This is a genomic window from Affinundibacterium nitidum, assembly GCF_014284155.1.
GTDB classification, from domain to species: domain Bacteria; phylum Pseudomonadota; class Gammaproteobacteria; order Burkholderiales; family Burkholderiaceae_D; genus Undibacterium; species Undibacterium nitidum.
Genome location: NZ_JACOFZ010000001.1, coordinates 1,742,332 through 1,785,884 on the forward strand (window position 1 = coordinate 1,742,332; position 43,553 = coordinate 1,785,884).

General features: G+C 48.6%; 36 protein-coding genes (1 of these 36 running past the window's edge). 23 read left to right on the forward strand and 13 right to left on the reverse strand.

Annotated elements, in window-relative coordinates; genetic code table 11:
• Positions 1-1,849, reverse strand: the 5' portion of a protein-coding gene (locus H8K36_RS07445; RefSeq protein WP_186914300.1) for a TonB-dependent receptor. It extends 848 nt beyond the left edge of the window; only the first 1,849 of its 2,697 coding nucleotides appear in the window; it begins with the start codon at positions 1,847-1,849; the stop codon falls past the left edge of the window.
• Positions 1,850-2,208: 359 nt separating this feature from the next.
• Here H8K36_RS07445 and H8K36_RS07450 point away from each other — a divergent pair, with 359 nt between their 5' ends.
• Positions 2,209-2,433, forward strand: coding sequence for a hypothetical protein (locus H8K36_RS07450; RefSeq protein ID WP_186914299.1), 225 nt, complete (start codon positions 2,209-2,211; stop codon positions 2,431-2,433).
• Positions 2,434-2,856: 423 nt separating this feature from the next.
• Here the strand turns inward: H8K36_RS07450 and H8K36_RS07455 are convergent, their stop codons facing one another.
• The 4 genes from H8K36_RS07455 to glmS form a co-directional block, all read right to left on the reverse strand.
• Positions 2,857-3,324 (reverse strand): hypothetical protein, encoded by a 468-nt coding sequence (locus H8K36_RS07455; RefSeq protein ID WP_186914297.1) that lies wholly within the window; start codon positions 3,322-3,324, stop codon positions 2,857-2,859.
• A 696-nt stretch (positions 3,325-4,020) separates the two neighbouring features.
• A complete protein-coding gene (locus H8K36_RS07460) occupies positions 4,021-4,416 on the reverse strand; it encodes a hypothetical protein (protein ID WP_186914295.1) in 396 nt (131 codons plus the stop codon).
• A 302-nt stretch (positions 4,417-4,718) separates the two neighbouring features.
• Positions 4,719-5,894: an IS91 family transposase gene (locus tag H8K36_RS07465; RefSeq protein ID WP_186914293.1), complete on the reverse strand. Its 1,176-nt coding sequence runs from the start codon at positions 5,892-5,894 to the stop codon at positions 4,719-4,721.
• Between the two features lie 264 nt (positions 5,895-6,158).
• Positions 6,159-7,988 (reverse strand): glutamine--fructose-6-phosphate transaminase (isomerizing), encoded by a 1,830-nt coding sequence (gene glmS, locus H8K36_RS07470; protein WP_186914291.1) that lies wholly within the window; start codon positions 7,986-7,988, stop codon positions 6,159-6,161.
• Positions 7,989-8,155: 167 nt separating this feature from the next.
• On the opposite strand from glmS, the gene H8K36_RS07475 reads away from it, so the two are divergent.
• Positions 8,156-8,620 (forward strand): Lrp/AsnC family transcriptional regulator, encoded by a 465-nt coding sequence (locus H8K36_RS07475; protein ID WP_186914289.1) that lies wholly within the window; start codon positions 8,156-8,158, stop codon positions 8,618-8,620.
• Positions 8,621-9,473: 853 nt separating this feature from the next.
• Here H8K36_RS07475 and glmU read toward each other — a convergent pair.
• Positions 9,474-10,844 (reverse strand): bifunctional UDP-N-acetylglucosamine diphosphorylase/glucosamine-1-phosphate N-acetyltransferase GlmU, encoded by a 1,371-nt coding sequence (gene glmU, locus H8K36_RS07480; RefSeq protein WP_186914287.1) that lies wholly within the window; start codon positions 10,842-10,844, stop codon positions 9,474-9,476.
• Between the two features lie 170 nt (positions 10,845-11,014).
• On the opposite strand from glmU, the gene H8K36_RS07485 reads away from it, so the two are divergent.
• A complete protein-coding gene (locus tag H8K36_RS07485; RefSeq protein WP_186914285.1) occupies positions 11,015-11,659 on the forward strand; it encodes a DUF4272 domain-containing protein in 645 nt (214 codons plus the stop codon).
• 161 nt (positions 11,660-11,820) lie between these two features.
• Positions 11,821-13,176, forward strand: a complete 1,356-nt coding sequence (locus H8K36_RS07490) for a dipeptidase (RefSeq protein ID WP_222611130.1) — start codon at positions 11,821-11,823, stop codon at positions 13,174-13,176.
• A 71-nt stretch (positions 13,177-13,247) separates the two neighbouring features.
• Here the strand turns inward: H8K36_RS07490 and H8K36_RS07495 are convergent, their stop codons facing one another.
• Positions 13,248-14,018 (reverse strand): C1 family peptidase, encoded by a 771-nt coding sequence (locus H8K36_RS07495; RefSeq protein ID WP_186914283.1) that lies wholly within the window; start codon positions 14,016-14,018, stop codon positions 13,248-13,250.
• 355 nt (positions 14,019-14,373) lie between these two features.
• On the opposite strand from H8K36_RS07495, the gene H8K36_RS07500 reads away from it, so the two are divergent.
• The 4 genes from H8K36_RS07500 to H8K36_RS07515 all read left to right on the forward strand — a co-directional run bounded on the left by H8K36_RS07500 (position 14,374) and on the right by H8K36_RS07515 (position 20,115).
• Positions 14,374-15,072 (forward strand): FadR/GntR family transcriptional regulator, encoded by a 699-nt coding sequence (locus tag H8K36_RS07500; RefSeq protein WP_186914281.1) that lies wholly within the window; start codon positions 14,374-14,376, stop codon positions 15,070-15,072.
• Positions 15,073-15,434: 362 nt separating this feature from the next.
• Positions 15,435-16,874: a glycoside hydrolase family 88/105 protein gene (locus H8K36_RS07505; RefSeq protein WP_230404312.1), complete on the forward strand. Its 1,440-nt coding sequence runs from the start codon at positions 15,435-15,437 to the stop codon at positions 16,872-16,874.
• 69 nt (positions 16,875-16,943) lie between these two features.
• Positions 16,944-18,179 carry a DUF4861 family protein gene (locus H8K36_RS07510; protein WP_230404313.1) on the forward strand — a complete coding sequence of 412 codons (1,236 nt, stop codon included), beginning with the start codon at positions 16,944-16,946 and terminating at the stop codon, positions 18,177-18,179.
• 73 nt (positions 18,180-18,252) lie between these two features.
• Positions 18,253-20,115, forward strand: a complete 1,863-nt coding sequence (locus H8K36_RS07515; protein ID WP_186914279.1) for a glycoside hydrolase family 28 protein — start codon at positions 18,253-18,255, stop codon at positions 20,113-20,115.
• 22 nt (positions 20,116-20,137) lie between these two features.
• On the opposite strand, the gene H8K36_RS07520 is transcribed toward H8K36_RS07515, so the two are convergent.
• From H8K36_RS07520 to H8K36_RS07540, 5 genes are all read right to left on the reverse strand, one after another.
• On the reverse strand, positions 20,138-20,890 hold the full coding sequence (locus H8K36_RS07520; protein ID WP_222611131.1) for a sulfite exporter TauE/SafE family protein: 753 nt from the start codon (positions 20,888-20,890) through the stop codon (positions 20,138-20,140).
• Positions 20,887-22,155, reverse strand: a complete 1,269-nt coding sequence (locus tag H8K36_RS07525; RefSeq protein WP_186914277.1) for a pectate lyase family protein — start codon at positions 22,153-22,155, stop codon at positions 20,887-20,889. Before H8K36_RS07525 ends, H8K36_RS07520 begins: the two co-directional genes overlap by 4 nt.
• 334 nt (positions 22,156-22,489) lie before the next feature.
• On the reverse strand, positions 22,490-25,432 hold the full coding sequence (locus H8K36_RS07530) for a TonB-dependent receptor (RefSeq protein WP_186914275.1): 2,943 nt from the start codon (positions 25,430-25,432) through the stop codon (positions 22,490-22,492).
• Positions 25,433-26,212: 780 nt separating this feature from the next.
• Positions 26,213-27,076 (reverse strand): peptidase associated/transthyretin-like domain-containing protein, encoded by an 864-nt coding sequence (locus H8K36_RS07535; RefSeq protein ID WP_186914273.1) that lies wholly within the window; start codon positions 27,074-27,076, stop codon positions 26,213-26,215.
• A 50-nt stretch (positions 27,077-27,126) separates the two neighbouring features.
• Positions 27,127-27,813: a hypothetical protein gene (locus H8K36_RS07540; protein ID WP_186914271.1), complete on the reverse strand. Its 687-nt coding sequence runs from the start codon at positions 27,811-27,813 to the stop codon at positions 27,127-27,129.
• A 283-nt stretch (positions 27,814-28,096) separates the two neighbouring features.
• Here H8K36_RS07540 and H8K36_RS07545 point away from each other — a divergent pair, with 283 nt between their 5' ends.
• From H8K36_RS07545 to H8K36_RS07615, 15 genes are all read left to right on the forward strand, one after another.
• On the forward strand, positions 28,097-28,786 hold the full coding sequence (locus H8K36_RS07545) for a response regulator transcription factor (protein ID WP_186914269.1): 690 nt from the start codon (positions 28,097-28,099) through the stop codon (positions 28,784-28,786).
• A gap of 11 nt (positions 28,787-28,797) precedes the next feature.
• On the forward strand, positions 28,798-30,348 hold the full coding sequence (locus H8K36_RS07550; RefSeq protein WP_186914267.1) for a HAMP domain-containing sensor histidine kinase: 1,551 nt from the start codon (positions 28,798-28,800) through the stop codon (positions 30,346-30,348).
• A gap of 245 nt (positions 30,349-30,593) precedes the next feature.
• Positions 30,594-32,957, forward strand: a complete 2,364-nt coding sequence (locus H8K36_RS07555) for a catecholate siderophore receptor Fiu (protein WP_230404314.1) — start codon at positions 30,594-30,596, stop codon at positions 32,955-32,957.
• 12 nt (positions 32,958-32,969) lie between these two features.
• Positions 32,970-33,650: a Fe2+-dependent dioxygenase gene (locus H8K36_RS07560; RefSeq protein WP_186914265.1), complete on the forward strand. Its 681-nt coding sequence runs from the start codon at positions 32,970-32,972 to the stop codon at positions 33,648-33,650.
• A 150-nt stretch (positions 33,651-33,800) separates the two neighbouring features.
• Positions 33,801-34,439 (forward strand): PepSY-associated TM helix domain-containing protein, encoded by a 639-nt coding sequence (locus H8K36_RS07565; RefSeq protein ID WP_329604205.1) that lies wholly within the window; start codon positions 33,801-33,803, stop codon positions 34,437-34,439.
• A 113-nt stretch (positions 34,440-34,552) separates the two neighbouring features.
• A complete protein-coding gene (locus H8K36_RS07570; protein WP_186914263.1) occupies positions 34,553-35,062 on the forward strand; it encodes a DUF2271 domain-containing protein in 510 nt (169 codons plus the stop codon).
• 21 nt (positions 35,063-35,083) lie between these two features.
• Positions 35,084-35,905 (forward strand): DUF4198 domain-containing protein, encoded by an 822-nt coding sequence (locus H8K36_RS07575; protein WP_186914261.1) that lies wholly within the window; start codon positions 35,084-35,086, stop codon positions 35,903-35,905.
• 44 nt (positions 35,906-35,949) lie between these two features.
• Complete coding sequence (locus H8K36_RS07580) at positions 35,950-37,011, forward strand: FAD:protein FMN transferase (protein ID WP_186914259.1); 1,062 nt, start codon at positions 35,950-35,952, stop codon at positions 37,009-37,011.
• Positions 37,012-37,071: 60 nt separating this feature from the next.
• Positions 37,072-38,568 (forward strand): sulfite reductase subunit alpha, encoded by a 1,497-nt coding sequence (locus H8K36_RS07585; RefSeq protein WP_186914257.1) that lies wholly within the window; start codon positions 37,072-37,074, stop codon positions 38,566-38,568.
• Positions 38,569-38,687: 119 nt separating this feature from the next.
• Positions 38,688-39,119: a hypothetical protein gene (locus tag H8K36_RS07590; RefSeq protein WP_186914255.1), complete on the forward strand. Its 432-nt coding sequence runs from the start codon at positions 38,688-38,690 to the stop codon at positions 39,117-39,119.
• Between the two features lie 191 nt (positions 39,120-39,310).
• A complete protein-coding gene (locus tag H8K36_RS07595) occupies positions 39,311-39,715 on the forward strand; it encodes a hypothetical protein (RefSeq protein WP_186914253.1) in 405 nt (134 codons plus the stop codon).
• A gap of 38 nt (positions 39,716-39,753) precedes the next feature.
• Positions 39,754-40,704 (forward strand): CPBP family intramembrane glutamic endopeptidase, encoded by a 951-nt coding sequence (locus H8K36_RS07600; protein WP_186914251.1) that lies wholly within the window; start codon positions 39,754-39,756, stop codon positions 40,702-40,704.
• A 2-nt stretch (positions 40,705-40,706) separates the two neighbouring features.
• On the forward strand, positions 40,707-41,141 hold the full coding sequence (locus tag H8K36_RS07605) for an ankyrin repeat domain-containing protein (RefSeq protein WP_186914249.1): 435 nt from the start codon (positions 40,707-40,709) through the stop codon (positions 41,139-41,141).
• A 45-nt stretch (positions 41,142-41,186) separates the two neighbouring features.
• On the forward strand, positions 41,187-42,029 hold the full coding sequence (locus tag H8K36_RS07610; RefSeq protein WP_186914247.1) for a peptidylprolyl isomerase: 843 nt from the start codon (positions 41,187-41,189) through the stop codon (positions 42,027-42,029).
• Positions 42,030-42,106: 77 nt separating this feature from the next.
• The gene (locus H8K36_RS07615; protein ID WP_222611132.1) at positions 42,107-43,411 is read left to right on the forward strand and encodes a dicarboxylate/amino acid:cation symporter; all 1,305 of its coding nucleotides are present in this window, start codon (positions 42,107-42,109) and stop codon (positions 43,409-43,411) included.
• 41 nt (positions 43,412-43,452) lie between these two features.
• Here the strand turns inward: H8K36_RS07615 and H8K36_RS07620 are convergent.
• Positions 43,453-43,553: integrase core domain-containing protein (locus H8K36_RS07620; protein ID WP_186914244.1), on the reverse strand; the 101-nt coding region annotated here is incomplete at its 5' end.

A 43,553-nucleotide genomic window follows, 5' to 3' on the forward strand; every position in this document is an offset into this window, starting at 1 on the left:
AGGTATTCGGAGTTGCTGCACCATTTGCGCCAATCAAATTGCCGATAGAATCCATTTCACGACGCAACAAACGATAACCGAGATTGCCGCCAACAGGCATTTCCCCAACTTCAGTTTCAAAGTTTACCTTCGCATATGCCTCAGTAAAGCGTTCTTTGATTTCAAATGTGCCGGCCAAAGAATTCGTATTTGCACTTGGGTCTAAGCATTGACTATTCTGCGAAATGACAGGAAACGCTGTGAATGCAGAGCAACTCGTAAATACAGCACGAGAAGCGATCAAGTAAGAAGAAGGCAATCCCGAATTGATGCTCGTATTGCTATAGGTAGTCAGAAAATTTCCCAATTGATTGGCCGGTATACCGCCAGCAGGACGCACATCCGTGCGCAAAGGATTTTGTGTCGAATCCAAATTACTCAAACGCGCACCAAAATCGACTGAACTAAAAAATGATCCAGGAAACTTCAATGTAAAGTCCGTTCGGAACGACTTGTTTTCACTAGACGCGCGATAAAGGTTATCGAACAAAATCGTATGACGCAATGAATCTGGATCGAGCAAGTTGATTCCATTTACAGCATAAGTTCCATAGGCGCCATTGCCAAGATCAAAATCAATCGTCGGCGTGATCGTCGCAATAGGCTGCAATCGGAAGTACAACTGATGGTAACTCGAAGTCGATCTACCGGTAGAGATTTCTGCAGACCCTTTCAAATTCTCTGTTAAGGTAAACTTACTTCGAAGTGCGGACGACATAATATCTGAGTCAACATCAGCAGCTTCAGTGTTTGATAAAACAGCGCTTTTTGTTTGGCCTGAGAGCAGCACATTATTCGCTGAATAGACTGCGTTGGTTAGTGAGGTAGTCGGATTAAAAGATAACCAAAAACGATCGCGGTTCGAATTCAACTTTGAATAAAAAGTATCACCAATCAATTCAAACGATTTACTCGGGCGCCACTGCACGGTCGCGTTCACTCCGCGCTTACTTCTGTCTTCACGAATTTCCTGAATGCGAACATCTTGATTTCCAAAAACAGTCTTAGATGGATTGAAGTTCGCATCGGTATAGCTACGGTAACCCGAAAAAGTATCTAAGCCTTGCTGCGACAAACTCCTGTTTTCAGCAGAAACACCAACCAAAACACCCACCGTATTATTTGCAAATTTGCCCGCTGCCAGACCAAATAATTCTTCACCTGTTTTCCCTGGCAAGCGATCTCGCGTGAGAGCGGTCTTAAATGCAAACTGGGTTTCAGGTCCATCAAGAGGCATACGCGTGCGAATATCTACAAGCCCACCAAGTGCACCACTAATTTGATTCGCACCTGCAAGCTTAGTTACTTCGAGTTGCGAGATGATCTCGGATGGTACAAGCGCCATCAAACCGTAGGTAGATGTTCCCAGTTGATCAATACCGGTACCGCCACGCCCAGTAGAATCAAGAATTTCACGGCCATTGAAAAGGGTTACGTTTTGACGCAGACCCCGCACTGAGATACTGGTACCCTCACCAATACCCCGATCCACCTGCACCCCCGAAACTCGAGCCAAGGATTCCGCGACGTTCTTATCAGGTAATTTACCCATATCTTCAGCCACAATCGCATCGACGAATTGAGAAGAGTTTCGTTTTTGATTTCGAGCTGACTCCAAACTACTTCGAATACCAGTAACAACAACCAACTGACTTCCTTGGGCACCAGAATCGGCAGTCGACTTTGCACCACTCTCAGGTGGCGTGTCAGTCCCTTGCGTTTGCGCTAATACCGGATGAATCACCGTCATCGGCGATGCCAAGATAGAGGTCAACAACAGGCCTCGAATCACGCTTTGCTTCTTTTTCATATCGTCTCCATTAGTGTTTTTTTGCTTGCTGAAATATTCAGCAAATGACAAACAAGCTCTTGCAACTCAACATACACAACATCCGTCTACACTCATTTATGTATATTCTGAAGCACCAAAAGTAACATGTCAAGAAAAATGAAAACGTACAATAAATCAAATAAAATAAACTTAAATCATTGATTTAGAAAGATAAAATGGAAAAAGTACATACGGAAATCTGCAAAATACAACCAATTTACAACATTATTTAATGCTTCTATAGCACCAACAATTGAATGACGAGGTCGATTCCGCGTACATACTTACAACATTCATCGCACCCACAATGAAAACAAGCAAGAGCTGTCCCCACCTCCATGGAGACCGAAGAAAATGGTGAACTACCATTACTGGAAGAACTAGATGCCAAGCTCGCCGAAACAAGATTGATTGCACCGGCAGCTAGGATGAGAGTCAACACGCAACCGAAATACAATTGTGTTACGCCACATACAGCAGGCGAGAAGTCACCTGGCAATGAAGAAAAGAATCGCTCTAAACCAAAGGGCTTGATTGAGAGTACGAAACAGGATTACGGTTAGCATCGCGATCAAAGGCCGATCAGATATCGATGCGGGCCACTAAGATTCACACTAACCTATGCGGCCAATATCGAAGGACTCACAGGATTGATAAGCAGATGACATTAAGCACAATCTAAAATACAAAAAGAATTTCCCAGGCCGTGCAAATGAAATGACAACCGCGCGGAGGAACGCTGATGCATCTCAGGCTAAAAATTGAGCTAGCTAGTTCTCCTAGGATACGCATAGACGCCACCTTCAAGATCCTCTTACACTCCTCGTTGGAGGAGCGCTGCACTCGAAAGTCACGTTCTCTGCTGAGCCCCTCGATTGGAAATCTCACCATTTCCTCTTTTGCACGAAGCTCAACTTTAAGCTTGAATTGAGTGGCTCAAGCCAGCGCATCCATTGGAACGAAGTGTCGCGAACTCGAATGCCACGTTAGACGCGCGTTCGAACAGCAGGTCGATTAAGTAATAATATTACCAAGCACGCTAGCGCTACAGCATTTACCGCGACATATTGTTGGCCATGAACGGCGCCGTGCGAAACCATAAAATCAATCCCAATACTGAACTCGTAAAGTGCCGAGGCACTGCCCTTGTCCGACATATCAGCCCCCAAGGGCACAAACACACCCAATCCCGGCCGATACAAGAGAGTGCCGACAAAGAAGACTGGTATTTGTAAAAGTTGAACAACAATCGAACCAGACCAGGCGAATTTACTGGCTCGCAACAGCGCAATACCTGCCAATAGGCCCAGGGTTCCAAGTGCGATAAGCGCACCCGTTCTAAGAGTAACAGCACCCGTGCCATCCGATGAGAAAAAGGCCGCAGTTATATCGCCAAGCATGAACACGCCTGAGAGTATTTCGAGCCAGGCGACCATACGAATCGGTTTATTCATGAGGATGTTTAATGTTGGAGGTACGGGGCTGCGGCGCGACAGCAATTGACCGAGGGGTTAGGCCACATTCAGCGCTCGCTGTGTGGCTGCTGAAATTTGTACGCAGTTCGGAGACTCGACTTCGCGCTGCAATGCGAGTTGAGCGTGCTGCGTGAGTGGCGACCCCGAAGACAAGAGAGCCGTTGGGTTGTCCATGGAGGCGAACCAACTGAGCCCTTCGTTGGTTATGCACTGAAGCATGAGGTCCGCACATCGCTTCCAGCTAACTTCGTCCGCAGTGAAGTCGAAATTTTGGAGCCTGAGACCGGGCGACTCCCGATCAGGAATCCCGTCAGTGCATGGACCATTTAGACCGGCTGCAGGAAACTCGTCAGACCTGACGCGCAAACCAAAATGGATTCGGAACGAGGCAGCAAAAGTGTACTTGTGGACGTGAACGAACTCGATGACGTACGGACCAGTGCGGGTGAAGAATGTGGGCTTTGTGCACTGGAACCCAAATGGCTTAAGCATCCCTGCAAGGAGGCGCAACACCTTGTGCGCATCGCGTGACTCCTGCCTCTTCTCAGGGGAGCTAGGGAAAGCCGGGCGTGACATCAGATGTTCGTTCATGCGGCCTAACGCTGATTTGAAAGGCGCGCGCCAATCAGTAAAATTTAAAAAACGCATATTCGCGGGTCATTTTCGAAAGCCATGTTAGGTTTTAGTGGCACCACGACCGAGCTTCCTATTAGCACGCACAAACTCACTTACCGAGATAATCATTAAATACCATCCATAAGCGATGAATGCTCCAAATAGCCAGAATGAGATTTGATCCGATTCGACAGTGAAACTTCCATCTTCCATCTCTTCAACAAAAAGCATTTTAGGATTGGAAAACGATAGAGGAATTAAAAGATAACTTTGACTTTGTATTTCCCAACCTACAAATGATCCACCAATTGCTAGCGGTAGATAGTTCTGCATATGCGCTCTTGCCGCATCTTCCCCTTTCCAAGGGCTAACAACGTTACGCGTGGAATTTACAAGGGCAATTAGTGCCAAAAACATCAATAGCAATTTAAAAAAGCTGATTAATCTTCGCTTCATTTAAAAACCTAACGTTTTAGTTGTGCGGCACCCCGAAGGGGGAACCGCGTAGCGGTGTCCGCTACCAATGCCTTGTTGCACGGCGCGTCTACAGCTGGTTGTAAATTAGTTATGGAGATTTTAAGAGTTATCAGAACGAGAAGCAATCTGATTTATTCTTAAAATTAAAAAAATGTTGACGACAAAGTGGGCGATAGTGGGCGATAGTTGGCGAGCATTGGAACAATATTATCTGATGACAATGAAAACGCGATAAACGTGGAAGTTGAGACGAGTTGAGACAAGCACGAATCAACAATGTGCTACACATGTTGACCTCCTAATGGGCGCGGTCGTGGTGGATCATGATGCGGAGCGATGTTACGGACATGGCTGATATGCGCGCCGCAAACAGTACACACATGCGCGGTGGGTCGCGTGACGTGTTGCGCGTAATACGCTTGCCACGTCAATGGTTCAATCTTGGTGATGGGCGCTTGACGGAACACGGTACGTGCCAAATTCAATCGTGCTGTTTTACGCGGCGCGTACAAACCATAACTGCGCACCGTGTGTTTGCCGGGTTCGGGTACGTGTTGCAACACCAGTTTCAGAAAACGTTCCGGCGTGTGAGCCGCGCAAACCGAGCGATACGCAGTAGCGCTATCACGATGCGGTGTATACGTAAAATTAACCTGCTGATTCGTGAGCCGAATCTGACCATCATGCAATGGACCTCCCCGTACGTAGCGCGCTAAATACTGCACCAAGCCCTGACCGTGATCGTAACGGGTTTCAATACGCACATTCCACTTCTTCCGAAACAGATGGTTCAAGCACGAATGCATGCGCTCAGGACTCACATCATCGGGTAGGCGCAACGTTTGCCGCTCGATGGCACGTCGCAACAACGCGAGCAATTTACCGCGAAATTTAGCCATCAGTACCCGTGCAGGTAACAGACAACTGCCTTTGGGGTGCTGCCAACCAGCATCAGAGATACCACCATCAGTGAGCAAACAATGCAAGTGCGGATGCAAAGAGAGGGAGCGCCCCCAAGTATGCAGTGACAAGACATAGCCCGGTTCAGCACCAGCAAGTCGTCGCTCATCGTTGAGTAATTCTTGCAGACATTGACTAGCGCACTGAAACAGCAATTCCATCATCGCGGCGGTATTGAGTTGCCACAGCGAGTTCAATTCATGGGGGATGGTAAAGATGATGTGATGGTGCGGGCAATGCAGTAAGCGCTCGCGCTGTTGCTGCAACCAACGCGCCATTTGCAGGCCTTTACATTGTGGACAACTACGATGCTTACAGGAGTTATACCAGACCCGTTCAACATGGCCTTGAGGGCAAGCCTGCACATGGCCACCTAATGCAGCAGTACGACAGCGAGAAAGTTTATTCGCAGCCCGATACCAATGCGGCGGTAAGCGTTCAGTATCAGCCAACTGTGAGAAATGGCGCTGAAAAAGACGCTGCAATGTACTGGCCATTGGTCACCTCTCTTAACGCAAAGAACCAGTCAGCCGGCGCTTTACGCGTCCTCCCGCGCAGCGGGACTAGTGCAACTTGTTTTAAAGTGAAAGAAACCGAAGTTAACACATTATTGATTTTTCATAAACAAAGTTCCAAGCCTCTCAAAACCCGCGCCAGGCCTTGCTCCTTTTTGTTATACCTGCCTCACAAAAGGTATAACAGAGGGAACATCAAAGCTTGCTTCGATGACCAGTTTTGATCCTGTTTTGTACCAGCCGAACTTATTCGACTGTAACGCTCTTCGCCAAATTTCGAGGCTTGTCGACGTCGGTGCCGCGCGCTAAAGCCGTGTGATACGCCAGTAATTGCAATGGCACCGTGTGTAAGATCGGTGACAGCATGCCGTAGTGTTCTGGTAGGCGAATCACATGCACGCCTTCGCTTGGGGCGATGCGGGAGTCGGCGTCGGCGAAGACGTAAAGCTCACCGCCGCGAGCACGAACTTCTTGCATGTTCGATTTGAGTTTTTCGATGAGTGTGTCGTTCGGTGCAACGGTCACTACTGGCATGTCTTTGGTGACCAATGCGAGTGGGCCGTGCTTGAGTTCGCCTGCTGGGTAAGCTTCGGCGTGGATGTAGGAAATCTCTTTGAGCTTTAATGCACCTTCGAGTGCGATGGGGTAATGCAGGCCGCGGCCTAAGAACAAGGCATTTTCTTTACGCGCAAATTCATCTGCCCAGGCGATGATTTGAGGTTCGAGTGCGAGCACGGCGGTGATGGCGACTGGCAAATGACGAAGTGCTTTGATGTGATCTTGTTCTTGCGTTTCGCTCAAACGACCTTTGCTTTGCGCGAGTGTCAGTGCCAACAAAAATAAGGCTGCGAGTTGCGTGGTGAAGGCTTTGGTCGATGCCACGCCGACTTCCACACCGGCACGTGTGATATAGGCCAGCTCGCATTCACGCACCATGGCGCTGGTCGAGACATTGCAGATCGTTAGGCTATGCGGCATGCCAAGTTCGCGTGCGTGTTTCAGTGCAGCTAAAGTGTCTGCCGTTTCGCCACTTTGTGAAATAGTGACCACCAAACTCTTAGGATTCGGCACGCTGTCGCGATAGCGGTATTCGCTCGCGATTTCCACATTCACTGGAATTTTGGCGATGGACTCTATCCAATATTTTGCCGTCATGCCAGCGTAGTAGCTGGTACCGCACGCGAGGATTAAGACGTTATCGATCTCTTGAAACACGCGATAGGCTTTGTCACCAAACAGCTCGGGCATGATATTCGTGATGCCTTCTAAGGTATCGCCCAAAGCGCGTGCTTGTTCGAAAATTTCTTTTTGCATGTAGTGGCGATAGGGACCCAACTCTGCCGCACCGGTGTGCGCATGCACGGTACGCACTTCACGTTCAACTTGTTTGCCATTCACATCCGCGATCCACACGCGTTGCAATTGCAAATCAACGACGTCACCTTCTTCGAGATAAATGATTTGATCTGTGGTGCCTGCTAACGCCATCGCATCAGAAGCGAGGAAGTTTTCACCTTTGCCGATGCCAACGATTAAGGGGGAGCCTTGACGCGCGCCGACCACACGATGTGGCTCGTCGCGGCAGAAAACGGCAATCGCATAGGCACCGGTTAAGCGCTTCACCGCTTGTTGCACAGTGTCGAATAAATCACCGTTATATAAATGGTCGACCAAATGCGCGATGACTTCGGTGTCGGTTTGGCTTTCAAACACATAGCCCGCTTGCGTCAACTCGGCACGTAGTTCTTCGTGATTTTCGATAATGCCGTTATGCACGAGGGCGATGCGAGCGTTGTCGCCATTGCGAGAAAAGTGAGGGTGCGCATTGGCAGACGACGGTGCACCATGCGTGGCCCAACGCGTATGAGCAATGCCCGTAAAGCCGCTCAAGCCTGTTTGTTCGACTTGCGCTTGCAACTCGGCCACACGTGAAGTACTACGTGAGCGCTGCAGTTTGCCATCGACATGCAAAGCCACGCCGCAGGAGTCATAGCCACGGTATTCAAGGCGTTTTAGGCCTTCTAACAAAATAGGAGTGATGTTGCGTTGTGCTACTGCGCCGACGATGCCACACATAGAGACCTCTGCTTGAAGAGAAACAATGATTTGAAGGCCTCATGCTATTCCATATTGAATGAAATTTTCTTTCAAAATACACAGAAGAATGGCAGTATTCGTAATCGATGATCTTAAATGAATTTTTATTTCATTTACTCTAATTATTTAACGATTTATTGCGCAAGATGACTACACTAGATGAATTAGACAAACGCATTCTGCAGCAACTGCAGGTCAATAATGCACTCAGTAATCAAGAGCTAGCGAACCTGGTGCACGCTTCAGCCCCCACTTGCCTGCGCCGAGTGGCGCGCCTAGTGAAAGCAGGCGTAATTGCCAAACAAGTGGCAATCTTGGCGCCAGAACAGGTTGGCGCCGGTTTGACTGCTATCGTTGAGATCACGCTTGATCATCAGGCCACCGAACATCAAATCGCCTTCGAGCAACTGGTGGCAAAAGAAGTCGCCGTGCAGCAGTGCTATCGCGTTTCACCTGGGCCTGATTTTGTACTGATGATACAAGTGGCCGATATGGCGGCATACCACGCACTCGCTCATCGCCTGTTTGCGAACCAAGCCAATGTGCGCAATGTGCGTAGCTTCTTCTCTATTCATCGTAGTAAGTTTGAAACGGCACTTTCCTTGAGCTAACACCCAATTGAAATGCACACTCCAGATTTACTTTCGATAAAGCATTTCAAGCAGTCCATTCACCTGCAAGCCCTACTCCAATTGGAAATAAAGATACTTTGATGCAAGACAAATCTCTTTCATCAACACAAGAAAAATAATTTTCAGCCTAAAAAACTAAGCAAAGGCCGTAAGAACAGGCAATTTTCCGAAATTTATACGCCAAACCTGTTGTTTTCAGATGCAAAAGTTCACATTATTTCTTGACGATGACAAGATATACATTTTATGAATGGATGGTATTGGAAATCAAAATTATATTTATATTTATCGATTCGCTATGATTCCACCTGTCGCAAGTGATGCAGTTTGAAAAACACTTCGCGACAAGTAAATAGTGTTTTGAAAATGTTTTTAATTTAATTTTGAAAAGGAAATATCATGGAATTTATCGCTCTCCAATTGATCGCTACTTTAGTTGCTGTTGCCGCTTTGTTGACAAACTATGTGATCGACACACAAGGCTAATCGTCGAATTGTCATTGAGATTTACGCTTTTGAAAGTCTCAAAGCAGAAGCGAGAAACAAGCAGTAAAAATGTAGTTTTGAAGTAATGCAGTAGTAGTTATGCAGTATTGTTGAAGAAGTAGGCTGATCACTACAGCACCATTTAGTGAAGTCCATAGGCGCAATTGCTGTATTCGCGAGAGTCAGAGTTAGCCCCCTTATTTTGGGGCAAAGACCGCAAATAGAGCCAACCGGAACACCGGTTTGCGCCTCCCCGGGGCGAAACGCCCATCCCCAGATTCTCTCCAAACATATCAGGTACTAGCCTAAGAAGGCGCTAGCACCTGCTGTTTTCTCTGAACCAAACTTATTTCTTGATTTTCACTGGACGCTGCCAGCCGTCTATCGTTAGCTGTTTAGCGCGTGAAACCGTGAGCTTACCTTCTGGTGCATCTTTGCTGAGCGTGGTACCCGCTCCCAAAGTCGCCCCCTTACCTACGCGTACCGGCGCAATCAACTGACTATCACTACCGATAAAGGCATCGTCTTCAATGATGGTGCGAAATTTATTGACACCATCGTAATTGCAAGTGATGGTACCTGCACCAATATTGACGCGACTACCAACAGTGGCATCACCAATGTATGCCAGGTGATTAGCCTTGCTATGCGCCGCAATTTGGCTATTTTTAATTTCAACAAAATTGCCGATATGAACGTCTTCACCCAACTCAGCACCTGGACGCAAACGCGCATAAGGGCCGATCTGCCCTTTTGCACCGACCACTGCATCCTCGATATGGCAGAAAGCTTTGATATCGCTACCAGCGCCAATACGCGCATTTTTGATGACGCAATGCGCACCGATTTTGGCGCCATCTTCGATCACAACACTTCCTTCAAAAACGCAGCCGACATCGATGCTGACATCGCGTCCGCATTGCAATGTGCCACGCACATCGATACGCGCCGGGTCGAGCAAAGTCACGCCTTGCTCCAATAAGCTCAGCGCAATATTCTTCTGATGCAGACGCTCTAATTCTGCTAACTGCACCTTACTATTCACGCCTAGCGTTTCCCAAATAGCGTCAGGCTGTGCTGATGTCACTTCAACGCCATCGGCCACTGCAGCGGCGACGATATCTGTCAAATAGTATTCGCCTTGCGCATTGTTATTGGAAAGACCGCTCAACCATTTTTTGAGCGAGGCTGTTGGCGCGACCATAATGCCGGTATTAATTTCGGTGACAGCGCGTTCAGCTTCGTTCGCGTCTTTTTGCTCAACGATACGACGAATCTTTCCATTTTCACGAATGATGCGCCCGAGGCCCGTTGGGTCTGCCATCTGCGCCGTCAAAATCGCTAATTGATTGTTCGCTGCGGCTTGTACCAAGCGCTGCAAACTCGAAGCGCGCGTCAGTGGCACATCGCCATACAAAATCAAGGTAGGTACTGCATCGTCGAGATGCGGAATCGCTTGTGCGACGGCATGCCCAGTACCAAGTTGCGGCTCTTGCTTAGCAAAAGCAATATCATCTGCAGCAACTGCTTCGCGCACTTGCTCTCCGCCGTGGCCATAAATCACACATATTTTGGATGCTGCGCCGTCATTGCTCAATGAGCGTGCGGTGTCGATCACATGTTTGAGCATGGCTTTACCTGCGATCGGATGCAACACTTTAGGTAAATTAGACTGCATGCGCTTACCCATGCCAGCAGCGAGAATGACAACATTCATGATGATTATTCTTGAGCAAAATAGTGAAGCGTGAAGTCTAGCATGTGGGCGAGTTGCCGTCAGCCATAGCTGCGTGTAATAACAAGCCGCAATCGCTGCAAACTTGGTAGGACGATGTGAGCATGTCATAATGCCCGCGACTGATAGAAATTGAAGAAAATAGTAGCCCTATGACCCCTGAATTACGCAAAGAAGCTTCCGAACTCCAACTGCACAAACGCGGTATACGCATTAATGTGCAGCTACACGTGATCGAAGCAGATGACGAAGTCACTTTGCGCAGCGAGAAAGAACTGCACCATCGTCTCATCGCCCTCTGGGCCGTGGGCCATGCGATCGAAACTCATACCAAAGAGCAAGTGGCCGCATACTTACAACGGCATCAATTATTCGAGCGACTGTCAGCGCAAGAAGTGCAATTCTTGAGTGAAGACATCCCTGAAATGCAATGGCGACGTCACGCTTTTGCGTTCTTAGCTTGGTGTGCGGGCCTAGTGCCGAAAATTGATCTAGGAACGAAACCCTGCGATATCAGCCAGATGCTCGCTTGTTTTCCGACGCAAATCGATGAACACGCCGCTGCGCCCACTTTCCCCTCGAACGTGAAAATGCGTCGCAAAGACGCCATCATGGACTGGTCCGATTTACTCTATCGCTTACATTGGGCGGTACGCCATGCTTATCTCAACCACAAACCTAGCCCTGGCAACATCGACGCTGACCTCGTACGTGAATGGCATCAAGCGGTGAACTGGATGTGCCGTTATGATGATGAAGATAATTGGGATCTGGTGAGCACTGAAACCACGGCATAGAGTTATCTTTGCGCGGGAACCTTTTGCCGCGAATTTGAGTCAGAAAACCCGAAACCAAACATACCCCAACAAAATTCAGTGGAAAGCTGCCGATCTTGACTGAAACCTGTTAGCGTAATGCTTGGATACAGGCCTCTCTCTTTTTGCCAAAAGGATCTCCCATGAAACCTACGCATCGCCCCTCTTTATTGCCTCTCGCTTTAGTTGTCGCGCTGACTGCCGCCTTTCAAGCGCCCACTGCACTGGCCACACAAACGCACAAAACAACTGCGAATGCCGTCGCCAAACCAATGAGCGAAGAACAGTACGTCGCCAAAGCCAAAGGAATACATCAACGGGTGATCACCCTCGATACGCACAATGATATCGACGTTAACAATTTTGGATTTTCGCGCAACTATTCTCAAGAATTAGAGAACCAAGTGAACTTACCCAAAATGATCAAGGGTGGTTTAGATGCCTCGTTCTTCATTGTGTACACCAATCAAGCAACCGATGCAGAAGCTTTCACTGCTGTGGGCTACAAACGCGCCTACGACACCGCCATCAATAGTTTCGAAGCGATTCATCGTATGACTACCGTATTGGCACCGAATCTGATTGAATTCGCGCGCACTGCGGATGATGTCGTCAAGATTCACGCCAAAGGAAAAAAGGTCGCATTGATTGGCGTTGAAAATGCTTATCCACTTGGTGATGAAAAAACGGCAGTCAAACGCGTCAAAGAATTCTACGACCGGGGCGCACGTTATATGTCCTTGGCACATCAAGGACATAGTCAGTTATCTGACTCCAATACCGGTGAAGTCATTGGTTGGAAATGGAATGGCTTATCACCTTTAGGCAAACAAGTCATCGTTGAAATGAACCGTGTTGGTATCATGGTCGACATTTCGCATCCATCGAAAGAATCGATGATGCAATCTTTACAGATCACTAAAGCGCCTATCATTGCTTCGCACTCCGCAGTGCGTGCCCTGGCCGATGCTAGCCGCAATCTCGATGATGAACAATTGCTGGCCTTAAAAGCGAATAATGGTGTTGTGCAAATCGTGGCTTTCAATACATATTTGAAAACCGATAGCGCCGATCGTCGGGCGGCGTTCGCTGCCTTGCGCACCGAATTCAAGTTAGGTGAAACGGTTTCTTTGGTAGGTGTTCGCCGCACCACACCAGCTGGAATGAGTGAAGAGTTGCGCGAACAAATCTTTAAGCGCTTAGACGAGATCGACGCCAAATATCCAGCACCAACCCGAGCTACTGTAAAAGACTTGGTGAACCATATTGACTACGCCGTGAAGAAAATCGGCATCGACCATGTTGGCATTTCTTCTGACTTCGACGGTGGTGGCGGTATTGATGGATGGAACGATGCTAGCGAAACCTTCAACGTTACGTTGGAATTAGTGCGCCGCGGTTACACTGAAGAACAAATCGCCAAACTGTGGAGTGGCAATTTATTGCGTGTGATGGCGGATGTAGAAAAAGTAGCGAAGCAATTACAAGCCAAGAAGTAATCAAACAATCAGCGCTAAGCACCACACTTAGCGCTGATTCATCCTAAGCTCACCGACTCAGCGAATGCGTATTAAGCTTCGACCATGCGCAAGGTCCAAAAATCTGAAGCTAGGCGCTGCGAGCACACATATTCGTAGGGAATCGTGAAGTAGCCCTTCTTACCCCAATCGGGGCCCCAAGAATTCATCACGATAAAACGCTGCGTACGGTCATCATAGCCCACCGCCAAAACCGCATGACCGCCTATGGACTTCTCTTTTTTCTTGGGCATAGGAAGATTGCCTGTTTTAGCGACCTGAGCCGAATCGAAGGCTTCATACAAGGTCACGCCAAATACAAATGGATAACCTTCCGCTAAGCAGGCTTTAAGCTCCAACAACTCATGAGGTACACGCTGATACCACACGCTTTGGTGGTCGAGCGCTTGAGTATAAGCCTCGGCTGGCGGGCGTTTCGCATAATGTTTCGCAACATAAGGCCACGCCGATTCGCGACACACACCTTGCTTAGACAAACTCTTCATTGCATCACGAATTTGTGCGCCATGATTTTGTCTCTGCTTACCAACGAGCGCGCGGGCGTTGTAATGCAAAAACAAGCGCGAAGGCATGAATCGTTGCTCGCTACCTTGGCGGATGAGATTATAGCGAAAGGCATTACAGACCGCATTAGCGGTACAACTACCGATCTTTTCACCTTGATTAAAGACGGGTGGGCAATGCGGGCGCAAATCAATTTTCTGTGGCAGTTGTCGCAGCAATGCAGGATCTGCATTGAAACGATGATCACGGTAATCGAGCTCATCGGGTATCCAACCAAAACCTGGGCTGATCTTCGGCATTCAAGTCTCCTCGTCCTCATTCGGTGTTGGCATACTATGCGGAATTAATAAATAGGTAAATGGCGTCAACGCGAAAGTCTTGACTTGATGTTAGAACGCCACACGATACCAGCGATGTCGCTTGCTGGACCTCGCGACGTCGAGCTGTCATCCTTGCGCATGCAGGTATTCGGTAACTTTAGAGGCGAAAACGTTGTACTTCGCATGCCCGGGGGCCGATTCCAGCTGCATGAGCCCCACTTTGCTTGCGACATTGGACAGACCAATTTAGAATAGATCGTCCTTCTTGGGCTTGCCTTGCACTAATTTGCTCGATGAAGCCAAGTCGTTTTAGTCTCCCTTTTCCGCGTATTCAATGAAAAAAGTAGCAGCAGCATTAGAAACGATCACCCCAGAACCGCGCCTTTATCGCATTGTCTCTGGACGCATTCAACAGTTAATCAAGGATGAAAATATCGCCGCCGGTGAACGTTTGCCGTCTGAGCGTGACCTTGCCACCAAATTGAATGTCAGCCGAGCGTCTTTGCGCGAAGCATTAATCGCGCTTGAATTGGGCGGCATCGTCGAAGTACGTGGTGGTTCAGGCGTGTATGTGAGCGAACAAGCGAAAGCCGACTCCGATATGGAAGAGGTCGGGCCTGGTCCGTTCGAAGTTCTCTCGGCTCGTCGCTTAATTGAGTCTGAAGTAGCAGCGATTGCAGCAAAAAATGCGACTGATTCCGCTATTGATGCGATTTTGAAAGCGGTCCTCGAAATGGAAAGACACCACGACAACCGTAATGAAAATGAAATGGCGGATCGCAATTTCCACCTTGCGATTGCCCGTGCTACTGGCAATAGTGCGTTGGTGGGCGTGATCGAGTATTTATGGAATCAACGCGGAAGTTTGTGGCATAAGTTAAAAGAACATTTTCAAACAGAAGAGTTGCGCAAACAAACTCTGCTTGACCACCGCGCCATCCTCGAAGCAATTGCGGCACATGATGCCAATGGTGCCAAACAAGCGATGCGTGCCCATCTAGATCGCGTCAGTCGCACCTTCTCTCGCGGCTAAAATGAGTGGGCAACACTAGGCCCACTCCCCCCGTTTTTCTCAAAAAACAGCAGCTAAGTACCCATCCGACCTGCGCAGACGGCTTTACCGCACTCGCCAAACCTCTCTCGATTGCTGCCACCCACCGCTGACAATAAGTGCAGACGTCGTCACGTCTAAATTCAACTTATGCGCAAAATAAGCATGCATATTTGAAAATATTCTTCCGCAAAAATACCACATTCGGCTAGTCCACATTGCTGTTTTGGTCTTACCACATTAAAATGGCCTGACCACATTTACCAAACATACCGAATCGTTTACACTGCATCACACTTCTGATTGCATGCTGCAAACAAAGAAAGAACAAGGACAGGATAGCTATGAAACTCGCACCATTTTCCCGTGTACTTCACCGCACTTTGATTGGCATGAGCGTTTTGACTTTGGTTTTGGCCGCGAGCGCTGGCGCCCACGCCACGCAGCAGCCCCAGTTTCGCAATCCAGATAATCCTAATCTCGCGGATAAAGGCGAAGGCACTTATCCTATCCCCTATAAAAAACCGGTCGTCAAAGAAGTCGCTGAAGCCTTACATCGCATTCGCACTTACCTTGAGTCGACCACGCCGACACGTGTGATCCATAAAACGACTGGGGCGACAATCACTGATTTTAAGAACCCAATTAAAGAAGCCATTTTCGAACCAAGCAAAGGGGACTATGGCGTCATGACGTATGAAATGGGTTTAGTCCATTCTGGTTTGCTAAAAGCGCGGGCTGCCACACAAGATGCGAGGTTTACGGCCATGACTGAACGTCATTTCCGGTTCTTTGCCGACACCATGCCCTACTTCAAAGCCCAAGAGGAACAATTCCATTTAGAGCGCGCTAATAGCTTCTCTCGCTTTCTTGATCCGCGTTCTCTAGACGACAGCGGTGCGATGTGCGCTGCCTTAATTCGTGCGCGCTTTGCCCAAGTAGGACCAGATCTAAATCACATGATTCAAGTCTGCGGAAATTGGGTCTCCCGTCAGCAATTCCGATTAGCGGATGGCACTTTGGCACGCAAGCGTCCACAAGCCGTTTCTCTATGGGCGGACGATATGTATATGGGAGTACCTGCTCTTGCGGAATTAGGCCACCTTACTGGCAACGTCAGCTACTACGATGATGCGGTACGCAATGTCTTGCAGATGTCGCAGTACATGTTCAATTCACAAAATAATTTATATACCCACGGCTGGAACGAGAATAATCCCGACGCGCCACGCTTCTATTGGGCGCGCGCGAATGGTTGGGCTGTACTAGCAATGTCAGATCTATTGGACGTGTTGCCGAAGTCTCATCCAGGCTACAGCAAAGTATTGGCTCAACTACGCGCTAGTTTGAAGGGAATCGCGGAACAGCAGTCAGGCCAAGGGCTATGGCATCAAATGATCGATAGACACGATTCCTACCTCGAAACCTCGGCTAGCGCGATGTTTGTTTATGTAATCGCGCACGCAGTGAATCAGGGTTGGATCAGCCCTAGTACTTGGGGCTCGATTGCCCAAGCAGGCTGGGCAGGTTTATCGACGCGTATCACCAGCAAAGGTGAAGTCGAAGGCATTTGCGTCGGCACCACATTTGCGAGTGATCATGCCTACTACTATCACCGCCCAACGAGCGTCGAGGCCTTGCATGGTTATGGCCCTACTTTAATGGCAGGGGCCGAAATCATCAAGATGATGAACAATCCCGCTTTCAATATCGAGTTCAAAGTTCGCACGTATCACTATGTGCCTAGCGATGCGGCGAAAACTGACTATCGCGAACATCATTAAGCTCGTACTTTGTGATTCACCAACATCGCTTTACATCGCAAAAGAACCAATTAAAACGGAACAGGCATCATGCGTATTCGACTACCCAAACAAATCTGGCTCACTGGCACCGCAGTTTCTTTTTATATGATGCAAGCGATGGCTCAAGCGCAGGGCTTGCAGATTCAGGTCAGCCATCAACTTGAACAAGCACGCCCATCCGAAACCATCACCATTCCGTGGTCTGAAGTAAATCATTATTTGCCCGGTGCGTTGATACAAAAAATTGCGGTCAAAGACAAAAACGGTAAAGTCTTAGCGCATCAAGTCACGAACATCGCGCCACAAGCGAAAGACCCTAAAGGTATCGGCATCGCTTACGGTGAACTGATTTTCCAATATCACTTTGCTGCTGGCGAAAAAAGTGCTCAGTTCACGGTAGAACAAATCGATACCGTAGCACCTGTTTTCGAAACCAAAGCTTTCGGCCGCCATGTGCCCGAACGGCTTGACGATTTTGCTTGGGAAAACGATAAGATCGCCCATCGCACTTATGGTTTGGCACTCGCTGCACCTGCACCTGCCGGGGTTGTGAAAGAAGTCTTAGTCACGAGCGGCATCGATGTTTGGTTTAAGCGTGTTAGTTATCCCATCGTTGATCGTTGGTATAACAAAGGACATGACCACTACCACAAAGACGAAGGCGAAGGGATGGACATGTACAACGTCGGCAAGTCACGTGGTTGCGGTGGTACCGGCATTTGGGATGGTCAACAACTACACACCAGCATCAATTATGAGAAATGGAAAATATTAGCCAATGGCCCCGTGCGTACCGTGTTCGAACTCAGCTACCCAAGTTGGGATGCGGCTGGCATCGCCATCACCGAGACTAAACGCTTCACGGTAGATGCCGGTCATTATCTCGACAAGATCGAAAGCACCCTCCAATACGCTGGCGGACAGACTTTGAACGCCGCAGTTGGTTTGAACAAAACGCCTAGTGATAAAGGACAAGAACCACGTATCACGCTCATCCAAGATGCAGCACATGGTTTATTAGCGCAATGGGTACAACAAACAAGTAAGGGCGCATTTGGTACCGCGGTCTTGCTGCCGAACGCGAACGCTTATACAGAAGATGCGCTCAATCATTTGATTTTGGCTCCCGTGCAAAGCGGTAAGGCCTTGACCTATTATGCTGGCGCTGCTTGGGATCGTAGCGGGGAGATTCTTTCTAAAGAAGCTTGGCAAGATTATTTAAACAAAATGGCACAACGTTATCGCGATCCGATTCAAATCCGACTCAGCGCGAAAACGCCTTAAGCCCGCTCACCTAATTTGTCGCTACCTATTTAGTCGCAACCTATTTAATTCACGCTCACACGGCAGATTACCCATGACCATCGCATCAACAAACATCAACACACAACGGCGGGCGTTGCTCCGTTACTCTACTGCTGCGAGTCTACTTGGTGTACCCACCCTCGGTAACGCTGCGACAGCATCAAATTCCCCTCGCAATACGCGAGAGGCGTGGCAACATGCAGCAAAAATCGTCAAGCAGTTCAGCAAACCACTGCGTTTTCCCGAACGTGATTTCGATATCACCAAGTTCGGCGCCAAGAACTGTGCGACCCGCCAAGTTGCAGCACATATCGCATCTGATACCGAAGGCGCAATTAGCGGTATCGTCGCTGCTCCTGAAGTCGGCGCTATCGATTGCTACGCAGCGATTCGTCATGCTATCGACGCTTGTAATCAAGCGGGTGGTGGGCGCGTAGTCATCCCAGCTGGCAATTGGTACTGCGCTGGCCCGATACGCTTGCGTTCGAATGTTCATCTTCACTTGCAAGCCAAGGCTCATGTTTTCTTTAGCGCTAATCCAGCGGACTATGCTAAATACGGCGATATCGATTGCGGTGACAATGGCAAGCTCGTCATTTCACGTTGGCAAGGTAATGATTGCCTCAATTACTCACCGATGATTTACGCCTATGCGGAGACCAATATCGCTGTCACTGGTGAAGACTGGACCAGTGTTTTGGATGGGCAAGGCGGCACCCCGTTTGAAGATGGCTCTGGCCTCAATTGGTGGGCATGGAAAGGTAGAAAGGCGCCAGGCAAACCCAACCCCTACAGTGAAGTACAGGTGAACCCGAATAATCCGCAAACACTTGACCTGCTAGCACCAGCTCTTTCGACTGAAGAGAAACAATTCATTCGAGGTCAGGGCGACAAATGGCGCACCGATTCGCGCTATTTACCGGTGTTGTCTGAGCTAGGTATTCCTACTTCGAGCCGCGTATTTGGAGTTGGGCATTACTTACGCCCTTGCATGATCGAATTCATTTCCTGTGCCAATGTCGAACTACGCGGCTACAAAATTCAAGCCGCACCATTCTGGTTACATCATCCGGTGAAATGCAGCCATTTGCATATTGAGAAGGTCAATATGGATAGCATGGGGCCGAATAGCGACGGCTTTGATCCTGAGTCCTGTGATACGGTCTTGGTCGACCATTGCAGTTTCAATACTGGCGATGATTGCATCGCCATCAAATCCGGGAAAAATCGCGACACGCAAATGGGGCCATCAAGAAACATCGTGATTCAACATTGCACCATGAATAGCGGGCACGGTGCAGTCACGCTCGGGAGTGAAATGGCCGCTGGCATTGAACATGTCTATGCACAAGACTTAGACTTCAATAATATTCATTGGAAAAGTGATCCACTGAATACCGCCATCCGCATGAAAACCAATATGAATCGTGGCGGCTACTTGCGCCATTTCTATGTGCGTAATGTTCGTATCCCGAATGGCGTCAAAACTACAGCCTCTTTCTACAGACCATTACCTGGCTCGCAGATCCCCGTGCAATCGGTACCGTCGACCGCGGGCGCCATTATTACTATCGACTGCGACTACGCACCCGCCGACGATAGCGTGCGCACAAGGCCACCTATCATTTCGGATATTCATATCGAGCATGTAAACGTTGGGAACGTCGAGACCGAACAAGGCGCGTTTTCTAGCTATCAAGCGTTTGTCTTGTTAGGCCCTGTCGCTTCGAGCTTCAATGGCAAACTAGGGAGTCCGATTTTCCCAATTCAACGCGTGAGCATTCGTCACTGTGACTTTGGCAAAGTGCGTCAAACTGATGCAGTTTGGTACCTACACAATGTCAAAGAGTTAGAACTGGAAGATGTGCGCATCAATGGTGAGACTTACACGCGCAAGATCTCTGTACTGAGTTAATTCTGAACCGAAGCGCTGCGTATCAAAGAATGGCATCAGACAACAGTTTGATGCCCGACACTCCCAGCAAGCCAGTCGCCAGATGAAAGAAGTATTTTTCTGGGATGACGCGCAATACATGCAAACCCAGCCACACACCTACCGGGGCGAATATGGCTAATACCGCAGCAATTTGCATGCTTTCCCGCGTAAAAAAGCCGAGTGCAAAATAGGGTACCATCTTCCCTGCATTAATCACCGTAAAGAATACCGCCGTCGTCGCTACAAACTGCTCTTTCACTAAGGGACGAGCCATCAAATAAACTAGAATCGGTGGGCCACCTGCATGTGCAACGGTGCTGGTCACTCCTGAAATTGTTGCACATATACTGGCAAAAACCGCTCCGGGTTGTTGCTGCCAACGGAGTCGCTGGCGAACATGAAATATACGATCCAGCGTGAACAACACCGCGATCCCGCCGATCAAAGCTTTGATGTACGCATCCGGAAACACACCCATCACAAAGGCGCCTAATACCATGCCGACAAAACCTCCGGGCAAGATGAATTTCAATTCAACCCATGACCATTTTTTCCAATAGGCTTTTACGCCGAAAAAATCCATCACACATAGAATAGGTAACATCACTGCGACCACCAAGCGAGGCGCCAGGAACATCGCCATTAAGGGCACGCCGACACCGCCGAGCGCGCCACCGAATGCCGCTTTTGAGATACCGGTGAGCATCACCGCAATCGCGCATATCACCCATGCGCTAGCCGTCATTTCGTTCATCGTTCCACCGGCGCTTGGCCTTGTGCGACACGAGGCATCATCGTACTCAAATCCCAATCGGCTTCCTGAAACGCAGCATATTTTGGGGCTGCGGTTGGATAGCTACTAACCTCTTTCTCGTCATTGATAATCGTTCCTCGGCCTTCGGCGATGAAGTACAACACGCGCACGTCGTCTTTATCACGATTCCAAGGCCGCGCCCCTGCGAATTGCGCCAACTCCGTCTCGACGTGTTGCGTTGAAATAATAGGCAAGCCCGATGGCCAATTGATCGGCTTGGTTTGCCACAACACTTGTGCCTGAGTTTCCCCATAGCGACCGAACAGTGGCAAGGCTTGCCCAAACTGGTCAACTACACGATTATCGTCCGCATACAAGGCGAGATCACCTACACCACCAAGGAGAATCAATGGCAAGGCTTTTTTAGTAGACATCCCGCCGCGCATCACATTGCCAACAACATTCATTTGTCCGAGCTGATATGGATGATCCTCCCATTCGAGCGCCATCAAGTTATAGTGTACGGCTTTCGCACGAGGGTTGTAGATGAGATTGTTGGCGATGGTTGCACGCGCGCCGCCTTTTAGCAGCGGATTACGCTCGACGTTGTGCGCCCAAATATTGCGATAAAAAATCACCTCGGTCACATTATCGTGGATCAAACTTCCTTTTGAATGCTCACCTTTGGCATGACTCGCTTCCGCTAGTCCTTCAAAGGCGAAGTTATTCGAGAACAGTACATGATGACTGGTGTTCGCTCGCCATTCGTCAGGGGTATTGCCTTTAAAGCGCGGGCCAGAAGCCGACATATTTCCATCGATTGCCCAACTCATACTGCAATGATCAATGATGACATGATGGGCGGCTGAAACGTTAATACCGTCGACCTCCCATCCACTTGACTTAGTTTGCCCATCGACACCGGTACGAATTCGCATATGCTGAATAATCGTCTGCGATGCGCGGATGTTGATGCCGCCACGGATAATCGTAATGCCAGGTGCAGGCGCGGTTTGCCCCGCTATCGTCACGTAAGGCTCGTTGATGTGCATTACGCTGCGCTCCAAGTCAATCACGCCGCCCACTTCGAATACGATAATCCTTGGCCCTTTCGTATCTAAAGCGGCGCGCAAGGAGCCAGCTCCCTCTTTCTTCAAATTGGTCACACGCACAATTTTTCCGCCTCGCCCACCTTTCACTTCATCCAACCAGGCTGCTTGCGCGGGATAGGTGAATGTAAGTTGTTCTTTCTCAGAGGCGCTCAACTGCGCCCAACAAGGGTGGACAATTCCAGTGCATAAAACGAGAAGCGTTATGATCATCAATCGAAAAGCTAGTTCAATTCGAACAGGAATAACTAGTCTCAATTGAATCGCCTCATACTCGTTGCACTCATTGCGTATAAAAAGATTCATCATTATTTTCCCTGTTTGCATTATGCTCAGCACTTATCTTAAGAATGCATGAAAAAAGGCGTCGTCTAACTTGTTTCGTTAAACGACGCCACATAGGACATGCTAGTTTTTGAATCGCGCGATTGTAGCGATCATTCACCTGATTAAACGTAGAGCTGAATCAGGCAGATCTCATCATTTATTTTCAAAACTTGTAACGTACACCGGCTAAAAATTCACGGCCTGTCACATTATTCACGACTACACTATTTCGCGCGCGACTGATGAATTGATCATTGGCTTGATTCGTTAAGTTCGTACCTTCAAAACTAAATTCCCATTTGTCGTTCAATTTATAAGTGATCGACAAATCGACGTTCACTGTGCTGTTTTTACCTTCAACGTCATTGTTGTTCTGACCTGGAACACGGGTCAAGAACGCCGAACGTTTTGAGGCAGAAATACGCGCACTAAAGGCGCCGTCGTCATAGTACAACGTAGCATTCCAAGCACGTGGCGACAAATTCAACAAGTCATCTGTGATCGTCACTGCACTGGTTGGCGAGACAACGTATTCGATCTTGGAATTGACATACGTGTAGTTAAGCAATGTGCCGAAATTGCGGCCCCAACCTGGCAGGAACGTGAATGGCTGTTGGTAATTCACTTCGAAGCCATGCAACTTACCGCCTTTAGTATTTATCGGTGCCGTGACTTGAAATACCTCTTCGCCAGTAAAGTTTGCAGGCAACAAAGACATCGGCAAACCCGTATCTTTAAATGCAACGTTAGTGCGGATACTTTGAATGTAGGTGTTGATATTTTTCTGGAACAAACCGAGACCGACGAAAGCATTTTTATCGAAGTACCACTCGAAGTTCGAGTCGAAAGTATCAGCGCGGAATGGCTCCAACAGCGGATTACCACTGGTCACAGAAAGTGTTCCTGTGGTGGAGATGGTACCACCAGGGTTCAAGTTACCGAGTTGAGGGCGCGCCATCACTTTGGCGACAGCGAAACGCGCAATCACGTCTCTCGTTAAATTCACTGCCACATTGGCGGATGGTAAAAAGTCGTTGTAACTATTGCGTACTGTCACTTCAGTCCCACCAGCAGTTGCTTGATAGCCCGTTGCATTTTGTACGGTCTGCACGTAGCGAGCGCCAACGTTGCCGCGGATGGGGAAGGCACCGACTTTTTCATTAAAATCTGCCATCAAGAAGAAACTCTTATCGTCTTCCGTCACAGAACGATTATTTCCGCGCGCATTGCCATTAGTAATTGATGACAAAGTGAAGTCGCCAGGCCCGCCTGCTGGGCCACTCTTCAGACAGTTACAGTAGATATCATAGGCCTTAGCGATCGCATTCAAGTCTGGAATCAACCATGACGTGGGAGTACCTGCTGGTAAGTTTTGTCCTCTGCCGAAACCAGTCAATTGCGTGGTTAAACTCTCCATACTGATCCCTGCACCCGGTGCAAAGATCGTGTCGTTTTGATTAACCCGACGTGATTCATAAGAATCAAATGTGTATTTTTTAAGGTCAGCACCTGCGCGTAGAGTCAGTTTATCGTCGATGACATCCCACGCAAAGTCGACATGGGCAACGTCATTTCGATTGTTCGCACCTTGGGGGCGAATACGAATTTCACTGGTAGTTGTGTTTGGCACCGTTGCTGATTGCGTTCCCGTAGTGACTTGAGGTACCGATACCAGTTTCATTGGACCAGCGTTTGAAGCCGGATCAAACGGATAGGTAATCACAGGCAAGCGATCGCTTCCACGGAAATCGAGCGCGTAGCCGTTCACGTTTAATGCGTCCAGTGTCGTAGTCGTTTGCACCGGATTAGCAAACTTAGAAGTCGCACGTCCAATGCGCGCACTCATGCGCAAACTTTGGCTGAATTGATGATCTAAGCTCAAAGTAGGCTGTGTAAAGGTAGTCGATAATTCATCAAAACGTGATTCCGCACGAATATCGACCCCATTGTAATGACCATACAGTAGCGCTCCATTCGGCGCATACTCCGTTTTCACTACGCTCGTTTGTGGCTTACCGCCTTGGCTCGCCGAGCGACTAAATGAGATTGCTTCTAAAAAGTCTTCCTGACGCGTCGCATCGAGTTTGGAGTACAAGACGTCGAGCGTGAAAACTGTGCCACGTTGTGGCTTGTATTGAAACGATGTAGTCAAACCTAAACGATCTTGATCGTGTGTTAAGCGACCATAACGTGGAAGGCGCGGCACAAAATTATTGGCAGAGCTAGCGAGGTTATATGCAGCAATATTCTCTGGCGTGTTAGGGAGCCTTGCAACGCCTTGCGCAGCTGGTCCACATGTCGTCGCGGTTGAATTAGAGGGATTAGCCGGTGTCACGCCAATTGGCGCACACCAACCTCCTGAGGAGGGGCCATTATCCCAACGCACCGTACTAAAGCCCTCTTCATACACACGGCGTTTGGAATACGCTCCTGACAATAAAATACCAAACTGATTATCAGCGAAGGTATTGGAGATCAGGAAACCAATACGCGGATCAGTTTTTTGCGACAAGTCGTTGTAACGTCCCTTCGCCATCACCGTCGCATTGAAACCGCGCAAGTCAAATGGGCGCATCGTTTGTAAATCAATCGTTGCGCCTAGAGATCCTTCGTCAACATCGGCAGAAGCGCTTTTACGCACCGTTAGGGAATTAAACAATTCCGACGGAAATACATTAAAGTCAAAACCACGTGAACGATTAGCACCACCGGAGCTATCGGTACCGCCAGTCGTCGCCAATCCCTCAATACCATTGATGCGAACCCGTGTAAAATCCTGACCCAAGCCGCGCACTGTAATACTGCGTCCTTCACCAGCGTCACGATCAATCACCACACCAGGCACACGTTGCAGAGATTCCGCCAAGTTTGTATCTGGGAATTTACCCATGTCTTCAGACTTGATTACATCGACGATACCGTTATCGTCGCGTTTTTTATTCAAGGCACTTTCCAGTGAAGCGCGCAGCCCCGTCACAACCACAAGTTTAGGCTCGTCTGCCTGTGGTTTAGCATCTTGTGCATAGGCATTGCTGATCGCCATGGCGATGATGGAGGTACTCAGAGCGAAACGGGTAAGCTCGCGTTTGAATTGTTGCTTGCGCATGATCGTCATCCTTTTGTCTCGATTTATTATGGTGAAGTTAGTGCCGCTATTTCGGACCGCGCGCATCGCTTTCCGTGCTGCGCTGATCAAACGAAATTTGACTTAACCAAGATTCGTCGATTTCGTTTTGCCTAACTTTGAGCCAATTCTAGAATTATTTATGCGATGAACGCGAGAACTATTCCAAAGACAAAGTTTTCAAAAAGATAAATAAACGCTTCAATGCTCTAGGTTTCAATTATTCACATAGATTTTAAAATCTACTAAATTCTTCCAAAATAGCGCAAAATTCGCTCAAAAAGTCACCAAACCATCATTTAATTTCCAATAGGGAGTTTTTCAAGGTGCTTTATGAGACTAAAAATAGGCGTAAAATTTTTCGTTTTTTTCGATCGAAAAACAACAATTGGCCTTACCAAAAGTATTTGTGGTTCACCAAAACTAGTGTTTTGGTCAATCCAAAATTGACCAAGTTGTCATACCAAAGGCTCAAATAAATGCTTTTTTCCTCGCCCCATCGAGAAAAGAATAAGCAAAAATTGAAAGCCGTATGACCGCACTTAGCGCAAGAACGTACTCAATGGGCAGGCTAACCTGGCGCCATAGATGGAAGCATCAAACTGCTTCATCATGAGCAAAGCTTATGATCGTTAAAGAAGTGAACTGGGGATGAAGCATTCGTATGGTTGCCCCTCCCCATTTTGAAAAACGCGAGAAAAATGCGTTCCTTGACAAGGAGAACGCGGTACGAAGACGGCGTTCTCAAGAGTTGATTTACACTTATCCGCTGACATTCACAGTTAAAGTGGCGACGTAGCCATCCTTTGCATTGCCTGTCATCGTAGCCATTTGCAGGCTCGTACCGTCACTAAAAATATTGTCGGTGGCGAAGCTAATTTGCGCGAGATTACGCACACTACTGGCATAACGTGTATCCGCATAGACCTCTTGTGAGGTCGCCATTGGAAAGGTCAACTGTGTAGTCTTGATACGATTGAGTACGCTATTGCTCTTTGCTAAACTCGGGAAGATTTCAAAATGAACATGCGGTACGCGCCCAGAATAACAACCTGGATAAATTGTGGTGAAACTAACTTCGCCACTACTGTCTGCCTCTTGCACTCCACGCAGATAGTTTTGATTGGTGACGCCACTCGAATACAAAGAATAGTTACCGTCTTTATCGCAATGCCATAGGTACACACTAAACCCACCTGCCGCACCACAACTGGCGTTCGCATTATTGATTTTCAATTTAATCGTCAAAGGCACACCATCGGCCACCGCTGTCGCACCGTTAAAACTTGACCGAATGTCTTTGCGCACGACACCACTCAAAGTCAGTACATTGACGATGCCACTTCCATTCGAATTCGTACCATCGCCTGGATAAGGTCCGGCCGTCTCTTCCGGTATCACCGCACAACTACTTGATCCGCTGCTACTACTTGAGCTGGTTCCACTAGAACTGCTGCCGCTAGTCGTGGAACTCGTACTGGTCGCACCATCTGCACCACCGCAGCCCAGCAAAGGCAAACCCGCTCCCCCTAGGCTCCCTAACGCCAACCAACGCAAACTCTTACGACGACTTGCGTTCAAAGCCATGATGGCCTCAAGGTCCGCGACTAATCCATGATCTTCCATTGCAACTCCTCTTAACATAAACAACAACTTCTCAAAAAACAAAGTGACACTTAAGCGCTGGTATTAATGAAATTACCCTGACGCCCGTTTTGACTCACTTGCGTCAGAATATTCTGTAAAAAAGTTTGTAGCGTTTGCTGGCTATTATCTGAACTGACACCCAAAGCATTGAGCAGATCGCTAAAAGAATTCGATAGTGCTGTTGTGGACGCCGCCGCGCTATCGACTGTCGCCTCTGTAGAGCTAGTTGAGCTGGCATCGCTGGTAGCACTTGTACCGCCGTCCTCATTAGATTGACCGCTCAGCTCCGCAATCAACTTTTGTAAATCTTTGGCGATGCCACTACCTCCACCACCATCAACCGGTGGTGGAGGTGGAGGACGATTCCCATGAGGCCTCCCCGCTCCACCTTCTTTTTGCAGCGCCGCCATTAGGTTTTGTAGAAATTCACCGAGGGCTTGCGCCGCATTTGTTCCACCACTCTCACTTGTAGCTGTCTCGGTTACATTCCCGCCGCCGTTGTCTGAGCTACTTTCAGCATTCGACAATACATTCGCACCGAGGTCCTGCAAGGCATTGGCTATCGCCCCAAGCAAACCTGCTTGCCGCGGCGGACGTGCATTATCGCCCTCATTTATCGCGGGGCCATTCTGCTCCGACCGGCATTGCCGCTGGGATTGCACTGACACTTGCGCTGTTTGCGAGCTCGAATTGGTCGCACTTATACTCAAAGACATGATGTCTCTCCTTTACTTACAATTTCAACTGGGTTCACTGTTGATGTGGCAAGAATCAAGTTTGTCGCTCCATTACAGCTACCACAAAGCTCCTTGATCGCTCATCTTTGCCGCGACTTGATTATGTTTTGAGGCCCTGTAAAGAGCCGTAAATCAAAGGTAAAGTTATGTAAAGATAAGAATTTCGCTGCACAACAAGCGTTGTAAATTCAAGTAAATTTGCAAGGAAAGAAGTACCAACTTTGTTATGATGAAATTCTCTTCCCTCATAACACTGCGCAGTATGAACAAGGTTCTGCTAATTGATGACGATATTGAACTAGTCAATATGTTCCGAGAATTCTTGGAGCAGGATGGCTTTCAAGTGCACATCGAATACGATGGAAAAGCCGGTTGCGCTGCTGCTTTAAGCGGCCAATATGCCATCGCCATTCTCGATGTCATGATGCCACGCATGAATGGGCTTGATACCTTACGACAAATTCGCGCTAACAGTCGCCTCCCTATCTTGATGCTGACTGCCAAGGGCGATGATACGGACCGCATCGTCGGTTTAGAGTTAGGCGCAGACGACTATGTCACCAAGCCATGTACACCACGTGAGTTGGCCGCGCGCATTCGCGCCATTTTACGACGCAGCCAAACTCAGTATCAGACGGAGACCGCATCGGCGCCGATTAGTTTTGGCTTACTTGAATTATGGCCTATGCAAAGACGAGCGCAGTGGGATCAACGCACACTCGAATTAACCAGCACTGAATTTAACTTACTTGAGGTATTAATTCGCCATGCTGGAAAACCCGTCAGCAAAAATACTTTATCCGAACAAGGCTTAGGCAGACCGATGGCACGCTTCGACCGCAATATTGATGTTCATCTCAGCAGCTTGCGCCATAAGCTTGGCAAGCTTGCCGATGGTCGTTCTTGCGTACAAACGGTATATCGTCTTGGCTACCAGCTAATTAAAGACTGAGACTCATCCTCATGACTGGCTTCTCGTTCTCTCGACTATTTCTCAGCCGTTTATTCTGGAAATTTTTCGCCTCGATCTTGCTCGCGCAATTGGCGGCCACACTTGCAGTCGGTGGCGCCATTTGGTGGAAGAATCGTCAAAACACTGAAACCAAAATTGAATTGATCGATACTAGTCCGCGTGCCAGCGATGCCATCGAGTCAGCCTCTGCCACCTTACAGCACGGCGGCGAAGCTGCGCTTAAACAATTACTCGCCAATATGAAGCACCATCGGGTGTATGCGGTGAATCGTGCGCAGCAAGAGTTATTAGGCAGAGCTGTTAGCCTGAGCATGCTCGAACAAGTGCGCGATCAATTGCAGCGCGGTCCAGAAAGCGCCGCCGTCAAGGAGATTATGTTGGATGGCGAGCGTTATCTCTTGTTCTTGCCGCAGCCAGACCCCTCTCACGTCAACCCCTTACGCGACTTCGATCATATGATGCCGAGAGATTTCGATCAGCATCCCTCAGGACCTCGATCAGAATTTAAGCCACGCGAACGAGAGTACAAGGAAGACTTGCTAAACACCCCACCACTGCACGTGAAAGGCGAAGGCGATAAACGCGTTGATGACCGACGGGGCCCGCGTCCACCTAAAAATTTACTTCTTGCCCCGTGGATTTTGATTAGTGCCGCGGTGACAATGAGTTTACTCTTCGCCGCTGTCTTGGCGTGGATGTTCACTCGCCCATTGATGGCCTTGCAACAGGCATTTACCGCTGCCGCACAAGGCAATTTACAAGCGCGTTTCGACCAGCGTCAGCACTGGATAGATGACGAGCTCAATCAGCTCGGGCAGAACTTCGATCAAATGACGGCACAATTGCGCGCCATGATGCAACAACAAACCAAACTCATGCATGATGTCTCACACGAACTCCGCTCACCGCTAGCGCGTATGCAAGCAGCCATCGGTTTGATCCATCAACAGCCAGAGCGCACACTCACCTACATCGACCGTATCGAGCGTGAAAGTACACGTATGGATCATTTAATTGGTGAGCTGCTGACCTTAGCCAGATTGGAAGCTGGTGCGATTCAATCGGCGACAGAAACGATACACATTAGCGAAGTAATGGAAACGTTGCTCGACGATATGCGCTTTGAAGCAGAACAACAGGCGCAAAGTTTAGTTTATAGTTTGCGCGACGATTTCCGTCTTTCTGCACAACTGGATTTATTGGTGAGAGCGATTGAAAACATCGTCCGTAATGCGATCAAGTACAGCCCATCCGGTAGTCAGATCGAGATACAAGTGAACTTCAATCAAGAAACCCAATGCGGTTGGATTCATATCAGCGATCAAGGCCCGGGTGTTCCAGAAGCCGACCTGGAATCCATCTTTCAAGCCTTTTATCGTAGCCAACAAGCGCATCATACTGCCACTGGGCACGGCCTCGGCTTGGCGATCGCCCGTCAAATCATTCACCACTTGCAAGGCTCCATCAAGGCGATCAATCGTCCACAGGGCGGCTTGTCGATTTCCATACGATTGCCTGCTCAGCTACTTCCAGATCTGTAATTATTCGAATTTGCTTTGTACCTCCTTGGTATAGAGACGGCCGTGTGAAACTTTTCACCTCGCAAAACGACGCCCACTTCTCACACCCACAACCCTCCCCTTTTTTTACTGAAAGCCACTCAAAAATCTCAAATGCAAATGAGAATAATTCTCGTTTACATATTCAGCGCTTTTCTTTATAATTCATTTCAAGTTATCCACTTCACCTCTAAGTGAAGTGATTTGCATTGATTTATGAGGAATATATGATTAAAAGTCGCCAACACGCTCACATCTCATCACCCAGCGAGCAAGCAAGCTCTTCTCACGGTGCATTGCCACAAAAACATGTTTCGATGACTGCCGTCATTGCTAGTTTGATATTACCGATGACAGCTCAAGCTGCAGGCCAAGCGACGGCGACCGCCAGCGATCAACAAAAGATAAGCCCAGCAAAACAAGAACAGCAACTCAAAGAGGTGCTGGTAGTGGGCCAGAACAGTAATGAATTCAAATCCGAAAAAGCCTCATCCAGCAAATACGCCGCCCCACTACTCGACACGCCGCAAACCATCACTGTCATCAAACGCGAATTAATCGAGCAACAAGCGGCCGTGAATTTAAGTGAATCACTGCGCAATACGCCGGGCGTTGGTACTTTCTTCCTCGGTGAAAATGGCAGCACCAATACTGGCGACGCCATCTACATGCGCGGCTTTGATAGTTCAAGCAGTATTTATGTCGACGGCGTTCGCGACCTTGGCTCAATTTCACGCGATCTTTTCAACATCGAACAAATCGATGTATTGAAGGCATCTGCGGGTACCGACAGCGGTCGTAGTGCACCCACTGGATCGATCAACCTCAGCAGTAAGCAAGCAACGTTAGACGAAGCGCAACTGTACAACGCAAGCATCGGCAGCGCACAACAAAAACGCCTTAGCAGCGACACTAACTTCGTACTCAATAGAGAAAATGGTAGTGCTCTACGCCTCAACCTGATGGCACAAGATAGTGGTGTTGCAGGCCGCGAGCAAGTCAAGAATCAACGCTGGGCAATTGCTCCGTCCTTGGCCTTTGGACTCAATTCCAACACCCAATTTTTTCTAAATTATCTGCATGTACAACAGGATAATGTACCCGACGGCGGCGTGCCCACCCTAGGCTTACCAGGTTACAGTAGCCCCGATAGCAAACGCCCTTTCTTAAGCACTGCCAGCAAGGTCAGCTCCAGCCTATTTTACGGCTCGGTCAATGATTTCGATCGCGTTCAAGCCGACATGCTCACAGTCAGGCTTGAGCATCAACTATCAGAACGCAGCAAACTCAGCAATATCGCTCGCATCGGCAAGACCTCGCAACACTATCTGCTCACTGCTTTTATGGGTAATGCGACCAATTTGCAAACACCCTCAGCGACCGACCCAAGTACATGGACAATCGCCAGAAGTACGCGCACTTTGAAAGATCAAGAGAACGAGATTTTAGCTAATCAAACCCAGCTCACTGTCGATACGCAGCTCTTTGGTCTACGCCATCAAATGCTAGGCGGCATCGAGCTGATTCACGAAAAACAAAATACTTGGGGATACAGCGGCACAGGCACACTGCCAGCCGCCAAGCTCTACGCGCCGAATCCTTACGATGCTGTAAGCGGCTTAAACTTAGTCCGTAACGGGGTATTCACTCGTGGTAGTACCAGCACGGCGAGCACTTATGTTTTCGATCGTATCGAGCTCAATTCGGTTTGGGCAATCGACGCGGGACTGCGCCTCGATCACTACAATACCGATTACTCGGCCGCTAGCCTGTCGACGGCAACCAGTAACCCTTCGCTCCCTGCAGGCACTCTAGTACCTGTGAACCTCAATAATAGCGGCAATTTGCTCAATGCCAAACTTGGCGTCGTCTATAAACCCAGCGCGACTAGCAGCCTCTATGCATCCGCATCAAGCTCCAAACAGCCACCGGGCGGCAGCAATTTTGCACTGAGTACCGCTGCAAACAGTGCAGCCAATCCTAAGTTCGATCCACAAGATACGGTGAATGTTGAACTCGGCGCTAAATGGGATTTGCTCGACAAGAAACTGAGCTTAAGCAGCGCCATTTACAGTACTAAGATTAGCAACGATATTGTGCAAAATCCGCTTGATTTGTTGTACTACCAAACTGGCAAGAAAGAAGTCAATGGACTTGAGCTGAGTGCTACAGGTGCCCTCACTCGCGACTGGCTGGTCAGTGCAGGTTATGCCCTGATGGATACCAAAGTCAGTAGCGGCCCAGTAGTGACCGCTAGCGGCATGAATAATCTTAGCTATACGCCTAAACATAGCTTCACGGCTTGGACATCTTATTCCTTGTCGAATGGAATCAAAGTCGGGGGTGGCTTGCGCTATGTCGATTCCCTGCTACGTGGCACCGATGGCGCGATAGGCACTCCGGCCAAAACCGAAGCCTACACGGTGCTTGATATGATGGCGAGCTATCCAATTAGTCGTCATATCGAAATTCAACTCAATGTGTATAACTTAGCGAATGCTAATTATGTTGCTGCAATCAATAAGAGCGGTTACCGATACACACCCGGCGCGCCGCGCTCCGGCACCGTCACACTCAACCTCAAATTTTAAGACGGGCGCCCTATGATGCTACATATTCCTGCCGTGCTCACGCGTGAAGAAGTCGTCGCATTACGACAAAAACTCGATGCGAGTAATTGGGTCGATGGGCGCGAAACCGTCGGTGCACAAGGTGCACGCGTGAAGCACAACCGTCAACTCGCAGAACACTCACCGCTATCGATCAAGCTCGGTCAATTGGTACTCAATGCAGTGAGAAAACATCCTCTATTTTTCGCAGCAGCGTTACCCTTGCGCATCGTGCCACCACTCTTTAACTCTTACTCAGGAGGAGAACATTACGGCTTGCACATTGATGGGTCGGTTCGCGAGGTGCTACATGCTGACTATCGCTTACGAACCGATCTCTCATCGACCTTGTTTCTATCAGACCCTGACGAATATCAAGGAGGTGAGCTCGAAGTGATCGACACCTACGGCGCACATGAAGTCAAACTACCGGCGGGCGATTTAATCTTGTATCCATCAACGAGTCTGCATCAAGTCAAGCCCGTCACCGAAGGCACGCGCGTTTCCGCTTTTTTTTGGACACAAAGCATGATCCGAGATACGCAGCAGCGACGCCTCCTGTTTGAACTGGATCAACACATACAAAGCTTGCGCATTAAGCTAGGGGACAGCCCAGAGATTTTAGGACTGACCGGGCATTATCATAATCTTATGCGGATGTGGGCTGAGACGTAAAATAGGCAAACTCATACACAAATTGATACAAGTTAGCACCATACCAGAAGAAAAACCCTAGACAAACCAGCATATAATTAGCACTCTCCGCTCAGCCAAGGCTGGTTCGCAAGATTCAATCACCACCATAATTTATCAACGATCAACAACGTGACTGCGACTCCACAACAAAAACGCGCATTTTGGTTGCGCCATCTTCATAACTGGCATTGGATCAGTTCCGCAATTTGTTTGATCGCTATGATTTTATTTTCGATCACAGGCTTTACTCTTAACCATGCGGCAGATATTGAAGCACATCCGCAAGTGACTCGCAAACAAGGTCATTTGCCTTCAGAGCTAGCGCAAAGTCTCTCTGCGCAAGTCTCGACACGCCAAAACAAAGGAGCTGACCAAACGGTAACAAAAGACTTGAGTCTCTGGTTCGAATCGAATCAACAGATCGATATCCACGGCAAATCAGCAGAATGGTCGCCGGAAGAAATCTACGTGGCTCTGCCCCGCCCTGGTGGCGATGCCTGGCTGCGTGTGAGTTTGGACACCGGAGAATTTGAATATGAATTAACCAAGCGAGGAACCATTGCCTACCTCAATGATCTACATAAGGGACGCAACACGGGCAAAGCGTGGTCGTGGTTTATCGATATCTTCGCGGTCGCCTGTTTGATTTTCTGTATCACTGGTTTGTTTTTATTAAAGATGCACGCCAATAGCCGCGCCTTAACCTGGCCGATGGTGGCCTTGGGCGTGATGGTGCCCTTGGTGCTGGCGATTATGTTTATCCACTAATTGCTTAAACCATTGAGAAATCAAACCATCATTTTTCATTTACTGGCTATTTTCGAACGCACTTTCGATTCACTACTGCACACTGTTAGATATTATTTTTACGGGGATTATCGATGCAAAAACTTATTCCATTCGCGATCACAACCTTGCTAGGCTCCAATGCGATCGCCGCTGAACTTGTGGTCAAAGTTGAAGTACCAAAACTTGATGTTGCCGAATATCACAAGCCTTACGTCGCCTTGTGGATAGAAAAACCAGACCAAACCTTAGCGGCAAATCTGCAAGTTTGGTATGACCTCAAAAAACGCAATAACGAAGGCACTAAGTGGCTCAAAGATTTGCGCCAATGGTGGCGCCGTACTGGTCGCGAATTAACTTTACCTGTCGATGGCGTGAGTGCGGCAACACGTATTGTTGGTGAGCATACTTTGAGTTTCGCAGGCGATAGCAATGCGCTTGCCAAATTGCCTGCAGGTGATTACAACCTCATCGTTGAAGCAGCACGTGAAGGTGGTGGCCGTGAAGTCGTCAAAGTACCGTTCCAATGGAATGGCAAAGACAGCGTGGTCAATGCGCAAGGTAATAATGAACTTGGCAAAGTCAGTGTTCAAGTCAAGAAGTGAAACTAGGATAAAGGAATAAACATGAAACGTCTTGCACTTACTCTCGCCATTGCCGGCACTCTGACGCTGGCTAGTATCACACCAATGACAGCGTTGGCTGATCGACCTTTTATTTTGCCAGGCATGACACTCAATTCCGGTAACGCTCCATTGATAACGTTTGATGCAGCGGTCGGCGAAAATGTATTCTTTTTCGATCACAATACTTTGAGCATCGATAACCTTGTGATCACTGCGGCTGATGGCAGCATCGTCAAGCCAGAAAGCGTTTCACCAGGCAAATTACGCAACAGCTTTGATTTGCGTGCAACGCTGCAAGGCACTTACAAGGTGAGTATCGTCAACGATTTCATCATCGCCAACTATAAAGAAAACGGCGCACCAAAACGCTGGCGTGGCAGTGTAGAAGCTTTCGCGAAGGAAGTTCCAACTAATGCAGAAGAACTGCAAGTTCTGCAATCACAAGGTCGTATCGAAACTTTTGTCACCAATGGAAAACCGAACGCAACTGCGCTCACACCAAGCGGCAAAGGCTTAGAGTTGGCAGCGATCTCTCATCCAAACGACATCGTTGATGGCGAGCCAGCGAGTTTCCGTTTATTAGTTGATGGCAAGCCAGCTGCAGGTATCAAGGTTACCGTGATCGCTGGTGGCGCACGTTATCGCCAAAATCTTGGTGAAAAAACCTACACTAGCGATGCCGATGGCAAGATCACCATTAACTGGCAAGGTGCAGGCATGTATTGGTTACAAGCACGCAGCAGCGATAACAAAGTTGCAGTACCAGCCGCAAAAGAACGTCGCTTAAGCTACATCGCGACTTTGGAAGTGATGCCGCAATAAAATCGGTGTCAACTCATTCGCCCAAAGTCAGCATACAAGCAGACATGCATTCAAGTTCCGCTATACACAGCTCACCGCCCAACGGGCGGCGCGTGTTACTCCCTCTGCAAATGACGGCACCCGCCGCTTTGCCAGAACAGTGCACACTGTTTCAAGCCCGAGGCTTGAGCATGGGCACCAGCTGGCAAGTAAAAGCCATTATCGCCAGCTCGCAATCTGAAGCGGAACTAATCGAAGGCATACAACAGCAACTAGACCATGTCGTCGCGCAAATGAGCCCGTGGGTGAGCGATTCTGATCTCATGCGTTTTAACCAAGCTGCAGCAGGCACTTGGCATCATTTGCCGAAGGAGTTCTTCCAAGTTTTGGATCATGCTGTGTTTGTCGCTGAGCAAACCCAAGGTGCGTATGAACCTTGCATAGGTCATTTGGCGAATCTGTGGGGCTTTGGCCCCGCGGGGAAAATACAAAGCTGTCCAACTGAAACAGCAATTGCGCAAGTCATGCCCTACACGGACTGGCGTCAATTAAAAATCGATAGAAGTACGCAAAGTATCTATCAAGCAGGTGGTGTGCATCTTGATCTGTGCTCCACCGCCAAAGGTTATGGCGTGGATCAAGTCGCCCGCTATTTGCAAGATCAAGGTATCGCCAGCTACTTAGTAGAAGTGGGTGGAGAATTGCGTGGCTTGGGCATCAAACCTGATCAACAACCGTGGTGGGTGGAACTCGAAGATCCTACACAACTACAGCACAAAGAGACGATAGATCTTGCGCCCCCGGTCATCGCCTTGCATGGTTTATCGGTTGCCACTTCAGGCGACTACAATCGCTATGTGGAATTTCAAGGGCAACGCTATTCGCATACGATAGACCCTCGCACAGGTTATCCCGTGACACATCAAGTCTGTTCCGTCACTGTGATTCACCCGGAATGCATGATTGCCGATGCCCTCGCTACCGCCATCAGCGTATTAGGGCTTGAGCAAGGTATGGCATATGCGAAACAACTTCAGGTCGCTGCAAGAATCATCGTGCGAGAAGAGACTGGTTTGCGGGAGCATCTGAGCCCTGCCATGCTCGCCATGATGGATGACGACGACTAAATCTCGACATGTAGGCCACTTTTTTTGTACTGATCACACTATTTTTTACTAACGTCTTTCATGCACGCGAACTCACATCCATCGGGTCTAGGTCTCATCAAACTTCAATGCTTCATCGCATCAATGTTGTCGATGATATGTTTGTTCGCACCTGTATCTTCGTTTTTTAATGCAGCAACACTGCGCATTCTCAGTGCAGCGACCCTCTGCGCCAGCTATTATTTCTTTACGCGATGGATGCTCATTAGCCATCGCGCCAAACAAATAAATAAAACAAAACTGAGCGATCAGGTGAACTCGCCAACAGCTGATCGCAGCGCGGGTGCAGACTATTTAGTAGTATTTGCAAGCCAAACTGGGTATGCCGAACAATTAGCACAGCAAACCTATACGAGCCTGCAGCAAGCCGGGGCGCGCGCTGAGCTGATCGATATCGCGGAGCTTCAAATGTCCGCTCTCGTCAAATATAAACATGTTCTATTTTTGGTGAGCACCACAGGCGAAGGCGACGCACCCGACAGTGCAGCTGGCTTTTTGGGGCAACTCAACGATCAACCTTCCACGCTAACATCATTACGCTATGCCATCTTGGCTTTAGGTGATCGTCACTACAAAGCCTTTTGCGCATTCGGTCACCAACTCGATCAAGCGCTCCACAAACAAGGTGCTCAACGTTTGTACGACTTGCTAGAAGTAGACAATGGTGATGAAGCAGCGCTGCGTCATTGGCAACAGCAACTCGGACAACTCACTGGCAACACCAGTCTACCCGATTGGCACCCAGCACAATATGAGAATTGGCGCTTGGTCGAACGACGCCTACTCAATGAAGGAAGTGCAGGAAACGCGGTTTACCTCATACGCCTACAGCCACCATCACAGACAAATTCCAATAGTTGGCAAGCCGGCGATATTCTTGAAATCTCACCGCGTCGCCCGCACGACGACACAGCATGGCCGCATCGCGAATACTCCATCGCTTCCATCATGCAAGATGGCGTGGTCGAACTCGTTGTGCGCCAAGCCTTTCAAGCCGACGGCAGGCCTGGCTTGGGCTCAGGCTGGCTCAATTTGTATGCTGAACTCGGCGCCCCCATTGCCGCCCGCTTACGCAGCAATCGCAGCTTCCATGCGCCGCAAGCGGGTACGCCAATGATTTTGATTGGCAACGGCACGGGCATTGCTGGCCTACGCGCGCATCTCAAACAACGCCAACAACATCATCAAGATCAAAACTGGTTGATATTCGGTGAACGCCATCGCGCCACGGACTTCCTCTTTGAAGATGAAATCACTGCATGGCAAACCCAAGGCCTATTACAACGGGTGGACCTCGCCTTCTCGCGCGATCAAGAACAACGCCTGTATGTACAACATCAATTAACAGCCGCTGCCACCGAGGTACAAAGCTGGGTTGACAGGGGCGCGGCCATCTATGTCTGCGGCAGCTTGCAGGGCATGGCAGCAGAAGTGGATGCTAGTTTGCGCGACATCCTCGGCGATACGCGTGTGGAACAATTGCGGGAGCAAGGTTTGTATCGACGCGATGTCTATTAGTTTTTTGGTTTCCGACTGTGGCAAAGGTGGAGATGCTTCGCTTTTACCGAAGCGCATTTCTCAACTAAGCGCTAAGCTTTCGAGCAACATAGATTCGTCGATACAGTTAGAAAAATCCAATGAGTTTACTTGCATGGCTATGGGAAGCTATCCCTGTCACTACAAACAACACCGAAACCACATCTCATTTGTCTGTAATGCCTCGTCAGCGTCGTCGCATCTCCATCTTGCTGACTGCGCTTCTTGCGCTAGCCTGCTTGATTACACCTATCATCTGGCAAGCTCTCCAAACTCACAGCAGCCTCGATGCAATATTAATTGCCGTCTTCGTGTGGTGCATTGAAGCCATCTATCTTTTCTTGGCGCACTATCTAATTCTCGAACCCGATATGGATAATCTCGGATGGTTCGGTGGTTTAATGAACGATCCCTTCCAATTCGCCGACAATCAAAATCGCATAATTTTGTTTGTGAAGAGCATCCTATTGCCAGGGCGAATCATCAATTTGTGTTTCAAGGATTTCATCTCTCTCATATCAAAACCAAATTGAATCACTATTTTTTAGTACGGATAAAAAAACCACAATCGAAAAACAAGGACAGAAGCTTCCTGCTTGCCATTCCCACTCTGAAGCTGAACTAGCCTCGCTTTAGGCCCTAATCTAGCTTCATTAACCAGAAGAAATTTCCTGAACTGTAGCGTTTTTTGTTACGATGCCTGCTTCTTATTGAAGGCCTTAGTATGCAACGCGAAAAACTCTTTTTTAGTACGATTTACCTCGTTATTTCTTTGTTTGCTAGCTTAGCGAGCATTCCTCTTTTATTTGTGGTGATTCCAGATTCACGTCTCGCCGCGCAGATTGGTATCGGCGTCTTTATCGCCTATCCTGTCGTTAGCTTGACCCTACTCTGGCAAACCCAATTTGCGTCGGTTTACCTCTTGCGTCGTGTGAGTTTCTTATTGTGGGGCGCCTTGATCACCTTATTAGGAATTGGCAATACGGCCTTACCCAAAAGCGCGCAAAGCCCCTACGGCAATCTCATTATTTTCGGCCTAGCCTTAATTGCTATGAGCATGTATGTGCGCCGCAAGGAACTTTCCCGTTTAGCCAAAGCTCAAACCCAAGATACCAATGTAAAACAATAAAATAAATCGAGTAAAAAACTCAATATAAGGGAGACATCATGATCAAACGCGGACTCGAACTCTATGCCAATCGCGAAGAACACCATGTACTGACATGGACTGTGCCAGCGATTATCTTAACTCTCGTATTTCTTATCTTAGGCGACCTACTGTCTTATATTGGTTTTGCTATTCCAGGCCTGCGCCTAGCAATGCCGGAAAAATCCTGGCAAGAAACGGCTTATCAACTCGTGTTTAGTTTCGGCTTAGCCGCTTTAATTTGCTTCGCGTGGGTTCGTTTTTTCGAGCGCCGCAGCCTTGCTTGCATCGGCTTTAGCGCTGGCGGTACTCGTCTCTATCTTCGCGGTCTTGGTCTTGGCTTTGCTTTCATTACTGCGGTCGTAGGCGTTATCTATTTGCTGGGTGGTTATGAAATCGAAGGAACAGGCATCCTAAGACAATTTAGTGTGGCAGCCGTGCTTCCCTTACTTATTTTGTTTATTGGATTTATGGTTCAAGGCGCAACCGAAGAAATTTTTATGCGTGGCTGGCTATTCCAATTGCTCACCTCACGTTATGGCGTCACCATCGGTATTGTCGGAAACATGATTGTGTTTTCCGCCATTCATGGTTTAAACATCAAGCCATCGCCCGAGCTTGCGATCGGACTATTCAATATCGTATTAGTCGCCATTTTGCTCAGCTACTATGCGCTTAAAGAAGGTACTCTATGGGGCGTTTGCGCATGGCACAGCGCTTGGAACTGGCTTCTCGGTGTCGGATTTGGTCTAGAGGTCAGCGGCCAATCACTCAATGTAGTTCCCTTATTTGTCGATCTAAAAAATGCAAGCAATATGCCGTATTGGCTGCACGGCGGCGCCTTCGGCCCTGAAGCGAGTGTAGTGACTTCGGTGATTTTGTTGATTGGTATTTTTTACTTTGGATCACGCAAGAGTCATGGCAAGGTGTTTAGTGTGCCTGGTGAATTGGCTGTGGATATTAAGAGTTAATTATGCGTTTAGGTAGTATTTCGCCAGAAACTGATGTTGACACTGGACTTCATCAAGCCGCCGCGTCTGGTGACCTTATCACCGCTAAAGCACTCTTAGCTCAAGGTTCCTCTCTTAATGCCATAGATATTTGTGGGCGAACGCCCTTGCACTTTGCGGCTGCTAATAACCAACTTCATATGATTGAGTTCTTTGTAAGTTCGGGTGCGGATATCAATGGACAAGCCGATGGTGATGGATGGCAAGACCATGCGCCACTTGGATATGCCATCGAATCATGCTCAATTGAAACCGTTCGACTCCTTCTAGACCTGGGTGCCGATCCAAATTGCTGTGGTTGGATGGGAAACACCGCAATTGATATAGCAAAAGGCCGAGTTGATGCAGAAGGGAAAATTATCCTTAGATTGTTGCAAGAGAAATCTACGGCGACATAGCCTTATATCGTTTTCATCGTTTTCCTCACCAAATAAGGAACCAACATGCACCAAACATTCAAACGCACAGCACTAGCGACATGTATAGGAATCCTCAGCACCGGCATGTTGGCTTCACCTAGTTTCGCCAACGACGGACAATGGCGCGCACTCGATCCTGCCAACACGCTGTTAATCGAAACCAGCAAAGGTCGCATGGTGATTGAAATGCGTCCCGAGATGGCGCCAAAAGCGGTGGAGCGCATCAAACTCCTCACACGTGAAAAGACCTACGACGGTTTGCAATTTCATCGTGTGATTGCGAAATTCGTGGCGCAAACAGGAAACCCGAATAATAAAGATGGTGGTGGCACGAGCTACCCTAACCTGCCGCCCGAAATGGTGTTCCGTTTACCGTATCAAGGCTTCTCTCAGTTCGCACAAAATAGCAGCGATGCCAGTGCTGGCTTTATCGGTAGTGTGCCTTTTCAGGCATTACCTGTGACCGAAGCAACACAAAAATCGAACGGTGCGCTACGCAGCTGGGGTGCGCATTGTACGGGTGTGGCTGGCATGGGACGCAATGAGCCACGTGATTCTGCCAATAGCGAACTGTACTTCATGCTCGATGCTTCACGTCGACTTGATCGTGACTACACCGTGTTTGGTCGTGTCGTCATCGGCCTTGATGTCTTACTCAGCATCCAACATGGTGAGCCGCCTGCGAGCCCTGACATGATGAAGCAAGCGCGTATTCTTTCCGATATCCCCGAGAAAGAACGCCCTCAAGTATTGGTCGCCTCGGATGCCACGATGCGCCAACTCATCGACCAAACACGCCAGAAAAAAGGCGCGGACTTCAGTGTCTGTGATGTCGAGATTCCGGCCAAGCTAGTCAACCCGAAATAAGCAGGATCTCAGTTGTAAGAACGCCGCAGGCACAGAGCTTCGGCATTATTGAGTTAAGATGAAGCTCTCTACCCATCATGGGTACCTACACCATTGTGACCGGGCTTATGCAACAGCAAATTTCCTCTCGTTCTATCTGGCAAAGCTATGCCAGCATCATCTTACTTTTGGCTGGCATCACACTCGGCAGCTTGGTCGGCTTCCTATATGGCAAACACGTTGAGGGTTTCAAATTCATCGGGGACATCTTCCTCAACCTGCTGTTCACGGCCATCATTCCCCTGGTATTTTTTACGATCGCGTCCTCCATCGCCAATCTGCAAAAAACTGAACGGCTTGGAAAATTATTCGGCATCGTCGCGGGCGTATTTCTGATGACGGTCATCATTTCTGGCTTTGTCATGTTAGTCGTAATGTGGTGCTTCCCGATTGCCCAAGACAATTCACTGCGGGCGATGGTGAGCCAAGCGCTGATCGACAACCCAGCCTCTGCCGTGCACAGTGGCGGCACCAGCCTCACACAGGTGCTCACCGTCAACGATTTCTTCGAACTGATGGCACGCAAGAATATGCTAGCCTTAATTTTGATTTCATTGATGGTCGGTTTCGCGACCTTGCGTGCTGGTGAAAAAGGACGCCCGTTTGCGCAGTTTTTGGAATCGGCGAATGAGGTCATGAAGCAACTATTGGAAATGATCATGAAGACGGCGCCTCTCGGACTTGGTGCCTATTTTGCGTATCAAGTCGGAGTATTTGGGCCGCAGTTATTGGGCGTCTACGTGCAACCCTTGGCCTTGTATTATTTGACTTGTACCGTTTACTTCATCGTATTTTTTAGCTTGTATGCTTATATGGCTGCAGGCAAATTGGGCCTCAATTTATTTTGGCGTAATAACCTCACGCCTGCACTGACGGCAGTCGGCACCTGCAGCAGTATCGCCACCATTCCTGCCAATCTACTGGCGGCAGAGAAGCTGCACATTCCAGCACATGTGCGCAATATCGTGATCCCACTCGGCGCACCTATCCACAAAGATGGCTCTAGCATGTCGTCCATCATTAAGCTCGCATTATTATTCGCGATGTTTGGTAAAGACTTGTCCGCACCGAGTTTATTCTTAGCGATCATGGGCATTACCGTCATCGTTTCTATCGTTGAAGGTGGCATTCCCAACGGTGGCTATATCGGCGAAGTGTTTGCCATTACCGCTTTCGGCTTTCCGATGGAACAAGCACTGCCGGTGGCGATGGTAATTGGCACTTTGGTTGACCCTATCGCTACCCTACTTAATGCAAACGGTGATTTGGTCTCTGCCATGTTAGTGACACGCATTACTGAAGGTAAAGACTGGTTACAAAAAGCGATGAAAGCTTCGACCTAAGCCATCACACTGATGTGTCCAGTCCTAAAATATATTGACAACTAAAAGTGTTGCAAAGACGCCCGATGAACCTCATCGGGCGTTTTGTTTTTCAGGCTTGAGTGGGGCCGCTCGTTGTTATAGATTTGAATGGATTGTGCAA

What these genes read in the sequence shown, in the direction of transcription:
- H8K36_RS07450 (WP_186914299.1), top strand. Translation starts at nt 2,209, where the DNA reads ATGGAGACCGAAGAAAATGGTGAACTACCATTACTGGAAGAACTAGAT.
- H8K36_RS07455 (WP_186914297.1), bottom strand. Translation starts at nt 3,324, where the DNA reads ATGAATAAACCGATTCGTATGGTCGCCTGGCTCGAAATACTCTCAGGC.
- H8K36_RS07460 (WP_186914295.1), bottom strand. Translation starts at nt 4,416, where the DNA reads ATGAAGCGAAGATTAATCAGCTTTTTTAAATTGCTATTGATGTTTTTG.
- H8K36_RS07465 (WP_186914293.1), bottom strand. Translation starts at nt 5,894, where the DNA reads ATGGCCAGTACATTGCAGCGTCTTTTTCAGCGCCATTTCTCACAGTTG.
- glmS (WP_186914291.1), bottom strand. Translation starts at nt 7,988, where the DNA reads ATGTGTGGCATCGTCGGCGCAGTAGCACAACGCAACATCACTCCTATT.
- H8K36_RS07475 (WP_186914289.1), top strand. Translation starts at nt 8,156, where the DNA reads ATGACTACACTAGATGAATTAGACAAACGCATTCTGCAGCAACTGCAG.
- glmU (WP_186914287.1), bottom strand. Translation starts at nt 10,844, where the DNA reads ATGAATGTTGTCATTCTCGCTGCTGGCATGGGTAAGCGCATGCAGTCT.
- H8K36_RS07485 (WP_186914285.1), top strand. Translation starts at nt 11,015, where the DNA reads ATGACCCCTGAATTACGCAAAGAAGCTTCCGAACTCCAACTGCACAAA.
- H8K36_RS07490 (WP_222611130.1), top strand. Translation starts at nt 11,821, where the DNA reads ATGAAACCTACGCATCGCCCCTCTTTATTGCCTCTCGCTTTAGTTGTC.
- H8K36_RS07495 (WP_186914283.1), bottom strand. Translation starts at nt 14,018, where the DNA reads ATGCCGAAGATCAGCCCAGGTTTTGGTTGGATACCCGATGAGCTCGAT.
- H8K36_RS07500 (WP_186914281.1), top strand. Translation starts at nt 14,374, where the DNA reads ATGAAAAAAGTAGCAGCAGCATTAGAAACGATCACCCCAGAACCGCGC.
- H8K36_RS07505 (WP_230404312.1), top strand. Translation starts at nt 15,435, where the DNA reads ATGAAACTCGCACCATTTTCCCGTGTACTTCACCGCACTTTGATTGGC.
- H8K36_RS07510 (WP_230404313.1), top strand. Translation starts at nt 16,944, where the DNA reads ATGCGTATTCGACTACCCAAACAAATCTGGCTCACTGGCACCGCAGTT.
- H8K36_RS07515 (WP_186914279.1), top strand. Translation starts at nt 18,253, where the DNA reads ATGACCATCGCATCAACAAACATCAACACACAACGGCGGGCGTTGCTC.
- H8K36_RS07520 (WP_222611131.1), bottom strand. Translation starts at nt 20,890, where the DNA reads ATGAACGAAATGACGGCTAGCGCATGGGTGATATGCGCGATTGCGGTG.
- H8K36_RS07530 (WP_186914275.1), bottom strand. Translation starts at nt 25,432, where the DNA reads ATGCGCAAGCAACAATTCAAACGCGAGCTTACCCGTTTCGCTCTGAGT.
- H8K36_RS07535 (WP_186914273.1), bottom strand. Translation starts at nt 27,076, where the DNA reads ATGGAAGATCATGGATTAGTCGCGGACCTTGAGGCCATCATGGCTTTG.
- H8K36_RS07540 (WP_186914271.1), bottom strand. Translation starts at nt 27,813, where the DNA reads ATGTCTTTGAGTATAAGTGCGACCAATTCGAGCTCGCAAACAGCGCAA.
- H8K36_RS07545 (WP_186914269.1), top strand. Translation starts at nt 28,097, where the DNA reads ATGAACAAGGTTCTGCTAATTGATGACGATATTGAACTAGTCAATATG.
- H8K36_RS07550 (WP_186914267.1), top strand. Translation starts at nt 28,798, where the DNA reads ATGACTGGCTTCTCGTTCTCTCGACTATTTCTCAGCCGTTTATTCTGG.
- H8K36_RS07555 (WP_230404314.1), top strand. Translation starts at nt 30,594, where the DNA reads ATGATTAAAAGTCGCCAACACGCTCACATCTCATCACCCAGCGAGCAA.
- H8K36_RS07560 (WP_186914265.1), top strand. Translation starts at nt 32,970, where the DNA reads ATGATGCTACATATTCCTGCCGTGCTCACGCGTGAAGAAGTCGTCGCA.
- H8K36_RS07570 (WP_186914263.1), top strand. Translation starts at nt 34,553, where the DNA reads ATGCAAAAACTTATTCCATTCGCGATCACAACCTTGCTAGGCTCCAAT.
- H8K36_RS07575 (WP_186914261.1), top strand. Translation starts at nt 35,084, where the DNA reads ATGAAACGTCTTGCACTTACTCTCGCCATTGCCGGCACTCTGACGCTG.
- H8K36_RS07580 (WP_186914259.1), top strand. Translation starts at nt 35,950, where the DNA reads ATGCATTCAAGTTCCGCTATACACAGCTCACCGCCCAACGGGCGGCGC.
- H8K36_RS07585 (WP_186914257.1), top strand. Translation starts at nt 37,072, where the DNA reads ATGCACGCGAACTCACATCCATCGGGTCTAGGTCTCATCAAACTTCAA.
- H8K36_RS07590 (WP_186914255.1), top strand. Translation starts at nt 38,688, where the DNA reads ATGAGTTTACTTGCATGGCTATGGGAAGCTATCCCTGTCACTACAAAC.
- H8K36_RS07595 (WP_186914253.1), top strand. Translation starts at nt 39,311, where the DNA reads ATGCAACGCGAAAAACTCTTTTTTAGTACGATTTACCTCGTTATTTCT.
- H8K36_RS07600 (WP_186914251.1), top strand. Translation starts at nt 39,754, where the DNA reads ATGATCAAACGCGGACTCGAACTCTATGCCAATCGCGAAGAACACCAT.
- H8K36_RS07605 (WP_186914249.1), top strand. Translation starts at nt 40,707, where the DNA reads ATGCGTTTAGGTAGTATTTCGCCAGAAACTGATGTTGACACTGGACTT.
- H8K36_RS07610 (WP_186914247.1), top strand. Translation starts at nt 41,187, where the DNA reads ATGCACCAAACATTCAAACGCACAGCACTAGCGACATGTATAGGAATC.
- H8K36_RS07615 (WP_222611132.1), top strand. Translation starts at nt 42,107, where the DNA reads ATGGGTACCTACACCATTGTGACCGGGCTTATGCAACAGCAAATTTCC.